The sequence below is a fragment of the Mesorhizobium sp. P2_D1 genome (genome assembly GCF_056404455.1).
Window position 1 is genome coordinate 1 of record NZ_JBFUDZ010000048.1, and the last position, 44,328, is coordinate 44,328.

General features: G+C 62.8%; 44 protein-coding genes, 1 tRNA gene and 4 pseudogenes. 28 read left to right on the forward strand and 21 right to left on the reverse strand.

The annotated features are described in order from the left end of the window. Positions 1-597: DUF72 domain-containing protein (locus tag AC1D0I_RS25855; protein WP_477398671.1), on the forward strand; the 597-nt coding region annotated here is incomplete at its 5' end. Between the two features lie 433 nt (positions 598-1,030). On the opposite strand, the gene AC1D0I_RS25860 is transcribed toward AC1D0I_RS25855, so the two are convergent. Then, positions 1,031-1,561, reverse strand: a complete 531-nt coding sequence (locus tag AC1D0I_RS25860) for an inorganic diphosphatase (protein ID WP_477308075.1) — start codon at positions 1,559-1,561, stop codon at positions 1,031-1,033. 124 nt (positions 1,562-1,685) lie between these two features. Between AC1D0I_RS25860 and AC1D0I_RS25865 the strand changes: the two genes are divergently transcribed. Further along, positions 1,686-1,895 (forward strand): hypothetical protein, encoded by a 210-nt coding sequence (locus AC1D0I_RS25865; RefSeq protein ID WP_477308077.1) that lies wholly within the window; start codon positions 1,686-1,688, stop codon positions 1,893-1,895. 264 nt (positions 1,896-2,159) lie between these two features. Here the strand turns inward: AC1D0I_RS25865 and AC1D0I_RS25870 are convergent, their stop codons facing one another. From AC1D0I_RS25870 to AC1D0I_RS25880, 3 genes and pseudogenes are all read right to left on the reverse strand, one after another. Next, positions 2,160-2,612, reverse strand: coding sequence for a thermonuclease family protein (locus tag AC1D0I_RS25870; RefSeq protein WP_477308079.1), 453 nt, complete (start codon positions 2,610-2,612; stop codon positions 2,160-2,162). 751 nt (positions 2,613-3,363) lie between these two features. After that, positions 3,364-3,889 (reverse strand): annotated as a pseudogene (locus AC1D0I_RS25875) (NADPH-dependent F420 reductase); the annotation flags it as partial. A 3-nt stretch (positions 3,890-3,892) separates the two neighbouring features. Then, positions 3,893-4,247 (reverse strand): annotated as a pseudogene (locus tag AC1D0I_RS25880) (SDR family NAD(P)-dependent oxidoreductase); the annotation flags it as partial. On the opposite strand from AC1D0I_RS25880, the pseudogene AC1D0I_RS25885 reads away from it, so the two are divergent. From AC1D0I_RS25885 to AC1D0I_RS25915, 7 genes and pseudogenes are all read left to right on the forward strand, one after another. After that, positions 4,242-5,108, forward strand: a pseudogene (locus tag AC1D0I_RS25885) (LysR family transcriptional regulator); the annotation flags it as partial. The pseudogenes AC1D0I_RS25880 and AC1D0I_RS25885 sit on opposite strands and share 6 nt — an antisense overlap. Before the next feature lie 358 nt (positions 5,109-5,466). After that, positions 5,467-6,513, forward strand: coding sequence for a sensor histidine kinase (locus AC1D0I_RS25890; RefSeq protein ID WP_477300614.1), 1,047 nt, complete (start codon positions 5,467-5,469; stop codon positions 6,511-6,513). 79 nt (positions 6,514-6,592) lie between these two features. Next, complete coding sequence (locus AC1D0I_RS25895) at positions 6,593-6,985, forward strand: response regulator (RefSeq protein ID WP_477301154.1); 393 nt, start codon at positions 6,593-6,595, stop codon at positions 6,983-6,985. Positions 6,986-7,129: 144 nt separating this feature from the next. After that, positions 7,130-7,258: a hypothetical protein gene (locus AC1D0I_RS25900; protein ID WP_477300612.1), complete on the forward strand. Its 129-nt coding sequence runs from the start codon at positions 7,130-7,132 to the stop codon at positions 7,256-7,258. Positions 7,259-7,457: 199 nt separating this feature from the next. After that, positions 7,458-8,192 carry a class I SAM-dependent methyltransferase gene (locus tag AC1D0I_RS25905; RefSeq protein WP_477301152.1) on the forward strand — a complete coding sequence of 245 codons (735 nt, stop codon included), beginning with the start codon at positions 7,458-7,460 and terminating at the stop codon, positions 8,190-8,192. A 100-nt stretch (positions 8,193-8,292) separates the two neighbouring features. After that, positions 8,293-9,831 carry a winged helix-turn-helix domain-containing protein gene (locus tag AC1D0I_RS25910; protein ID WP_477300610.1) on the forward strand — a complete coding sequence of 513 codons (1,539 nt, stop codon included), beginning with the start codon at positions 8,293-8,295 and terminating at the stop codon, positions 9,829-9,831. Positions 9,832-9,982: 151 nt separating this feature from the next. Further along, positions 9,983-10,276, forward strand: coding sequence for a hypothetical protein (locus AC1D0I_RS25915; protein WP_096454710.1), 294 nt, complete (start codon positions 9,983-9,985; stop codon positions 10,274-10,276). Positions 10,277-10,952: 676 nt separating this feature from the next. On the opposite strand, the gene AC1D0I_RS25920 is transcribed toward AC1D0I_RS25915, so the two are convergent. Next, positions 10,953-12,947, reverse strand: coding sequence for a BTAD domain-containing putative transcriptional regulator (locus AC1D0I_RS25920; protein ID WP_477398673.1), 1,995 nt, complete (start codon positions 12,945-12,947; stop codon positions 10,953-10,955). Between the two features lie 170 nt (positions 12,948-13,117). Here AC1D0I_RS25920 and AC1D0I_RS25925 point away from each other — a divergent pair, with 170 nt between their 5' ends. Beyond that, positions 13,118-13,366, forward strand: a complete 249-nt coding sequence (locus AC1D0I_RS25925) for a YjiS-like domain-containing protein (RefSeq protein ID WP_477300606.1) — start codon at positions 13,118-13,120, stop codon at positions 13,364-13,366. 419 nt (positions 13,367-13,785) lie between these two features. Here AC1D0I_RS25925 and AC1D0I_RS25930 read toward each other — a convergent pair whose 3' ends face one another. Then, a complete protein-coding gene (locus tag AC1D0I_RS25930) occupies positions 13,786-14,412 on the reverse strand; it encodes a LysR substrate-binding domain-containing protein (protein WP_477398720.1) in 627 nt (208 codons plus the stop codon). Positions 14,413-15,054: 642 nt separating this feature from the next. On the opposite strand from AC1D0I_RS25930, the gene AC1D0I_RS25935 reads away from it, so the two are divergent. Together AC1D0I_RS25935 and AC1D0I_RS25940 are read left to right on the forward strand one after the other, a co-directional pair. Beyond that, positions 15,055-15,303 carry a hypothetical protein gene (locus AC1D0I_RS25935; protein ID WP_082048681.1) on the forward strand — a complete coding sequence of 83 codons (249 nt, stop codon included), beginning with the start codon at positions 15,055-15,057 and terminating at the stop codon, positions 15,301-15,303. Between the two features lie 564 nt (positions 15,304-15,867). Then, positions 15,868-16,308: pseudogene (locus AC1D0I_RS25940) on the forward strand (tyrosine-type recombinase/integrase); the annotation flags it as partial. A 191-nt stretch (positions 16,309-16,499) separates the two neighbouring features. Here AC1D0I_RS25940 and AC1D0I_RS25945 read toward each other — a convergent pair. Continuing rightward, positions 16,500-16,575 (reverse strand) — tRNA-Ile (locus AC1D0I_RS25945). Positions 16,576-16,710: 135 nt separating this feature from the next. Between AC1D0I_RS25945 and AC1D0I_RS25950 the strand changes: the two genes are divergently transcribed. Then, on the forward strand, positions 16,711-17,421 hold the full coding sequence (locus AC1D0I_RS25950) for an SIMPL domain-containing protein (protein ID WP_477398676.1): 711 nt from the start codon (positions 16,711-16,713) through the stop codon (positions 17,419-17,421). A 253-nt stretch (positions 17,422-17,674) separates the two neighbouring features. Here AC1D0I_RS25950 and AC1D0I_RS25955 read toward each other — a convergent pair whose 3' ends face one another. Continuing rightward, entirely contained in the window at positions 17,675-18,052 is a 378-nt protein-coding gene (locus AC1D0I_RS25955) for a hypothetical protein (protein WP_477300600.1), read from the reverse strand. Positions 18,053-18,467: 415 nt separating this feature from the next. Beyond that, the gene (locus AC1D0I_RS25960) at positions 18,468-18,914 is read right to left on the reverse strand and encodes a YcgN family cysteine cluster protein (RefSeq protein ID WP_095091722.1); all 447 of its coding nucleotides are present in this window, start codon (positions 18,912-18,914) and stop codon (positions 18,468-18,470) included. Positions 18,915-19,111: 197 nt separating this feature from the next. Here AC1D0I_RS25960 and AC1D0I_RS25965 point away from each other — a divergent pair, with 197 nt between their 5' ends. From AC1D0I_RS25965 to AC1D0I_RS25980, 4 genes are all read left to right on the forward strand, one after another. Continuing rightward, positions 19,112-21,331 (forward strand): OmpA family protein, encoded by a 2,220-nt coding sequence (locus AC1D0I_RS25965; RefSeq protein ID WP_477398678.1) that lies wholly within the window; start codon positions 19,112-19,114, stop codon positions 21,329-21,331. A 319-nt stretch (positions 21,332-21,650) separates the two neighbouring features. Beyond that, the gene (locus tag AC1D0I_RS25970) at positions 21,651-22,166 is read left to right on the forward strand and encodes a TIGR00645 family protein (protein WP_457152446.1); all 516 of its coding nucleotides are present in this window, start codon (positions 21,651-21,653) and stop codon (positions 22,164-22,166) included. 67 nt (positions 22,167-22,233) lie between these two features. Beyond that, the gene (locus AC1D0I_RS25975; protein WP_477398680.1) at positions 22,234-22,470 is read left to right on the forward strand and encodes a type II toxin-antitoxin system ParD family antitoxin; all 237 of its coding nucleotides are present in this window, start codon (positions 22,234-22,236) and stop codon (positions 22,468-22,470) included. Continuing rightward, positions 22,467-22,760, forward strand: a complete 294-nt coding sequence (locus AC1D0I_RS25980; protein WP_477398682.1) for a type II toxin-antitoxin system RelE/ParE family toxin — start codon at positions 22,467-22,469, stop codon at positions 22,758-22,760. Before AC1D0I_RS25975 ends, AC1D0I_RS25980 begins: the two co-directional genes overlap by 4 nt. Here AC1D0I_RS25980 and AC1D0I_RS25985 read toward each other — a convergent pair. The 3 genes from AC1D0I_RS25985 to AC1D0I_RS25995 form a co-directional block, all read right to left on the reverse strand. Then, positions 22,757-23,623, reverse strand: a complete 867-nt coding sequence (locus AC1D0I_RS25985; RefSeq protein WP_477398684.1) for an SDR family oxidoreductase — start codon at positions 23,621-23,623, stop codon at positions 22,757-22,759. The genes AC1D0I_RS25980 and AC1D0I_RS25985 overlap by 4 nt on opposite strands. 110 nt (positions 23,624-23,733) lie before the next feature. Then, on the reverse strand, positions 23,734-24,378 hold the full coding sequence (locus AC1D0I_RS25990) for a response regulator transcription factor (RefSeq protein ID WP_477398686.1): 645 nt from the start codon (positions 24,376-24,378) through the stop codon (positions 23,734-23,736). Between the two features lie 8 nt (positions 24,379-24,386). Further along, positions 24,387-25,259, reverse strand: a complete 873-nt coding sequence (locus AC1D0I_RS25995) for a S1C family serine protease (RefSeq protein ID WP_477398688.1) — start codon at positions 25,257-25,259, stop codon at positions 24,387-24,389. Positions 25,260-25,473: 214 nt separating this feature from the next. Between AC1D0I_RS25995 and AC1D0I_RS26000 the strand changes: the two genes are divergently transcribed. Then, positions 25,474-26,421: a S1C family serine protease gene (locus tag AC1D0I_RS26000; RefSeq protein WP_477398690.1), complete on the forward strand. Its 948-nt coding sequence runs from the start codon at positions 25,474-25,476 to the stop codon at positions 26,419-26,421. Here the strand turns inward: AC1D0I_RS26000 and AC1D0I_RS26005 are convergent. Both AC1D0I_RS26005 and AC1D0I_RS26010 read right to left on the reverse strand, forming a co-directional pair. After that, complete coding sequence (locus AC1D0I_RS26005; RefSeq protein WP_477398692.1) at positions 26,384-27,328, reverse strand: arginase family protein; 945 nt, start codon at positions 27,326-27,328, stop codon at positions 26,384-26,386. The two genes, AC1D0I_RS26000 and AC1D0I_RS26005, sit on opposite strands and share 38 nt — an antisense overlap. A gap of 107 nt (positions 27,329-27,435) precedes the next feature. Beyond that, complete coding sequence (locus AC1D0I_RS26010; protein ID WP_477282587.1) at positions 27,436-27,852, reverse strand: VOC family protein; 417 nt, start codon at positions 27,850-27,852, stop codon at positions 27,436-27,438. A gap of 66 nt (positions 27,853-27,918) precedes the next feature. Between AC1D0I_RS26010 and AC1D0I_RS26015 the strand changes: the two genes are divergently transcribed. Then, entirely contained in the window at positions 27,919-28,548 is a 630-nt protein-coding gene (locus AC1D0I_RS26015; protein ID WP_477398694.1) for a TetR/AcrR family transcriptional regulator, read from the forward strand. Here AC1D0I_RS26015 and AC1D0I_RS26020 read toward each other — a convergent pair. Then, positions 28,478-29,437 (reverse strand): LysR family transcriptional regulator, encoded by a 960-nt coding sequence (locus tag AC1D0I_RS26020; RefSeq protein WP_477282583.1) that lies wholly within the window; start codon positions 29,435-29,437, stop codon positions 28,478-28,480. The two genes, AC1D0I_RS26015 and AC1D0I_RS26020, sit on opposite strands and share 71 nt — an antisense overlap. A 113-nt stretch (positions 29,438-29,550) precedes the next feature. On the opposite strand from AC1D0I_RS26020, the gene AC1D0I_RS26025 reads away from it, so the two are divergent. Further along, positions 29,551-30,186, forward strand: coding sequence for an FMN-dependent NADH-azoreductase (locus AC1D0I_RS26025; RefSeq protein ID WP_477228109.1), 636 nt, complete (start codon positions 29,551-29,553; stop codon positions 30,184-30,186). Between the two features lie 56 nt (positions 30,187-30,242). Here AC1D0I_RS26025 and AC1D0I_RS26030 read toward each other — a convergent pair whose 3' ends face one another. From AC1D0I_RS26030 to AC1D0I_RS26040, 3 genes are all read right to left on the reverse strand, one after another. Next, the gene (locus tag AC1D0I_RS26030; RefSeq protein ID WP_477398696.1) at positions 30,243-31,469 is read right to left on the reverse strand and encodes an ROK family transcriptional regulator; all 1,227 of its coding nucleotides are present in this window, start codon (positions 31,467-31,469) and stop codon (positions 30,243-30,245) included. A 129-nt stretch (positions 31,470-31,598) separates the two neighbouring features. Beyond that, positions 31,599-32,621 (reverse strand): SIS domain-containing protein, encoded by a 1,023-nt coding sequence (locus tag AC1D0I_RS26035; RefSeq protein WP_477398698.1) that lies wholly within the window; start codon positions 32,619-32,621, stop codon positions 31,599-31,601. Next, positions 32,622-33,548: a BadF/BadG/BcrA/BcrD ATPase family protein gene (locus AC1D0I_RS26040; protein WP_477398700.1), complete on the reverse strand. Its 927-nt coding sequence runs from the start codon at positions 33,546-33,548 to the stop codon at positions 32,622-32,624. Positions 33,549-33,697: 149 nt separating this feature from the next. Between AC1D0I_RS26040 and AC1D0I_RS26045 the strand changes: the two genes are divergently transcribed. The 5 genes from AC1D0I_RS26045 to AC1D0I_RS26065 are packed head-to-tail and all read left to right on the forward strand — an operon-like array spanning position 33,698 to position 38,799. After that, positions 33,698-34,948 carry an extracellular solute-binding protein gene (locus AC1D0I_RS26045; protein WP_477398702.1) on the forward strand — a complete coding sequence of 417 codons (1,251 nt, stop codon included), beginning with the start codon at positions 33,698-33,700 and terminating at the stop codon, positions 34,946-34,948. Position 34,949: 1 nt separating this feature from the next. Then, positions 34,950-35,885 carry a carbohydrate ABC transporter permease gene (locus tag AC1D0I_RS26050; protein ID WP_477398704.1) on the forward strand — a complete coding sequence of 312 codons (936 nt, stop codon included), beginning with the start codon at positions 34,950-34,952 and terminating at the stop codon, positions 35,883-35,885. After that, positions 35,882-36,730, forward strand: coding sequence for a carbohydrate ABC transporter permease (locus tag AC1D0I_RS26055; protein ID WP_095090991.1), 849 nt, complete (start codon positions 35,882-35,884; stop codon positions 36,728-36,730). Before AC1D0I_RS26050 ends, AC1D0I_RS26055 begins: the two co-directional genes overlap by 4 nt. Positions 36,731-36,761: 31 nt before the next feature. Then, complete coding sequence (gene kce / locus AC1D0I_RS26060) at positions 36,762-37,694, forward strand: 3,5-dioxohexanoate:acetyl-CoA acetone transferase (protein WP_477398706.1); 933 nt, start codon at positions 36,762-36,764, stop codon at positions 37,692-37,694. Between the two features lie 46 nt (positions 37,695-37,740). After that, entirely contained in the window at positions 37,741-38,799 is a 1,059-nt protein-coding gene (locus tag AC1D0I_RS26065; protein WP_477398708.1) for an ABC transporter ATP-binding protein, read from the forward strand. Between the two features lie 62 nt (positions 38,800-38,861). Here AC1D0I_RS26065 and AC1D0I_RS26070 read toward each other — a convergent pair whose 3' ends face one another. Both AC1D0I_RS26070 and AC1D0I_RS26075 read right to left on the reverse strand, forming a co-directional pair. Further along, the gene (locus AC1D0I_RS26070; protein WP_095090988.1) at positions 38,862-39,161 is read right to left on the reverse strand and encodes an AzlD family protein; all 300 of its coding nucleotides are present in this window, start codon (positions 39,159-39,161) and stop codon (positions 38,862-38,864) included. Beyond that, positions 39,158-39,892 carry an AzlC family ABC transporter permease gene (locus AC1D0I_RS26075; protein WP_477398710.1) on the reverse strand — a complete coding sequence of 245 codons (735 nt, stop codon included), beginning with the start codon at positions 39,890-39,892 and terminating at the stop codon, positions 39,158-39,160. The genes AC1D0I_RS26070 and AC1D0I_RS26075 overlap by 4 nt, the downstream gene beginning before the upstream one ends. Before the next feature lie 171 nt (positions 39,893-40,063). Between AC1D0I_RS26075 and AC1D0I_RS26080 the strand changes: the two genes are divergently transcribed. Both AC1D0I_RS26080 and AC1D0I_RS26085 read left to right on the forward strand, forming a co-directional pair. Next, the gene (locus AC1D0I_RS26080) at positions 40,064-40,522 is read left to right on the forward strand and encodes an Lrp/AsnC family transcriptional regulator (protein WP_477398712.1); all 459 of its coding nucleotides are present in this window, start codon (positions 40,064-40,066) and stop codon (positions 40,520-40,522) included. Between the two features lie 242 nt (positions 40,523-40,764). After that, positions 40,765-41,967 carry an MFS transporter gene (locus AC1D0I_RS26085; RefSeq protein WP_477398714.1) on the forward strand — a complete coding sequence of 401 codons (1,203 nt, stop codon included), beginning with the start codon at positions 40,765-40,767 and terminating at the stop codon, positions 41,965-41,967. 10 nt (positions 41,968-41,977) lie between these two features. Here AC1D0I_RS26085 and mocR read toward each other — a convergent pair whose 3' ends face one another. Beyond that, positions 41,978-43,429 (reverse strand): rhizopine catabolism transcriptional regulator MocR, encoded by a 1,452-nt coding sequence (gene mocR / locus AC1D0I_RS26090; RefSeq protein ID WP_477398716.1) that lies wholly within the window; start codon positions 43,427-43,429, stop codon positions 41,978-41,980. Positions 43,430-43,527: 98 nt separating this feature from the next. Between mocR and AC1D0I_RS26095 the strand changes: the two genes are divergently transcribed. Beyond that, positions 43,528-44,328, forward strand: an 801-nt coding sequence (locus AC1D0I_RS26095; protein WP_477398718.1) for a Gfo/Idh/MocA family protein, incomplete at its 3' end; no start/stop codon positions are given.

Genomic DNA, 44,328 nt, shown 5'->3' on the forward strand with positions numbered 1-44,328 from the left:
GCATCCTTTTATTCATGGCCAACGATCACAAACGTCAAAAGCTGGCTTCGGCAACCCGGTAAAAGCAGTTTCGTCTATACCGTAAAAGTCTGTGAGCTGATTACCCACATCAAGAGGTTCAAGGCGACCAAAACCCTCGTAAAGGATTTTGGAATGATTGCCGATATCCTTGGCGAGAGAATGGGCTGCTTTCTATTCCAGCTTCCGCCCAGTTACCATTTCACTGAGGCACGACTGAACGGCATTCTCGGCCAACTCGACCCGGCCCGGCGCAATGTGGTGGAGTTTCGTCACGCCAGTTGGTGGAACGAGACCGTATACTCGGCCTTTCGGAATACAGGCACAATCTTTTGCTCATGCAGCGGCCCTCGTCTTCCGGATGTCCTCGTGCGTACAGCCGAGGATGTCTACGTGCGGCTMCACGGTCCAGAGCGCTGGTACCGGCATGATTACACCAGAGACGAGCTAAGCGGATGGGCTGACAAGATCCGCGCCAGTGGAGCAAGAAGAGCCTGGGTTTATTTCAACAACGACTATGAGGGCTTTGCGCCAAGGAACGCCCTGGCAATGCGGCGCTTGCTAGAGGAACACAGATGATCAACCGCCTAGGGGCGRCGAAGACCTAGCATARGCGCGGTCATCKTTGCGCTCGCGCACGCCACCGCCAACAGCGCCACCACGCCAGCAGAGTTGGACGTTYTCTTTGCACGAAATGGGACGTCTCTTGCGGGCGAAGCACTGTGAACCAGCGCGTCCAGATCGGACCTGCTGCCGTGTCGAACGGAATAGGCGCGAGTGAATTCGGCGCCGAGAAGAAAAATCTCCGGCGTCGCTGCTGGCGGTATCGTCGGAGCCCTCACTGATTCCGGCGTCCCGGAGGATGATGCCCACGTCTATGCCGAGGGTGTGCGTCGAGGCGGCACGTTGGTCACTGCCAGGGTCGACGAGAAGTCCTTTCTTGGCGTCAAACCTGCGGTCTTACCCAGCCAAAGAGCTGCTCGCGAATTTCCCGGAGCCTCATGGCGGCGCCTCAGTGGCGGTCCCCGAAGGCGTTCATGCCCTTCTTGATCGCCTTGCGAGCTTCCGCGGCGTTCTGCCAACCTTTGAACTTGATGATCTTGCCGGTTCCCAGCACCGATGAGTGAAAGAACAGCTCGATCTCGCGCCGCAAGTCATCGGGGACATGATCCGCCGCCGGCTCGTCGGGAGCATCTTCTTTGTGGGGACACAAGACATAGCGGTCGTTGCGCAGGACCTTCCCGCCCTCGTCTTTTTGCTTGACGCGCAAGGCGCCCAGCAGATCGCATTTGATCACAACGCCAGGCGCGGTCGATGCCTGATGGATCACAAGCCCATCCAGAGGGTCACCGTCTTCGCCCAACGTAGACGGAATGAAACCCCAATCATAGGGATATGTCATTCCGACCGGTAGGGGCCGGACGTAGCCGAATACCCGCGTTCCTGGATCGAAGGCAAGCTTCGCCGTTGCGCCACGCGGGGTTTCGATCACCACCCGAATGAGGCCCTTGGTGGTTGTTGGCAGCTTCAGGTAGTTGTGCATCGAAATGCCTCTCTTTCGGATTTGGCCGCCGATCTCTGCGGGTCCGTCACCAATCGCTCGGGCACGCGATGGAACTTCAGAGCGCACGGAATGTTCCGAAGAGCCGACTAAGGAGAGGTCCGATATGACAAAAGCATTTTTGCACATGCTGAAGGGAGTGGGTTATCTCATCTCGACGACGAGCGTCATCATGCTCGCTATCGTAAGCTGGTCGAGCGCTTCGAAAAGCGATGTGCTCACAGCCTGCCTGGTTGGCGGCGCAGCCTTGTCCATCATCGGCATGTTTTGCCGCTGGTTGACATATGAGGTGCAATCCATTGATCCAGGAAGTTGACCCCGCGTGTGCTGTCATGGCGATCCGGTCATCGGAGAATGCGATAAGATTCCCAGCACAACCGTGACACCCGAGCCGATGGCTACGTCATCATCTTGAGGCCTGGCGATCACCATAGAGTCACTCGCCAAAACCGCTATTTCGTCCCCTATGATGCCGCAATTCCGTCAAGCGATGACAATTTCCATATCTGCCTGCACCCGACCGAGGAGCACGAAAACTGCTTCTTTGCACCGTCAGAGGCGATGTAGGCTGGCACCAAGCCTATCGGCGACCACCCCGTCTATATTCGCCGGGATCGACAAAGTGCCCTGCCCACAAGTTGCGTTTGAGAATGCGGGCTTCGCGCTCTTCGGCAAGGTATCGAGGCAATTGCTTATCGGCGACCGCCAATCCGTGTTTCACCAGATCGCGTGCGAGATCGATGCCTCCCACGAAGCAGACGCCGGCATCGTTGTCATAGCGGTCCTTGCCTTCGATGGTGCAGGATACATCCCCGGAGGCAATGAGATGGCGAATGTGGTCACGCGCATACCTGCCGCAGGGCCAGATTTTGTCAGCGGCATCAAAACACGGCTGCGAAAGTTCGGGGGCATCGATACCGAGCAACTGAACGCGTTTTTTGTCATGCCAAAGCGTGTCGCCGTCATGAGCAAACCAATGCTCTACGGCRGACACGGGGCCACAGGTGAGCACGAAGGCGAGAGCGAGGATCAACCTACACATGGCCGATGGGCCGTTTCGAAATTTCCCTTTCCGCGATCACATTATACCCTATGAAGCTGGCCGGCCAAGGCATCTGGTTGCGCACGGAGATCGATCAGGATCAACTGATAACGTGGAACGCAAGGGGGCGTTTGCCACCGGATTATATTAGGGGCACATTATATACGGGGCTTGAGGGATCCACCCAAGGGCCCGGCGTCTCGGAGTTCCCAAAACCAAAAGGTTGTCGGGCCCGCCTTTGATCAATCAGTCAGCGGAGGCTGCGAATATGCGAACAATCGATCTTTGTGCGGCCGTCGCTCTGTGCATTGTGCCATCCAGCCAACTACTGGCAGCCGACGAGGTTTCAGTCGAACGCGGTTTGTATATTTCGATCATCGGCGGCTGCCATTTCTGCCACACGGAAGGATACCGGGAAGCCGATGGGAAGATCGATCCCGCGAAGGCGCTCAAAGGCTCCTCCATTGGCTGGCGGGGTCCCTGGGGCACGACCTACGCTGCAAATCTCAGGGATTCGGCAATGGGATTTGATGAGGACGCTTGGGTCAACCACCTCAAGAGCAAGGTCCAATTGCCGCCGATGCCCTGGTACCAAGTCCAAGCCATGACCGAAAGCGACATGCGTTCGGTGTATCTTTACATTAAATCGCTCGGACCACCCGGCGAGTCGGCACCGTTTTACCGGGAGCCCGGCAAGGAGCCGAGGACATCGCAGCTCTTGCTGGTGGGCACGTCGTGTTCATCAGGCGAACTTGACCAGGTCCTTGAAGACCAGATGACCCCAGCTGTTTCCGCGCCTGGACTAGCAGCCCACCTTCCGACAGCCCGCCAAGTTTGATCGGCGAGAAACCGAGCTTTTCCGCGAGCGCAGCAATCTCCGCCGCGGCAGCGTCATCGTCGCTCGCCAGCAACACGACTCTCCTGCCACCATGCACGGCCGGGTCATGGTCAAGGGTGGCAGCGATCAAATGGTTGAAGCCCTTGACCAACCTTGCACCTGAGAAAGTCTGCGCGATGAATCTGGAAGAAGGCTGTCCTTCCAGTTCCTCAGGAGGCACGCCGTAGGCATTGGTCACATCGACGATGGTCTTCCCTTGCCAGGTTGACAGCGCCTTCGCGACATCTGGGTTCGCTTCGAAACGGGCAGCCAAAAAGATGATGTCCGCCTTGACCGCTTCGGCCAGTGTTTTGGGGAGGATCGTGGGTCCGATCGCGGCCGCGTCGGATGCAAAGCTTTCCGGATCGCGCGTAGTCGCAACGGATACTTCAGTTCAGACCTGGGCCATGCCGCCATCGGCCGAGGTCGACGCCGGTGATGAAAGAACTTTCGTCGGAGGCGAGGAACGTGACCGCAGCCGCAATTTCCTCCGGTTGGCCTCTGCGACCCATCGGTATCTGTGAAGCAAACTGGGCGGCCGCTTGCTCGGCTTGCTCAGGGGTGAGGCCCGTCGTCGTCTCTAGCGCGGGAGTCTCGATCGGTCCGGGGCTCACCGTATTCACGCGAATTTGGCGGTCTTTCAGCTCCAGTGTCCAAGCGCGCGCGAAGTTGCGAACAGCCGCCTTGCTCGCGGCGTAGGCGCTAAATCCGGGCACCCCCAACACGTTCGCGACGGAAGATGTCAGGATGCCGCCGAGCGCCTCGGTGTGAACCACTCGACCGTGCTGCGACGCATCGCCCAGCTCGAGGAACGCCTCGGGGTGCACATGTTCGAAAAGTTGCCGTCGGGCTACCGCCTGACGGCTGCGGGCGAGGAGGTCCTCGAGTTTGCGGACCAGATGGAAGCGTCGTCGCACCTGCTGGAGACGCGCGTCTTCGGGCGCGACCAGAGCGTGCGCGGGCTKCTGCGGGTSACGCTGGCACCGCCCCTCGCGACACACCTGCTCATGCCGGACTTCGCCGATTTCGCGCGTCTGCATCCGGACATCGAGATGGAAATCTTGTCGTCCGGCGAGCTGGCAAATCTGACCAACCGAGAGGCCGACGTCGCGATCCGCGTCGTSTAYGACCGCAAAACCCTGCCGCTCAATCTTCACGGCCTGAAGGGACCGGAGCTGTTCGGCGGCGTCTWTATGTCTCGCGATCGACTAGCCGCGTGGCGTGCGGGCGCGCCTGATCCCATCCGSTGGATCGTCATAAGCATTCATGGAATTCCGGATTGGGCCAGMGAGGGTGAGGTTCGCACCACGGGGGTTCCATTCAGGACCACGGACGCCGAGGCGCAGATCGTTGCTGCACGGCAAGGGCTCGGGATGACGACACTGCCGTGCTTCGTTGGCGATGCCGACCCCCTACTGGTGAGGGTGCCGGGTACCGACCTGCACATGTACGGAACGCTCTGGCTTCTCACGCAGGGGGAGACACGCAAGACGAAGCGCGTGCGGCTCTTTACCGAGTTCGTATCCCGCAGGCTCGCCGCGTACGCTCCACTTCTCGCGGGGCTGTCCGTATCGCAGGAGGCGACGGTGCAGCCGTCGCCGGCCAGATGACCAAATGGCGGCTTTTAGCAGCAAGAAACTTTGGCACGCGTGACCGAATGTAGGCGCATTGCGGCCTGGCAGCCCGAGTCAAAAGCTGAATGCAGCTTCTGATTTCCGAAGACGATGGCAACTAGGTCATGCAACTTAATGCCGATCCAAGGGCCGAGCGTCCTGAGGATAACTGAACGAGCGTCTTGCCGTCATATCGCGACCAAGGCCCGCGGGGTGAGGCACGACCGAATTCCATAGCTAACGACCCACAATGTGATAGGGTGGGTCATGTTTTTCGGCCGAGTATGAATTCGGTCGACGTTCCTGCCGAGTGATGGCTCGCTTCGCGAGCTTTCGGCCCTTGAGGGCCAATGTCATGGCATCCGTTTCAACAGTCCACCTGGAAGCGGCGAGCACTCTTGCAGTGGTCGTTTCATCGAACGAGCCGCTCTTGTTCCTGACTGATGATCTCCGGGTTATTGTTGTCAGCGCGTCGTTTTGCCGGACCTTTCAGATCGATCCCGCAGCAGTTGCCGGCAAATTGCTGTCGGAACTCGGCGCGGGCGAATGGGATATGCCGAAGCTGAATTCATTGCTCAAGGCGACCGCCTCGGGCAGCGCTAACATCGAGGCCTACGAGATCGACCTCAAGCGGCCGGGCCAGAAAATCCGGCAGTTGGTGGTGAATGCCCGCGTGCTTGAAGACGGCGACCATTCTCGGATCCGGCTCCTTGTGGCTGTCACCGACGTCACCGACGCTCGCGCCGATGCCCGGCAAAAAGACGATCTTATTCGGGACAAGGCAATCCTGATGCAGGAGGTGCAGCATCGGGTGGCAAATAGCCTGCAGATCATCGCCAGTGTGCTGATGCAGAGCACCCGCAGGGTCCAGTCAGATGAGGCACGCGGCCATCTGACCGACGCCCACAACAGGGTGATGTCGATCGCAGCCGTGCAGCGGCACCTCGCCCAGTCCGGCGCTGCAGGTGTTTCGCTACGGACGTACTTCACCCAGCTTTGTCAAAGCCTTGGCGCCTCAATGATCTCCGACAGGGAGCGGCTCTCTATCGTTGTCACTGTCGACGATAGTGTTGTGAAATCGGACATTTCGATAAGTTTGGGCCTTATCGTGACCGAACTGGTGATCAACGCTCTGAAGCACGCATTTCCGGAGGAGCGGTCCGGCAGGATTTCGGTCGACTTCCGTTCGGACGGACAGGACTGGACCCTTTCGGTTCGGGATGACGGAATTGGCATTCCAACCGGCGACGACGCCGCAAAGGCCGGGCTTGGCACTGGTATCATAGAGGCGCTTGCCAGGAACCTGCAAAGTGACATCAGCGTAGCCGACGGAAAGCCCGGAACCATTGTATCGGTCGCTCACATTGCTGCTGTCAGCGACGACGTGCCGGCGGCAGCATAGCCGGATGACCAGTCCAAAAGCTGCTGACCGAGGGCAACCGTTGCCCAAGGCGAACGTCGGTCCCGCGCAGGCCGCAGAAATCAACACAAACCGCAAGGCCGTCATTCTGATTGTCGAAGACAACGCCGTCATCAGAATGGGCGCGATCGACCTCGTCGTTCATGCCGGTTACGAGGCGCTGGAAGCCACTAATGCCGACGACGCAATTCGGCTCCTGGAGGCGCGAACCGACATCGTTCTGGTGTTCACCGACGTCGGCATGCCCGGCACCATGGATGGTATCAAATTGGCTCACCACATCCGAAACCGATGGCCGCCGGTCAAATTGATCGTCGCTTCCGGCAGGTCGATCGTCGAACAGAGCCGCCTACCTGAAGGAAGTCACTTTTTTCCCAAGCCCTATAATGACGGCACTATTGTCGAACAGATCCGCCGGATGCTGTCGCCGATTGAAACGCGTCCGAAGCTCTAGGCGCGGATCGTCTGACTCATTGTTTCAAGACTTAGGTCGGGCCTCACATCCAGTTGAATTTATGAGATGGAACTAAAACGGGGTCGAAACCGTAGTATGAGCTTGCCTAGACCGTGGCGTGGCAATTCCGAGGGGAGCGTCCAGATGAGTAATGGCGCGGTTCTGGTCGTGGAGGATGAGCAGCTCATCCTGCTCGACGTCGAGTCGGCCTTGGAACAAGCTGGCTTCGAAGTCGTGGCGGCTCACAATGCGGCTCAGGCCATCGCGGCCTAGGCGCGCGATGACAGCGACTCCGGGCCTGACCAGGGTAGAGGCCGGAAGGCCCGCGAAAGCATAGCGTGGATGGTGCCGTCCCGCTCGACGGGGCCGGGCAACTTCGCCGCTCAGGCAGATTTCAGCCGAATTTCATCCGGTTGTCACGACGGCCAACCTGGCCTCCGGCAATGTAACCAAAAGGATGAAAGGATTGATCATGACCGACATGGGAGGCGCAAGGCATTGGGATGAGAACAATTCCCGAAGCTTTCTCGATTACGGGCGCTATTTCGTCCCCGAACGGGAACGCCAGATCGGCATCATCGCCGATCTAATTCCTCCCGTGCAGGGCGGCCTGCTGGTCGAGCTCTGTTCAGGCGAGGGCCTGCTCAGCCGCGCCTTGCTGCAGCGATTTCCGGACTGCAGGGTATTGGCGCTCGACGGCTCGGCGCGGATGCTCGAGCAGACGCGCGAGACCTGTCGCGACCACGCTGACCGCCTGGCCACTGCCGCGTTCGAGCTGGAACATCGTGACTGGCGGAGCTTTCCCGAGCCGCCGCATGCGATTGTCTCGTCGCTCGCCATCCACCACCTCGACGGGCGGCAGAAGCGGATGCTTTTTGCCGACCTTGGGACGGCGCTCAGCCCCGGCGGCGTCCTCGTGGTGGCCGACATCGTGCGCCCGCCGGGGGCGGCCGCTCTCGCCATCGCGGCGCGGCAGTGGGACGAGGCGGTGCGTTCGCGGGCGCTCGCGATCGACGGCGACCTGGCCGCCTTCGCCGAGTTCAACCGCCTCGGCTGGAACTATTTCCGCAACCCCGACGGCGAACCGATCGACAAGCCGTCCTCGCTGGCCGAGCAACTCACCTGGCTTGCGCAAGCGGGCTTCACTGAAGTCGACTGCGCCTGGCTGTTCGCCGGCCACGCCATCTTCAGCGGGCGAAAGCCTTGATGTCTTGGGGCGGGCGTGATGTCTTCGAGCATGCGATGGCCGTGACAGTCTCCTAGCCGTCGCGCGGATCGAATTGGTTGACGTCTCCTCGAGGGGCGACATGACGACGTTCGAATTCTCCGGCCACAGGCTCGATCTGCACAGGGGCAGACTGCAGAGGGGCGGGCACGACGTCGACCTGCGCGCCAAGTCGCTTTCGCTGCTTACCTACCTCCTGGAAAATGCCGGCCGCGTCATCGGCAAGGACGAGTTGGTCAATGCGGTCTGGCCGAACATCGCCGTTTCCGACGATTCGCTTACCCAATGCATGAAGGACATCCGCAAGGCGCTCGGCGCCGAGGCCGATGGCCTGATCCGCACCGTGCTGCGGCGGGGCTATGTGATCGACGAGGAGCGCGTGCGCCGCCTCGATGATCACCCCGCGGCCGGGGCCGGCGAAGGGTCCGCCGACGACAAGCCTTCGATCGCGGTGCTGCCCTTCGAGAATCTCAGCGGCGACCCGGCGCAGGACTATTTCGCCGACGGCATGGTCGACGAGATCATCACAGCGCTATCGCGCATGCGCTGGCTGTTCGTCATCGCCCGCAATTCGAGCTTCGCCTACAAGGGGCAGGCCGACGGCGTGAAACGCGCCGGAGCCGAACTCGGCGTGCGCTACGTGCTGACCGGCAGCGTTCGCAAGGCCGGCGACCACATCCGCCTTACGGGACAACTCATCGATCAGTCGTCCGGCAAGACGATCTGGGCCGACCGCTACGACGGAACCATGGCCGACGTGTTCGACCTCCAAGACCGGTTCGCCGAGAGTGTCGTCGGCGCCATCCAGCCCTCCATCCTGTCGGCCGAGATCGAGCGGTCGCGGCGCAAGCGGCCGGAAAGCCTCGCCGCCTACGACTACGTGCTGCGCGCCTTTCCGCTCGCCTGGTCGCTCGAGCGGGCGCAGAACGAGGAGGCCGGGACACTGCTTGAACGGGCGATCGCGATCGAGCCTGATTATGCGCTGGCGCTTTCGCTGCTGGCCTGGTGCCATCTGCAGCGTGTCACCTACCACTGGACCGAAACGCCGGCCGCGTCCCGGGAAGAGGGCCTGCGCCTGGCGCAGAAGGGGGCGGCGCTGTCCGGCGACGACCCGATGGTGCTTGCGGTGCTCGGCGCCGCGCATTCCTTCGCCCGCGACTTTGATGTCGCCGACATGCATCTGACACGGGCGCGCACGCTCGATCCGAATTCCGCCTGGGCCTGGCTGCGCAGCGGCTGGCTTGACGTCTATCGCGAGCGGCCCGAGGCGGCGATCGAGAAGTTCGAGCATTTCGAACGGCTGAGCCCGCGCGACCCGATGGGCTACATGGCCGAACTCGGCATCGGCGCCGCCCATTTCATTACCGGGCGCTACGAAGAAGCATTGGTCATGACGCGGCGCGGGGTCAGCCGGCACCCTGGCGCCACCTGGGCGCTACGCTGGTTGGTGATGACGCTGGTCCATGCCGGCCGCAAGGATGAAGCCCGGCGCGTGTGCGGCAGGCTGCTGGAAAGCCATCCGGGGCTGACGGTCGCCACGATCTGGGACCAGCTGCCTTTCGAAGCGGGCACGCGGGAGCGCGTTGCCGCCAGCCTGCGCGAGGCCGGCCTGCCGGACTGATATCGTGTCGACGACCGGGGGCCGGTGCCCGCCTGCCGATTTCGTCACAATTTCCCTCGAGTTTCACCTGGGCCTCACGATCTCCGGCCGGGTGCCGACTAATCTCATCCTTGCTGTCGCTCAAGGACAGTTCGAGGATGGAGACAACACCATGACCACGCTGGTTCCTTTCATCGGTCTCGCAGCCGATTGCCGGTCGCATGCTTCTCCCTCGCGGCCTTTCCGGATGCTGGCCGCCGTGACGTCGGCGCTGCTGTGGCTGCCGCGCTTCTGGAGGGCTCGCAGGGACCTCGCCGCCTTTGCCGCCATGAGCGAATGCGAGCGTCGCGATATCGGCGTTACCGCCTTTGACATCGAAAATATGCTGGTATTGCCAGTCGACCGCGACCCCACCGAAGTGCTCGCGCGGGTCGTGGACGATCGCCGCCGTCGCCGTGAATCCTGAGCTCCAGTCCCGCCAAAGCCGAAGGGTGGGCGCCATGAGCACCCGCTCTGGGGCGCCAGCCCGACGAAATGATGGTCAAACACTATGGTCGCTTCCTGCCCAGGACAAAGCGGCTCTGGCGGCGAGGATTCTGAGGGTGTGGGAAGCAGCATGATCTGGTGGGCAGCATTTGCTGATGGTGTGGTTAGTTAAAAGTTGATCGCCCCGCAAGACCTTCTCCGAACCGTTTCAGGCACTCGCCAATCATAGACTGCCGAACTGGACCGTGGTCTTATGAGGGGCTGTTCCAACTGTGCGATGGCGGTCGAGTTCATGGAACTTCAAGGTTCGGACGTATCTGCTCCACCTGTCGGGCTTGGGGCTATCATTTTCCGCAGTATCAGTGCTCGTCATGCTCGTAAGGCATAGTTGGGGAAGCAGGCTTTCCAATTTCGACGTGCATCTTCTTGTGAGCTATATCTCCGGGCGTTTCGCGGTGGCTGTCGGCGCGGTTCTACCGGCTCTCGCGGCGCAATTTGGTGAGCAGACTTCGGCATGGAAGCTTCCGCGCCGTGCTGATGTTGTGGCTAATTAAACGACGTGCAATGGTCGTGAGCCGGTAGGATCGCTATCCTAGCCAGGGGCGCAGGGGGCGATCATGTCATCCAAGTTGAAACCAAGGATGGGCCGAAGATAGTCAGCGCTCGGGCAATCCCGCCAGCTTCAAGCCTTCGACCACTTGGTCTGCCCATTCCGGCGTGTTCCGGAAGATAGGCAGCGACCGGAATCGCTCGATCGTGAAACTCGGCTGGGCGGCCAGGAGCTTTTGCGCGGCCCAGCGGGCGGTCACCAGGTCGCCGCCCATCGCCGACCAGGCGGCGAGATAGCGATAGGACGTGATGATGTCGGGGTGGGCGGCGATGACGTCACGGGCGATCGCGACGGCCTGGGAAAGGGAGCCCGTCTTAGCCAAGGCGTAGCCCATTCCCAGCCTCACGGCGAACGCGAACGGATCCATTGGGCTCAGCGCCATCGCTCGCTGGAACCGGTCCGGGGCCAGGGCGACTTCGCCTCTGTAGATTGCGATCCAGCCATGGCGTGCCCATGCCCAAGCATTGTTCGGATCGAGCATGAGCGCCTTTTCGATGAAGGTGGCGGCGCGCTCCTGGTCACCGCCCATGCTCAATGCCGCGCCGGCGGCGGTCAACGCGGTTGGATCGTCGCCGATCGAGCCGGCTGCCTCGACCGCCGCGACCGCCTTTTCCAGCTCGCTTTCCGGCTGCTCGGCCCATAGAAACACGGCGTTCGAAGCGTGGCACCAGGCCAGAAGCGCATGCGCGCGGCCATAGGCCGGATCGACCGCGATCGCTTTCTTGAGCAGCTCTATTGCCAGGTCGTTGGTGTCCTTGCGGCGGCCCCAAATGTTTGGATAGGCGCGCATGACGAGATCATAGGCCCTGAGGCTGGTCGGCGGCTTGCGCCTGGCCAGCTCGATCTCGGCGCCGCGGATGGCCGGATGGATGGCGCCCGCCACCTGCGCCGCGATCCTGTCCTGGAACTCGAAAACGTCCTCGGTCGCACCCTCGTAGCGCTCGGACCATAATTGTGTCCGCGTCTCGGCATCGACCAGTTGCACGGAAATGCGCAGCCGATTGCCGCCCCGCCGAACGGTGCCTTCGACCACGTAGRCGACGCTGAGTTCCCGGCCGACCTCGCGCACGTCGGCGAAGCGGCCCTTGTAGGTGAATGCGGACTGGCGGGCGATGACGAAGAAGTCCCGGATGCGGGAAAGCGCGGCGGTGATCTCCTCGACAACGCCGTCGGCAAAATACTCGTCCTCCGCCCCGCCGAGGTTGTCGAAAGGCATCACTGCCACCGACGGCTGGTCATGCGGTCTCGCCGGCGTGGCGATAGGCTGAGGCGGCTGGGCGGTGTCGTGCGCCGACGCGGTCTGGCGATTTCCGCCCCGCGTCTGCAGCGACGCCACCAGTGACAGCGTCTGTGCCTCGGGTTCCACGCCCAGATGCTTCTTCAGCAGCGCGCGGCAGGTCTCGAACTGACGCAGGGCCGCATTTTCGTGGCCCCTCGCAGCGTGGATGCGCATCAAGGCGCGATGCGCCGGCTCGGCGGCCGGATCCGAGGCAAGCAGCCTTTCGGCAAGCCGTTCGCAAGCCGCTTCGTCCGCGGATCCGGCTCCGGGCTTCTCCAGGCTCAGGCGCTCCACCAGCTGCTGCGCCTTCTGCCGGTATCTGACCTGGTATGGGCTGAACCATTCATCCAGTCCGTCCGGAATGGCCTCCCCCGCGAGCACATCACCGCGATAGAGGTCGGCGGCAAAGGCGAGGTCCGTCGTCCCGCTCTCGGCGAGCTTCCGCTCGAAGAGCCAGATGTCGGCTTCGTCCGAGCCGGCCGTCAGCGCAACCGTTTCCTGATCCCCCTCGATGGAAATGGCTGCATTGCCGGCGGCGGGAAACCACCGACGGATGTCGGCCAGCGCCTGGCGCAGGCTGTTGCGCGACTGCGCATCGCCTCGTCCCGGCCAAAACCCTTCGCAAAGCCGTTCGCGAGTGGCGCCGCGGCGACCCGCCAGGACCAGGGCGGCAAAAAGCAGCGCCGACTTGCGCGTTGCGAAGCGGACGGGCTGGCCCTCTCCGGACATCACTTCGAGACCGCCAAGCAACCGGATACGCACGACCGCTCTCCAGATTTCGAACGCGCCAGCAGAATAGCATCTTCGCCGGTCGATTTAACGCAGATTTAACGGCGGTCCATCGGACTTCCCGCGATTGTTCACGCCCGGCTGAACAACCGCAAATCGCCCCCGTGACAAGCTGCGCCCGTAATCTGGAACAGGAGAGCAAAATGGCTCGCACCGAAGCTCACGCAGAGACCTGCACATCGAAACACCGGCTGCTTGAGAAAGCGTCGAACAGCATGGCAGCAGCAGTCGCAGCCTTCACAGCCTGGCGGCGGACCGTTGCAGGGCGCAGGGCGTTAGCAGACCTGACGTCCGATCAGTTGAAGGACATCGGCTGTCAGGAGGTCCGCAGATCTACGTTCTTCGTCAGGGTCGGGGTCGGCCTCATGACGGACCTGATGTCGATGAGGTGAGGCGGAACCAGATGGCAAAGGCGCTGCGAGCGTCGCCGGTAGGCAGGCAGAATTCAGCAAAAAATCAGCAGCCGTTCCGGACGAGAGGCAGCTCTTGGCGGCGGCCATGCTTGCGGAACAACCGGCGAGCAGTCGGCACCTGCTGCCGCCGTCAACATTGGAGGTCGATCATGCATGTGAAGGCTGATGCGCCGGTTGCGTCCACCACACTGACGCGAGGGGAAGCACTTAGCATCCTTTCTGCGGGCATAGCCGGCCCATGCTGCGGCGAGGCCCATGAGATGTTGGCCTGGCTCTACCTGCTGACACCTTGCGAGGCGGGCGCTGAACCGCCCGCCGAACGCCCCCGCCTATGGCTTCGCTAGGGGGAACGTCTACGTCAGTTGCGGCAGCTATTCGCCCTCTGCCTAAGGAGGGCGTCAGCTTGCGCGCTTCGCTTGTTCCGGATTTCCATTCGCCATTTTGGTAGCGAGCGCGACAAGCCGCAGGACTGCGCGCTTCGGATTCGATTCCAGCCACACGACTCTGATCGAACTGAAAGAGCCCTTACCTTCAAGCGGCTTCCATATGGCAGAACCGAAGGCGGCTGCCTTGGCGAAGCTTTCGCCCGCAAGCATTACCTCTTGACCGAGTTGCACCTTCAGAGTGGCTGTTGCCTGGCCGGTGCTGCAAATCTGGATTGCCGGGCCGATATGTTCGGAAATGTGCTCTGGCCGCTGCGAGACCAGGGGCGTTGTCTCGGGTCCGGCCGGGACCAAAAGGCGCACGCTTGCCAGGTCTGCCCACGTGACAGCCAACTTGGCAGCAAGGCCATGGTCGGCGGGCAGGAGAACGAAGAAGCGCTCACGCCAGAACACCTCGCTCCGGCACCGGGTGGCAACTCCTGTCTCATTGGTGAAGACGATATCGAGTCTGCGCTTGCGAATTGCCGCCTGACCCAGTCCTTGCGCAACATCCTCGATGGACAGGCTGACTTCGGGATACACTCTACCGAAACGCAGGATGAGCCGCAGCAGGATGAGCGCGCGGCATAGAGGGGGGCGAATGCCGGCGAGCGGAGCTGGGCTGCGCGCCGAGCGGGGCGTGTCGGATCAGGTCGGATTGTGATGTTTAGCACCGCCTTGCGAGCGGGCGGCCCCGCCCTGCGCAGGCGGCAATCGCGGGGGGAGAGATGGCCAAGACCATCTCTTCCCTTTTTGCGACTATTCCCTTTGTCGGAGAGACCTCGGCCGTGTGGGACTCGCTCTCGCGATGTAGGGCAGTGCCCCGGCTTCCCTCTAAAAAGGCAGCCGTAGGAGCGTCAGCCATTGCGGCGCCGCAGGCGCGACGCGGGACCGACTGCAACGACGAGACCGGTTAAGAGGGTAGCCGAAGGAGCGTCAGCATAGCGCCGCCAGAGGCGGGACGCGGGACCGACGACCCCCGGCGAGGAGTGCCGTTCGAGTTCGCGCTAGTTCGTCACGGAATGGCCGAAGTTTCTTTTCTTGCGAGCCCGGTCCATTCTTATCTCGACGACGATCGCAGCAGGGCGCTAGGATGACCTCACACAACCATCCTATTTATACGCTCTGACCGCAATTTACCGCAGGGCTTGATCGGCGCCCTTCCGGCGGCGGCTGATACAATCTAGACCTGATCTCTGAACGGAAGTCCGCGCACAAGGGCGGCCACATGCCGGCGGCGAGATCATGAAAAGCGACAGCCTCTCCTATCCTCCTCGTGGCCTCTCACGCGAAGAAGCCGCCCGCTACGTCGGCGTAGGCATCACTAAATTCGACCAGATGGTTGCTGATCGCCGCATGCCGAAACCGAAGAAAGTTGACGGCCGCGTGATTTGGGATCGGCTCAAACTCGAAGCGGCATTTGGCGAACTACCTGGAGACGATGAAGAAAATATCGTCGACTTCCTGTTGCAAGGGAATCATCGCAGGGAATAGATTCATTCTGTCATGACCGACAAATATCCCGGCCTGTCCTCCTACACCGACCGCCATGGCAAAGTTCGCTGGCGCTATCGGACGCAGGAGCGTGTGGTTAGCCTGCCGGCCCCCAATCAGGCGGGTTTCAAGGAGGCCTACCAAGCAGCGGTCGAGGGCCGGAAAGTCCCCAAGGCTCCCGTCGCTCGTTTGCCTGGAGCCGCCCTGCCCGGCACGTTTGGAGCGGCCTTTCAACGGTTGAAGATCTCAGTCAAGTGGTTGGCGCTTGACGAAGCCAGCAAGCGCAAAAACACGCGGCTRATCGAGGAATTTCTAGAACTGCGAGTGGTCGCTGATCACCCGCTCGTCTGGCGGGATGTAGCGGTTAAGAACCTTCGACGTATCCATATCGAAGAGCTTCTTGGCCGCTTCATCGCCACCCCTCATAAGGCCAAGCATCTGCTGGTGGGCATACGCAAGCTGGTCTATGTGGCGCTGCGGCAAGACTGGATCGAAATCGATCCCACAGCGGCGGTTGAGTGGCGGCCCGCCTATGCCGGTTGGAAAGCATGGTCGCGCGAGGCGATGGCGCAATTCGAAAACCGTTGGCAGCCCGGCACGGCGGCACGCACCTGTTACGGCTTGGCGCTTTGGCTCGGCAATCGCCGCGGCGACGTCGCGGGCCTGCGCTGGGATCAGAGGGTCACCCGCCGCGTCTTCATCGACGGTGTCGAGCGTCACTTCGACGGATTTGATATCGTTCAGGCCAAGAACAAGGGACGAACAGGCGGCAAACGGCTTTTCGTGCCGATCACACCGATGCTGTCCGAGATCCTGGATGCGGCCGACAGGCGCGGCGAGACCGTTCTGGTCAACGGCTACGGTGAGCCGTTCTCCGCCAAGTCGCTGACTGGAATGATGGCGCATTGGTGCAAGCTTGCCGATCTTCCGAAGGGGTTGACACTGCATGGCTTGCGGAAGTCGCTCGGTGTTTATCTGGCGGAGGCCGAGGCCTCAACGAGACAGCTCATGGACGTGCTCGGTCACGACGATATCGACCATGCCGAGCTTTATTCGCGCGAGGCATCGCAGGTTCGCCTGGCAGTCCAAGGGATGGATCGAGTCGTGCGTCTCGTGACGCGCAAGCCGATGCTTGGCGAACCTATTGGCGAACCTCGTGGCGAACCCCCCTCTAAAGCATTGATAAATAACGACAATGGTGGGCCCGGAGGGACTCGAACCCCCAACCAAGCGGTTATGAGCCGCCGGCTCTAACCATTGAGCTACAGGCCCCACGCGGGCTGGATTAATGTTTTTCGCATCTCCGCACAAGGCTTTCCCGTCGCGCTTCCACGGATCGCCCAAATCAACCCATAATCGCGCTCTACGCGACCTCTGCGACTTTGATCGCGGACCAAGGAGATTTTCATGACCAGACGCCTTTTGCMTCTCGCGCTCGCCGCTGCAATCGCTTTTCCGGCGATGGCTGGAGCCACCGATTTGCCGACGCCGCCCCGCATCATTGTGTCGGGCGAAGGCGAAGCAACCGTAGCCCCCGATCTGGCGATCCTGACGCTCAGCGTCATGCGCGAAGCCAAGACCGCGCGCGCGGCACTCGACGCCAACAACGACGCCATGGCCGCCGTGATCGCCGCCATGAAGTCGGCTGGCATCAAGGACCGCGACCTGCAGACCGCCGGCATCCAGATCAACCCGCGCTACAACTACACCAACAAGCCGGATGGCAGCCAGGAAGCCGAACTCGTCGCCTATCAAGTGACCAACACGCTGTCGGTGCGGGTGCGCGATGTCGACAAGACGGGCGAGATTCTGGACAAGGCGGTGTCGCTCGGCGTCAACCAGGGTGGCGGCATAACCTTCACCAACGACAACCCGGCAGCGACCGTCACCGAGGCCCGCAAGAAGGCGGTGGCCAACGCCGTGGCCAAGGCCAAGACGCTCGCCGAGGCCGCCGGCGTCAGCCTCGGACGGGTGCTCGAGATCACCGACCAGAACATCGCGCCGACACCAATGCCGATCAACGCCAAGGCCTTCGATGCCGCGGCGGGCGCGGCTCCGGTGCAGGCCGGCGAGAATTCCTACAACGTCCAGGTCACCGTCACCTTCGAACTTAAGTAAGCGCCTGACGATCCATGGCTGGGCTTGCTCGGCCATGGATCCAGCCATCGCCAACACGTTGCATGAAAAACCCCGCGGGATTGCTCCCGCGGGGTTTTTTCGAGCCACACCCTTCCAGCAGGAAAGGGGCTCGGCTACTCCCAGCATGATCTTCGCAGAAGATCATGCTGCTCGGCTAACCCTCGATGAGGGTCATGCCGCCAGGCTGATCTTTGAAGGAGATCATGCCCTTGTATTCAAGCCGGACCCAGCCTCAGCGATAGATAACCGGGCAGCCGCGATCGTTGGCGAACACGACGACGACGCGGTCGCCGTACTGTCGGCCCATCACCTTCACAGTACGACGGTTGACGTCGAGGATGCGGACGCGGTGGAGACCCATGCGTTCGGCCTTGTCGAGCGCGCGGTCCGGCGAACAGCCACGGCGCCATTCGCCGCGGCGTTCATCACCCCAGCCGCGACGTTCATCACGGCGGTGGCGATAGCCGTCGTCGCCGGCATAGACGCCGAAGCGCGTGTCGTTGTTGTTGCCGAAGCCGAGATAGAGGCTGTCGGCATGGGCCGGGATGGCGGCCAGCGTGCCGAGACCGACCAGAGCCGAAAGGGCTGCCGTCTTGATCGTGTTGAACATTGTCTTCTCTCCTTGTTGCGGGCTTTCGCCCGTCCTCGTGAACCGATGGGGGGAGAATGCACTTGGCTGTCTGAACTCATTGCGAACCGGCCGTTCATCTCCGGTTCATGTGGCGGAAAAGGATTTCGCCGGCCATCTACCATCGTCCACGGCAGGGGTGAATGCTCCAAAACGCCTCACTCAGTGCCCGGGTCCCAATCCAGCTGATTGGCTGAAGACCAGCTTGTTCGTTCCAACGCTGAGCCCTACGGCTCGTCGTCTCCAATGCAAGCGAGCCCTACGGCTCGTCGTCCCGGGCGCGAGCCCTACGGCTCGTCGTCCCGGGCGCGAGCCCTACGGCTCGTCGTCCCGGGCGCGAGCCCTACGGCTCGTCGTCCCGGCGCGAGCCCTACGGCTCGTCGTCCCGGCGCGAGCCCTACGGCTCGTCGTCCAACAGGTAATCAAAATAGTCTTCCGGCTCGGCGAGATCGGTCTCGCTTGCCTTGACCCGCCCGCGCATCGACATGCCGGCCTCATGCACGGTCTCGGCGCTGCCTGACACCAGCCGGTGCCACCAGTAGAGATCATGGCCTTCAGCCACCAGCCGGTAGGCGCAGGTGCTGGGTAGCCAGCTGATGGTGCGAACGTTCTGCGGCGTCAGCCCCACGCAGTCGGGAACGCGCGCCAGCCGGTTGGCGTAGTCCGAACAGCGGCAGCTCTGCGCGTCGAACAGCCGGCACCCGACACTGGTCCAGTAGATCTCGCCGGTGTCCTCGTCCTCGAGCTTTGACAGGCAGCATTTGCCGCAGCCGTCGCACAGCGACTCCCATTCGGCCGGGCTCATCGCCTCCAGCGCCTTGGTTTTCCAGAATGGCGTTTCCATTCCCGGCATGTGGCCCCAGCCGCCGGCAAGGTCAAGCGCGGCAACGGCCGGAATGCGGCGATCGCCAGGTGAATGACACGAAGTTGCCTTCAAAAGGCCGGCCAATCGCCCCGTACGGCGTCTATCGCGGCCAAACTGGAACCAATCGGCGCACGATCGGTTTCGGCAAGGATGGGACCCCATAAGGAGAGTTTTCGATGAAACGCCAACCACGGATTCTGGCAGGCACCGCACTTGGCCTGCTGATGGCATCCGCGCCGTTGGGCGCGTTCCCGCTTCAGGGAAGTGCCGCCTTCGGCCCCGCCCAGCACACGTCAGCCGCGTTCATTTTGGCGCAGGCAGCGTGCGCCGAGGGCGAATCGGCCGAAGCCTGTGCGCAGAAGCAGCCGAAACAAAGGGAGCGGAAGAAGACCGAGCCAGAGCAACAGGCGGCGCCCGCCGCCCAGAGCGAGCAGGAGCAGCCGCGCAAGAAGCGCGAGAGGCAACAGCAGACGGAGTCCGCCCCTGCCGAGCAGGCCGCTCCGGCTGTCGAAGAGCAGCAACCTCGGAGGAAGAAGCGCGATCAGCAGCAACAGCAGACTGAGCAGGCGCCGGCCGAGCAAGCCGCTCCAGCCGCCGAAGCGCAGCAGCCGCGCAAGAAGAAGCGCGAACAGCAGCAGACCGAGCAGGCGCCGGCCGAAGCGGCACCCGCAGAGCAGGCCGCTCCAGCCGCCGAAGCGCAGCAGCCGCGCAAGAAAAAGCGCGAGCAGCAGCAGACTGAGCAGGCGCCAGCCGAAGCGGCTCCTGCCGGCCAGGCCGAACCGGCCAACGACAACCAGCAGGGCGAGCAAGCTAAGCCGCGCAAGAGGCACAAGCAGGATCAGCAGGCCGAGCCGACCACGATAGCGCCGGCCGTCGAGCCCCCGCAGAAGCCTGAGAAGCAGAAGAAGCCTGTCGAAACGGCCAAACCGGCCGTCGTGCCGGAAGCCGCCCCGGCACCGACCGAGAAGCAAGCTCCGGCCGAAGTGGCGAAGCCCAAGGTCGAACCGGCTCCTGCCGGCGAACAGCCAGCGGCCCAGGGCGAGCAGCCGCAGGACAAGACCAAGAAGCACGGCAAGAAACCGGTTGGCGAGCAGCCTGTCACCGGCGAGCAGCCTGCCACGGGCGAACAACCGGCCAATGGCGAAAAGCCTGCCATAGCCGAGCAACCGGCCAATGGCGGCAAGGGGGCGCCTGTCCAGGGCGAGGCGCCTGCCGATCCGAACGCCGCTCCCATACTGGACAGCCAGAAGGATGCCGAGCGCAAGGGCGGCAAGGATCAGGGCCGCAGGAAGCCCGCCAACCAGAACGGCCAGCAGAATGGCGAGCAGCAGAATGGTGGGCAGAACGCCCAGCAAGGTGGCGATCAGGGCCGCAAGCCCGTGGTCGCGCCTGTCGATCAGGGTCCGCCGCCCACCGACGACAAGGCCGCCCAGCAGGAGATCAAGCCCGAAAAATTGGTCCCGGTGACGGAGGAAAAAGGCAAGCGTGTCGATCGTGCACCGGACGAGAATATCCGCGACCGCCGCCGTCCCAAGGGCGTCGACGTGCTCAAGGAAATCGGCGACCGCGTCATCATCCAGCTCAACAACCAGACGATCGTCCAGAGCAATGACGGTCCGCGCATGAACCGTGGCGCCAAGGACGTCTACTACGAGGATCTGCCGCAAGGCCGCACACGCGAGACAGTCGAGCGCGGCAATGGCGTCCAGATCGTCACCATCCGCAACCGCTACGGCGATGTCATCCAGCGTTCGCGCATCACCCCTGACGGGCGCGAATACGTGCTGAGCTACGTCGACGAGCAGGACTATCAGGATGAGGGCGACTGGCGCGATCCCGGCGACGACCTGCCGCCGATGCGACTGACCATCCCGCGCCGGCAGTACATCCTCGATTCCGAGGACGTCGAGAGCCCTGACGACTACTACACCTTCCTCGAACAGCCGCCGGTGGAGAAGGTCCAGCGCCTCTATTCGATCGACGAGGTCAAGCGTTCGGCCCGCGTGCGCGACATTGCACGCCGTGTCGACCTCGACACGCTGAACTTCGAATTCGGCTCGGCCTCGATCTCCGACACCGAGGTGCAGAAGCTCGAGGGTGTCGCCAGCGCGATGGACAAGCTGCTGAAGAAGAACCCGGCCGAGACCTTCCTGATCGAAGGCCACACAGATGCCGTCGGCACGCCAGAGGCCAACCTCGCTTTGTCCGATCGTCGCGCCGAAGCGGTGGCGGAGGCCCTCACCAATGCCTTCGGCATTCCGCCGGAGAACCTGACGACGCAGGGCTATGGCGAGGAGTATCTGAAGGTCAACACGGCCGCGCCCAACCGCGAGAACCGACGCGTCGCCATTCGCCGCATCACCTCGCTGGTGGCGCCCGTCGCCAGCAACAATTAGGTCATGATTTCAAAACCATGACCTGGTTTGCGGACTCTGCACGAGAAGCAGCCATCCCCGGTCCTGCCGGGGATGGCTCGACATGTCAGGTTCAACAAGAATTGTACCGGCATTAGCGCCGGCTCATTGAATCGTGGGTTCACCTACCCCAGATTCTTGACAGGGCGTTCCCTGCCCCGTCCCGACTCCAGCGGGACGCATTGAGCCCCGCCGGTCCCTCGCCGGCGGGGTTTTTTGTCTTGCAAACAGGGACGACCTGACCGAAATACGAGCCACCACCTCGCGGCCCACTATCCCAAGAGAACCCCGGAACCACTCCATGAAGCGTCTCGAACTGGCCATCGAATCGATCATCCTTGCCTCGCGCTGGCTGCTGGTCGTTTTCTATCTCGGGCTGGGCGTGGCGCTGGCAATCTATGCGCTGTCCTTCGGCAAGAAGCTCTACGAGTTCGTCACCGTGGCGTTGACGCTTGGCGACACCGACACGATCCTGAAGATGCTGGGGCTGATCGATGCCGCACTGGTCGCCTCGCTGGTCGTGATGGTCATCATCTCGGGCTACGAGAACTTCGTCAGCCGCTTCGACGATGAAGACGGTGGCGTGCATTGGCTGGGCACGATCGATGTCGGTTCGCTGAAGGTCAAGGTTGCCTCGACCATCGTTGCCATCTCTTCCATCCACCTCTTGCAGGTGTTCCTCAACTCGTCTTCCTATTCGACCGACCAGTTGATGTGGCTGACCATCATCCACCTCGCCTTCGTCGTCTCGGCCTTCATGCTCGCCTATATCGACCGGCTGATGGGCCTGAGCAAAGGCAAGAAGGACGAGGCGTGACGGCGCACTCCTGTGCTTGTTAGCGTTCGGGAAAATTGATACCATCTATTGGTATTGGAGATTTATCATGCCCAAGAACACCTCCATCACCCTAGGTGATCAATACGATGCCTTTATCCAGCGGCAAATAGCGAACGGGCGTTTTGGGTCGGCAAGCGAAGCCGTTCGGGCCGGCCTTCGTCTTTTGGAAGAACAGGAACTCAAGCTTGAGCAACTCCGGTCTGCCATCGATGAGGGAGATTTGTCAGGCGATCCAGAGCCATTCGACTTCGATGCCTTTCTGGAGTCAAAGAAGCGCGGATGAAGAGAACCGTCAGGTTCTCACCAAAAGCGAAAGCAGATCTTGACCAGATATGGGACCATTCCCTGAAGGAATGGGGTCCCGAACGAGCGGAAGCCTATATCCACGCCATTCGCTCAATCATAAATTTGATAGACCAATTTCCAGCGATGGCTAAAACTGCGGAGAATATTCGCCCCGGCTTGCTGAAATATGCCGCAGGCTCTCACGTGCTATTTCTACGAATGGCCAATCGATCCATCGATGCTGTACGCGTTTTGCATCAGCGAATGGACTACCCTAGGCATCTTTAAAACGTATTCCTGATCTTAGTATCAGAATTCGCAAACACCTCGTCCGGCACGAAGAAGTCGCCAGCCAGCGGCCCGGTCGCGCCTGGCGCATAGATGGACAAATCGCTGACGCCCTTGGCGCGCAGCACCTCCTCGTCGATGTAGAAATTGCCGGTCGCCTCGCGTGACGGCCGCATGAAGATCGCATGCGCGGCATCGGCCATGATGTCGGGCGAACGGCTCATCGCCGCCACAGTTGCGCCGCCGAGCAGATTGCGCACCGCCGCCGTGTCGATGGTCGAGATCGGCCACAGCGAATTGACCGCGATGCCGTCCCTGGCGAACTCGGCGCTCATACCCAACGTGCACATCGACATGCCGAACTTGGCCATGGTGTAGGCAACGTGGTTCTTGAACCATTTGGCCTTCATGTCCAGCGGCGGCGCCAGATTCAGAATGTGAGGATTGTTAGCCAACTTCAGGTGTGGAATGCACATTTTGGAGACGAGGAAGGTGCCGCGGGTGTTGATCTGGTGCATCAGATCGTAGCGCTTCATGTCGGTTTCCAGCGTGCCGGTGAGCTGGATGGCGCTGGCATTGTTGACGCAGATGTCGATGCCGCCGAACTTTTCGACGGTCCTTGAAACCGCCGCGGCAACCTGTGCTTCCTCGCGGATGTCGCACAGCACAGGCAGCGCCTTGCCGCCGGCCTGCTCGATCTCTTCAGCCGCGGTGTAGATCGTGCCCGGAAGCTTCGGATGCGGCTCGGCGGTCTTGGCGGCGATCGTCACATTGGCGCCGTCACGCGCGGCGCGCAGCGCGATCGCCAGCCCGATGCCGCGCGACCCGCCAGAGATGAACAGCGTCTTTCCCTTGAGCGACATTTCCTTGCGCCTCCCTTGCAACACAGCAGGCGCGAACCTTTGCGCGGCAGGCGACCACAGCGCAAGGTCCGACGCGCTGGACGCCGAGTTACGCTGCGTAGGGTTTGTGACTAAACCAGCACCAGCCCCTGGCGCATCGCGATGGCGATCGCGTCTGTGCGGTTGGCGGCACCCAGCTTGATCAGGATCGCGGCAACATGGAACTTCGCCGTGTGCACGGAAATATTCAGCCGCCGCGCGATCACCTTGTTGGGTGCGCCCTCGGCCAGCAGCGCCAGCACTTCCGCCTCGCGCGGCGACAGCGAAGGCCGGGCGGCGTGCTCGTCGGAGGCTTCGTCGTCAAACGGCTCGCCATCGCCGGCCTCGCGATCGCTGGCATGGAAATCCTCATGGCGCCCGCGTCCGCCATCGCTCGTTACGCGATAGCCGGCCGCCGCCAGCCGCGCTGCCGCTGCAATCAACAAATCGTCCGTGCCCGCAGGCATCACGGCCAACACCTCGCCAGCAGGCCGCTCGGCGCTGCCCGACAGCAGCACCCGTGGCGTGGAGGCCGGCACGGCATCACCGCTGCTTTCGTCAACGATGGCGACATCGGCGGTACCGCCGCCGGCCGCGACCGGCAGCAGGTCTTCGCTCGCGGCAAACGACGCAGCCAGGCGCTCGGCGCGAGCCGCGTCGCCAAGCGCAATCAGCACCACCAGCCGCCGTGAGGCGGCACCGTCATGCATGATCCGGTCGCTGGTGAGCGTGTCCATCACTCCTCTCAGGAAAGCGGCTTTTCGCCGATCGTCAGCGCGACATCGCGCTGTTCGCCGCCGCGCACGACACCGAGTGTCACGGCAACGCCGGCGCTGTCAGGCCCGAGCCTGCGGATCAGGTCGCGCGGGCCATGCACGGCCTCGCCATTCCATGCCACGATGATGTCGCCGAGCGAAAGACCGGCGGCCTTGGCCGGGCCCTCGTCGTCGAGGCTCATCACCATCGCGCCATGCGCGTCGCGGTCGCGCACCGGGTGCAGCCCGGCGCCGAGATAGCCGCGCGCGACGTGACCCTTTTCGCGCAAGGTCGCAACCGCCCGCTCGATCGTCTCGTAAGGCATCACCAGTGCCCGGTGGCGCGGCCCGAACAACAGCATGCCGATCAGCGCGCCCTTGGCGTCGAGCACAGGACCGCCCTCGAAACGGCCGCCGGCGCCGATGGCAAGATTGATGCGCCGGTCGATGGTGCCGCCGCGCATCGAGCGCCAGGCCGGGCCGACCTCGCCGACAGAGCCCGACACGGCCAGTGCCGCACCCTGGCTGTTGCCGATGGCGATGGCGATGTTGCCGGGCCGTACCGCATCGCCCTTGGTAAGTGCAGGCGCTGTGCCCGCATCGGCCGGCTTCAGCAGGGCGACGCCGGTCGATGGATCGCGGCCGATGAGTTCGGCCTTCACCGTCTTGCCAGAGGCCAGCGTCAGCTCAATCTCCTCGCCAGCCTCGACGGCTTCCTCGGCGGTGACGAAATAGCCGTCGCTCCAATGGAAGGCGCTTGCCGTGCGATGATGATGCGTGGCGAAACTTGCAATTGCCGGCGCCGCCTTGGCGGCGAGATCGGCGATGGCCTGGGAAAACGCGCTCAGATTGAAATCGCTCATGTTGGTCTCCTGGGTTTCTTCATGCCCCAGATATCGCTCGGCAGCGCGCTTGGAGGTACTCGCCTGACGGCTAGTTGGCGGTTTGACTGGCCATCTGGTCAGGTCGCGACGGTTCCAGCCGCTTCGCACATATAGTGCGTGTCGCGCAAAAGTGCTCAGCGGTTTTGGGATAACGACACGCACAGGAAAAAGCCTGAAAACACGGAGCCCGCCAATGGCCCTCGCCGCCGCCAAACTCCAAACCGACGACACGCTGCTCGACGCCTATTCAACGACGGTTGCCGACGCCGTCGACCGCATCGGCCCCGCCGTCTGCCGCATCGAGCGTCTTGGCGGTCAGGGCGGCCATGGCTCCGGCTTCGTCATCGCGCCGGACGGACTGGTCGTCACCAATTTCCATGTCGTCGGCGACGCCAAGACGGTGCGTGTCTCGATGCCGGACGGCGCCTCCAGCGAGGGGCGCGTGCTTGGCCGCGACCCCGACACCGACATTGCGCTGGTGCGTGCCGACGGCAGCTTTGCCGATGTCGCCCCCCTTGGCGATTCCAAGCGGCTGCGGCGCGGCCAGATCGCCATTGCCATCGGCAATCCGCTCGGCTTCGAATGGACCGTCACCTCAGGCGTCGTCTCGGCGCTCGGCCGCTCGATGCGCGCCTCCACCGGGCGGCTGATCGACGATGTCATCCAGACCGACGCAGCGCTCAACCCCGGCAATTCCGGCGGGCCGCTGGTGTCTTCGGCTGGCGAGGTTATCGGCGTCAACACCGCCATGATCCATGGCGCGCAAGGCATTGCTTTCGCCGTCGCCTCGAACACCGCCAATTTCGTCATCTCTGAGATCATCCGCTTCGGCCGCGTGCGCCGCGCCTTCATCGGCGTCTCAGCCGACACGACGAACCTGCCGCGCCGCGCAGCCCTTTTGTCGCAAGTCTCGACCAGCACGGCGGTGCGGCTGCGCAGCGTCGAGAAGAATGGCCCGGCGGCGAAGGCCGGCCTGAAGGAAGGCGATATCATCGCCGCCATCGACGGCCGCCCGGTCACCGGCGTCGACGATTTGGTGCGCCTGCTCGATGCCGAGCGCATCGGCCGCGAGACGTTGTGCACCGTCGTGCGCCGCACCGGCGTCAGTCAGGTGACGGTGACGCCGGTGGCGCGCAGCTGAGGTCTCGCTGCTCGAGCACCCGCCCAAGCAGCGACACCAGTAGCGCCGCCAGTTCGCCGGTCGGGTCGAGGTCGGGATCGAAGATCGTCATGTCCATGCCGATGCAGGCAGGACCGGCAACCAATGCGGACAGGATAGCGACGAGATCGTCGGGATCGATGCCGGGACTGCCGGGCGAATCCACCGCCGGCATCACCGTCTGGTCGAGCACGTCAATGTCGAGATGCAGCCAGTAGGGAGACCGCGCCAGCGTTGCCCGGGTCTTTTCCAGCACCCTCGCCACGCCAAGCTCGCGCGCGGCAAAGACGTCGATCAGCGTCATGGCGGTGGAGTTGATGTCCGCCCAGGCGAAGTCGGCATCACGGCTCTCCCGTTCGCCGATCTGGATCACCCGTTCGTCGGCCACCAACGGCCCGGCAATGCCAGGCCACTCGGTCAGGAGCGGTTCGCCGCGCCCGGTGGCGAGCGCGAGATCCATGCCGGCGGCCGAGCCGAGCGTGGCATCGGCATCGTAGTTGCCGGGATGACGGAAATCGCTGTGACCGTCGACATGCACCAGGGCCAGTGGACCGGACCGCCGTGCGGCCGCCAGCGCGCCAAGCAGGATCGAACAATCGCCGCCGACGATCAGTGGAAATTCGCCCTGCCCGATCGCGGCGGCGACAAACTCGGCAAGCTCCAGATTAAACCGGCGGATCGCAGGGCCATTGCGCAGTCGGGTGCCAGGCTGCGGTTCGGTGCCGTAGGCGGGCCGTTCGAGATCGACCACCTTGGCGGGAGCAACCACCTTGACCAGGCCGGCCTCGCTCAGCGCCTGCGGCGCCCGCCATGTCCCTGGCACATGGCCGGGCCGGAGCGGGCGAAGACCAAGGTTGGACGGGGCGCGGATAAGGCAGATTTCACGCATGGAAGAGCCTGGGTTTGCCAAGCCCACCATAGGCCGCGAATGCCCGCCAGGTCACGCAACCGGTGCCGCCGCCCATCTCTGCCGACAGTTCCTGCCAGCGACCCCATTCAGGCACCCTCGGTAAATTGCGCCTGAAACTCCGGGCTCGGCGGGATCGGCTTGATCACGTCGATCAACACGCCATTGGGGTCCTTGGTGATGAAATGGCGCTGGCCAAAGGGCTCGTCGCGCAGGCTGCACAAGATTGGCAGGCCGGCGGCGGTGATGCGTTCGTAGACAGCATCTGGGTTCCTGACCTCGAAATTGATCAGCAGGCCGGACGTGCGACCCCGCCCTTCTTCCGGGATCGTTTCATGATCGCCATGGACGATGCCGAGATTGACGCGGCGATCCTCGGCAGACTGCAAATGCACGTACCAGTCGCTCTCGAACAGCGGCTTGAAGCCGAAATGCTTGATATAGAAGGCCTTTGTGGCGGCAACATCGCCTGTCATCAGCACCGGGTAGTAGCTCGTGGTCTTCATCTTCCCTTCTCCCGTCAAACAACATACAGTCTGCATGTAGATTGAATTAACATACAGGCTGCATGTATGCAACGAGAATCCGCGCGCCGTTCCAACCGCGACCGCACCGAGGCGACGCGCGCCGACTTGATCGCCGCGGCGCGCAAATTGTTCACCGAAAAATCCTATGCCGAGACCGGCACCCCCGAGATCGTGGCAGCCGCAGGCGTCACGCGCGGCGCGCTCTACCACCACTTTGCCGACAAGCAAGCGCTGTTCGCCGCCGTGGTTGAACAGGAAGCGGCAGTTGTGGCTGACGAAATCGAGCGCGCCTCGCCGCCCTCGTTGTTTGCCCGCGACGCCCTGATCGCCGGTTCGGACGCCTATCTCGTCGCGATGCGCGCGCCCGGCCGCACGCGGCTGTTGCTGCTTGACGGGCCGGCCGTGCTTGGCCGCGCCGCCATGGACGCGATCGACAACCGCCATGGCAACCGCTCGCTGCGCGAGGGGCTTGTCGCGGCGATGCGGGCGCAGACGATGACGAGATTGCCGGCTGAAGCGCTGACCGCGCTGCTGGCTTCCGCCTTCGACCGTGCGGCCCTGGCCATAGAGGCCGGTGAGTCAGCCGAAGACTACCGCACCGTGCTCATGGCGCTGATTGATGGGCTCTCTCCAGGTCCTCCTCGTCAGGTACCTGGCCCGGCTCGAACTCGTTGAAGCAGCCGAGCTGGCGCTTGAACTGCTCGATCAGCCAGGCCGCCGCCGGCTTCGGGCTGCTGTCGTTACGATGCATGGCAAACAGTGGCGAGTTCGCCTCCCTGAAAGCCTCGAGGTCGAGTTCCACCAGCCGGCCGCTGGCCAGGTCGTCGGCGATCAGCCAGCGCGGCAGCCCGCCCCAGCCCAGCCCCTCGCGCATCAGCGTATGCTTGGTGCGCATGTCCGTCAGCCGCCAGGTGCGGTAGGCGAAAACACCGAAGTCGCGCCCCTTGGTGCGTTCGGACTGGTCGGTAACGACAAGCTGGATGTGTTCGCGCGCATCCTCGATCGCCACCGGCTTCGGCAGCAGCGCCAGCGGGTGGCTGGGCGCAGCAGCCAGCACCATCGACATGAAGCCGATACGCACAAGATGCACATCGACCTCGCCCAGCAGGCCGCCAATGCCGAGATCGGCCTGTCCATTGACGACGTGATCCGGGATCAGCCCCAGCGAGCCTATATGCAGGCGCAGCATCACGGTCGGAAACTGCGCCTCGAATGCCTTCAGCACACGAACCAGTACTGGCGATGGCAGCGTCGCATCGACCGACAGCGCGACTTCCGCCTCCAGTCCCTGATGGTAACCGTCGGCTCGCGAGCGGATCCGCTGGAGCACGCCGGCCATGCGTCGCGCATCCTCCAGCATCGCCCGGCCGATCTCGGTCAGTTGCGGCTCGCGCGTGCCCTCGCGCTCGAACAGCTTCAGCCCGAGCTGCGCCTCGAGATTGGCGATGCCATAGCTGATGACGGATTGCGCGCGGTTGAGCTTGCGGCCGGCGGCCGAGAAGCTGCCGGTCTCGGCGACGGTCAAAAAGACCTGAAGTTGATCGAGCGTCGGGTTGGGTTGCATGATCATATCCACTTCATGGATGGATAGTATAGAAAATATACCAGTTTTTCAAATGGGTCGATGGCCCCATATCCGGCGGGACAAATTAATCCAACCCCCTGGAGAGCCCCAAAATGTCTATCCTTCTCGTTACATCGAGCCCCCGCGGCACTGCCTCGCACTCGACCCGCATTGCTACTGAATTCGCTGAAAAGCTCCTCGCTGCCGATCCGTCGAACACGCTTGTCGTGCGCGACCTCGTCGCCAACCCGTTGCCGCATATCGACGCCGACTATTCGACCGGCATCTACACCCCGGCTGAAGCGCGCACGCCGCGCCAGGCTGAAGTGGTCGGCGTTTCCGACGTCGTGCTCGACGAACTGTTCGCCGCCGACACGGTGATCCTCGCCACAGGCTTCATCAACTTCAACATCTCCTCGACGCTGAAGTCCTGGGTCGATCACATCGCCCGCTCCGGCAAGAGCTTTGCCTATGGCGAGAACGGCCCCAAGGGCCTCGTCACCGGCAAGAAGGTCTATATCGTGCTGGCTTCGGGCGGCATCTATTCCGAAGGCGCGGCCGTCCAGTTCGATCACGCCATTCCCTATCTGCGCGGCGTGCTCGGCTTCCTCGGCATGACCGATGTCGACGTCATCCGCATCGAAGGCGTCGGCATGGGCCCTGACGCGGTCACCGCCGCGCTCGCCAAGGCGACCGCCAAGGTCGATGCCGTGGTGGCGGCCAGCCAGCAGGTCTCTGCGGCCGCTTAAGCCATCAATCGGCGAATTTGAAAGGCAGGCGCGCCTGGCGCCTGCCTTTTTTGTGGTCAAGCGTCCTTTGCCTCAGCGACAATATCCGGCGTGTCTTGCGCGATCTCGGGCAAAGGCGGCAACACCACAGCCGGATGCCGGCCTTCGCGCAGCATGAGCCCGAGACTGTAGTCGACGGCCAGCTTCATCGCACCAAGCGCGGTGCCGCCGTCTCCCAGCGAACTGACGGCGATGCGTGTCGGCCACGCAAGTTCTGCCGCGACACGCTCAACGTTTTCCGTCATCAGCGGGTTTCTGCCAACGCCGCCGCCAAGCACGATCAGGCCGGGGTCGAGCATACCGATGCAGCCGGCCGCCAGTCTGCCGATATCGGCGGCATGACGCTCGACAGCCGCCAGCGCAGACGCCGAACCCGCTCGGGCGCGCGCGAACAGATCCTTGGCCGAGTCGGGCGGCGCGCCTTCCTGCAAGGGCCAGCCGACACGGCATCGCTCGATCAGCGCCCGCGAGCCGAGATAATGTTCGAGCCCTTCACGATAGGGCGTCTCGCTGACGGACCACGGAAACGGCATGCGGCCGATTTCGCCGGCGGCGCCGCCGGCGCCGCGAAACAACCGTCCCTCGGTGATGAAGCCAAGGCCAACCCGCACGCCAACTTGCAGGAAGGCGAAGGTCTGGTGGCCCTGCGCGGCGCCGTAATGCATTTCGCCAATGGCGGCGCAGTTGACGTTGTTTTCCAGGATGATCGGCACTTCGACATCGCGCCGCAGCAGGCCAAGCACGGCCGACGGTCCGCCCGGCCGGTTGAAGCGGTCGTTGGAAACAATACGCGGCACCGCCACGGCAACGGCGCGGAGCGCACGAAAACTCTTGCCCACCTTGCCCATGGTGGCATGAGTAACCGACAGCACGATGGCGCCGACGTCGTCGGGGTGGCTGGATTTGGCCTCCGGTATCGGCTCTTCCGCCGCCGACAACGGCTGCCCGTCCATCGAATAAGCGACAGCGCGCACCTGGGCTGCGCCGACATCGACGCCGATCGCATAGCCCGCGCCTGGACCGATGCCATAGATGGTTGCCGTGCGGCCAATGGCGCCGCGCTCCAGCCCGCGCGAGGCGACAAGCCCCAGTTCGCTCAATTCCGAAACCGCGGCCGACATGGTCGGCTTCGACAGGTCGAGCATCGCTCCGAGCTTCGGCCGCGTCACAGGCCCATGCGCGGCGAGCACACGCAGCACGGCGCGGGCACTATCGGTCAGATTGGGGATTTCCGCAGCCGCCATCTCTGCCTTTCGAGCTTTGCCCTGCAAATCCTGTTGCCGTCCGCGAGAGCGAACACCGCCGCGACTCACACCTCTTCAATGCCTCATTGCCGGGCGGTTTGGCAATTTTCTCGATAATTGGCGGACACGTCAGACTTCGGTCGGCGACCAAGGCTTCAGCTTGATATCGGTCTGGCGGTAGCGGAAAACGATATCTGTGAGGCCAGCGGCATCCTGCATGTCGCCGACGATAAGCTGGATGGCGATGATCTCCAGGATGGCGTCGGCGATGGCGTTGCCAAGGGCGGGAATGGAGATCACCACCAGCCTGTCTGCAGAAGCGACATCCGTACGCCGCGTCACCAGCACCGAGGGGCAGCCGAACCCGGCGACATCGGTGGCGATCTTGACCTCGCGGCCGTCGCCGATGGCGATCAGTCCGGTCGCCGCATCCTGCGATTCCATCGGCCCATGCAGGTAGTTCAGCGTGTCCCATCCCGATGCCGGTACCCGAACCGCCTCACGGATCAGCATCGCCGCCTCGCCGGCATTGGCGAAACTGACACCTGCGCCGACGATATCGATGGATGTCCTGCCCTGCAGCAGCCGTGCCGCCTGGCCGGCCGCCTGCTCGGCACCGGAAAGAACAGTGGCGACCGCGATTGGCAAACGCGCCCAGTCGAAGCTGTTGCCGGCGAGCCTGTCGATCAGCATGCCAAGCGCCAGCAAGGTGCCGGTATAGCCAGTCGAACTCGCACCATTGTCGGCGCCCGAATCCGTGGCAAGCACGGCGCCGGTCAGATCAGCCAGCGGATTGTCGCTGCCACGGCATATAGCCAGCCGCGGTGCCTCCGACGCCTCTTGCATGACATCGGAAATTTCGCGGCTCTGCCCCGAGGCCGAAAGCGCGATGAAGGCATCCGCTGCGGCATCCGTGTGGCCATAGAGATCGGTCGGCGTGTAAGCGAAGGCCCGCATGCCGCACGCGCGCAGGTAAAGCGCCCCGGCAAGGGCCGCCTGATAGCTGGCGCCAATGCCGGCAAGCCCGATCGCCTTGCCGGCAAGGACGTCGAGATCGAGACCATCGAGCGACCTGGCCACCGAACGCCTGCCGATCTCAAGACTTTCCGTCTGGCGCGTCACTGCCTGGCGGTAGCCGATACGCTTCATCATTCAAACGGCTCCGATTTGTGAGGACACACCTTGGCCGGCAAGTAGCCGCCTGGCCAGCGCGACCCCGCCGAGCACCGGCGGTTCGCGTAGTAACAGCACCTGGCTCGGCGGCGAGACTTTCGCCATGGCGTCGACGAATGCCGCCATCAACATCGGCTGCTCAGATATGACGCCACCGCCAGCCACGACAAGGGCCGGATTGGCGCCGCGCTCGATCAGCAGTTCGACCAACGCGGCAAGCCCTGCCCCGCCTTCCCTGATCACACGGACAGCCAGCGCCGAGCCGGCGATCGCCGCGTCGAACACGGCATTGGCATGGCGGCCCCAGACCGCCGCGCCGCGCGTTTCGTTGAGCAGGATGCCAAGTTTGGTCTGGTCGTCAGTACCAAGTTCCCGCATCAGCGCTCCAATCAGCGGGTCGCTGGCATCCTCGCCACGGTCGAGCGCGCGGCGGATTGCCTTGGCCGCCTCACGCACAAGGGCAGGCGCGCTGCCTTCGTCACCGAGGATCCAGCCCCAGCCGCCGGCAGCCAGCATCTTGCCTTCAGCCGTGCGTGCGACCGCAATCGAGCCGGTGCCCGAGACGACGCCGATGCCGTCGACATGGCCAGCGGCCGGCACCATCAGTTCGGCATCGTTGACGACCTGCACCGTGCCGCCGGTCCTGGCCGCCAGCAGCGCCTGGAAGCGAAGGCACTGTTCACCCGTGTCGCAGCCATGCGCGCCGACCGCCAGGGCAGCAGGCGCCATGCCGCCACACAGATTGGCGACGATGCCGGCCAGCTTCGTGGCATCGGCCTCCATCTCACGGATGCGCCAGGTCTCGGTCACCAGCACCTCGTCGGCGATCTTACGTTCGCCCAGGCACACCATGATGCGCGTCTTGGTGCCGCCGATATCCACGCCTGCAATCATTTTCTGGGTCAACGACATCCACCGCACAAGCCGGACGAAGCGGGTTGCCGCGTCCATTCCATATTAGTTAGGAAACTTTACAAACTATCTTTCCAGACGGCAAGAACTATGATTTGATAATCGTCGTAAAAAGCGCATCAAGCGCATTGGGAGATTGCAACATGAGCAGGAGAAGGATTGGCCTGGCCCTCGCGGCCGCGTCTTTCGCATGGGGACTCGCAGCAAGCGTGGCGCATGCTACCGACATCTCGTTCTGGACGTGGCGCCAGGAAGACAAGGCCGCCTACAACGAACTTTTCGCCGATTTCACCAAGGCCAACCCGGACATCCATGTGAAGTTCGAGTCCTTCCCGGACGAGAACTATCCGACGATCGTGTCGACGGCGCTGGCGGCCGGCAAGGGCGGTGACGTCATCCACACCCACGCTTATGGTTGGCTGGAGCAGTTCGTGAAGGCCGGCTATTTCGAGCCGCAGGACATGACCACCGTGCCCTCGCTCGCCAACCAGCCCGCCGATGCACTGGTGGCCGGCACCTACCGCGCCGACAAGAAGGTCTATTCCCTGCCTTTCGCCTCGCAGACGCTTGGTCTGTTCATCAACAAGGATGTCTTCGCCAAGGCCGGGCTGACCCCTCCGACTACATGGGATGAGTTCATCACCGTCAGCAAGGCGTTCAAGGAAAAGGGCATCTATCCCTTGGCCAACGGCATGGGCACAAGCTGGTTCAACGAGATGTTCGTGGCCATCTTCACCAACCCCTTCCTCGGCCAGGACTTTGTCACCGACCTGACTTCGGGCAAGACTACCTTCAAGGACCCGCGCTATGTGGCCGCACTCGGCAAGCTGCTCGAGCTGCGCGACTACATGCCTCCCGGTTTTGAAGGCATAGACTATGAAACCGCGGGCCAGCTGTTCATCAGCGGCAAGGCGGCGATGCTGGCCGGCGGCAGCTTTGATATCGCCACCTACAGGACCCAGAACCCGGCGATCAACATGGACTTCGTTGCGCCGCCAATGGCCAAGGCCGGCGACACGCCACAAGTGACGAAATTCTTCGACGGCGGTTATGCCGTCAACGCCAAGTCGGCCAACAAGGAGGCCGCGCTCAAGCTGGTCAACTGGATGGGCACCAAGGAGTTCGGCGACAAGTTCTCGGCCTTGCTCGGCAACATCTCGCCCATCAAAGGCGTCGTCATCAAGGATGAACTGCTTGCCCACGTCGCCAAGTTGAACGAAACGGCCATGCCGCATATCAATGTCGTCTACTTCCGTTTCGAGAAGCCGACGGGATCGGAGCTGCTGCAGGGCGACATCACCAAGATGATGTCGGGTTCGATCACCCCGGACCAGTTGGCCGCCGACCTGACCAACGGGCTCGCCAAGTGGTACAAGCCTTTCCAGGGCAAGTGAAATGAACAACGGCCGGCGCCACACTGCAAAAGCCTTCCCGTGGCGCCGGTCACTCTGGATCGCATCACTGCTGACGCCGGCCCTGGTGGTCATGGTGCTGTTCGTGCTCTGGCCCCTGCTGTCGGCCTTCCGCCTTGCCTTCTATGAGTTCAACGGCTTGCAGCCCACCGGCTTCGTCGGCTTCGAGAACTTCCGCAAGGTGTTGTTCGAGACGCCGTACAGCGACTGGACCTACAATGCGCTGAAGCACAACATCATCGCCTTCGTGGCGCTGATGGTATTCGAGAATGGCACCGCGTTCCTGCTCGCCTACGCATTGTTGAAGGCGTTGCCCGGCCATCGCATCCATCAGGTTATCGTCTTTCTTCCTGTCGTGCTGTCGGCGGTCATCGTCGGCTTCCTGTGGAAACTGTTCCTGCATCCGCTGTTCGGGCTGGTGAACCAGACGCTGGCGCTTGTCGGCATCGGCGCCATCCCGTGGCTTGGCAATGAATCGACCGCGTTGGGCAGCATCCTGTTCACCAACATCTGGCACTGGCTCGGCTTCCCGACATTGGTCCTGCTGGCCGGCATGCAGCGCGTCGGCAAGGAAGTGATCGAGGCCGCTCGTCTCGACGGCGCCGGCGACTATGTGCTGATGACCCGGATCATCTGGCCGTTGATTGCGCCGAGCGTCACCATCGTCACCATCCTGACCTTCATCGGCAGCTTCAACTGGTTCGAAATCCCCTATGTCATGGCTGGCCTTACCGGCTCACCCGGCGGCGCCACCGATGTACTCGGCCTCTATTTCTACCGCACCGCCTTCGGCAGTACGACGACGGGCATCCAGGATTTCGGCCAGGGCAGCGCACTGGCCGTGATGATGTTCATCATCGTTGCCGGCGTCACCGCAATCGCGCTTCGCTACCTGCGCCGTCGCGAGATCGAACTGTGAGCGCAGCAGCCGGCAGCCGGGACCGCGGCGAATTGTTGAAGAACGGCGCCATCCAGCTGATGCTGGCGCTCAATGCCGTCATCATGATCTATCCGCTGTTCGTCATGGTGATCTCGTCCTTCAAGACCAATGCGGAGATATTCAGTTCGCCCTTCGCCATGCCGTCGAGCTTTTCGCTGACCAATGCCGAACGTGTGTGGACCGAGACCAACTTCGTCCGCTACCTCGCCAATTCGGTCGGCATCACCACGGCAGCGGTAGCTCTGATCCTCTTGTTCAGCACCATGGCCGCCTACGCGATCGCCCGCTACCAGTTCAGGCTGAGCGCGCTGGTGCTGATGTTTTTCCTGAGCGGCATGACCGTGCCGTTGAAACTGGCAATCATCCCGCTGTTCATCCAGCTGGATACGCTGGGACTGGTCGACAGCTATGCCGGCCTGGTGCTGGTCTATGTCGCCATGGGCATTCCTTCTGCGGTGTTCATCATGACCGGCTTCCTCAGAACCTTGCCGCGCGAACTTGAAGAATCGGCGCGCATGGACGGCGCCAGCGAATTTCGCATCATGCGCTCGATCATGCTGCCGCTGGCGCGCCCGGCTCTGGTCATCGTCGCGATCCAGAACGCGGTTCCAATCTGGAACGATTTCTTCTTCCCGCTGGTGCTGATTACGTCGGACGATCTCAAGACGCTGCCGCAGGGCCTCACCGTCTTCGTCGGCGAGTTCACCACCGACTGGGGCGTGCTGTTCACCGGACTGACGCTGGCGGCCCTGCCCATCACCTTGCTCTACATCGTGCTGTCGAAGCAGTTCATCTCGGGCATCACCCAAGGCGCGGTTAAATAGGGCGCGGTCAAATAGACGAGGATCCTTTCACGTGGCCAACCAGAACAAGATCATCATCACCTGCGCCGTTACCGGCTCGATCCACACGCCATCGATGTCGCCGCACCTGCCGGTAAGCGCCGAGCAGATCGCACAGGCCGCGATCGAAGCCGCCGAGGCAGGTGCAGCCATCGTCCATCTGCACGCGCGCAATCCAGCCGATGGCCGTCCCGACCAGTCGACCGAGGCCTTTGCGCCCTTCTTGCAAGTGATCAAGCAGCGCTCGGACTGCGTGATCAACATCACCACCGGCGGTGCCGCGACGATGAGCGTCGAGGAACGGGTCAAGCCGGCGGCGACCTTTGCGCCGGAAGTCGCCTCGCTCAACATGGGCTCGATGAATTTCGGCCTCTATCCCATGCTGGAGCGCTTCAAGACCTTCGAGCACGAATGGGAGCGGCCATATCTCGAAGGGTCGCGCGATCGCATCTTCCGCAACACCTTTGGCGACATCGAGTACATCCTGCGCACCTGCGCGGAAAACGGCACGCGTTTTGAAATCGAGTGCTACGACATCGGCCATCTCTACACGCTTGCCCATTTCGTCGAGCGCGGCCTGGTCAAGGCGCCGTTCTTCGTCCAGAGCGTGTTCGGCATCCTCGGCGGCATCGGCACTCATCCGGAGGATGTCGCACATATGAAACGCACCGCCGACCGCCTGTTCGGCAATGACTACCACTGGTCGGTGCTGGGCGCCGGGCGCAGTCAGTTGCCCATCGCCACCCAGGCGATTGCGCTGGGCGGCAATGTGCGGGTCGGGCTGGAGGATTCACTATGGATCGGCAAGGGCCAGCTGGCGAAATCCAGCGCCGAGCAGGTGCGCAAGGTGCGCCAGATCATCGAGGGGCTCGGCGCCTCTGTGGCCACCCCCGACGAGGCGCGGCAGATCCTGCAACTCAAGGGCGGCGACAAGGTTTCTTTCTGAGACGATTTTCTTTTCCCGAGGCCAGATCTTTCCCAAGGATGACACGATGAGCGCGCTTTCCATCACCGATGTCGAGAAGGCCTATGGCAAGGCGAAGGTCATCCACGGCGTGTCGGTGGACATTGCTTCGGGCGAATTCGTCACCCTCGTCGGCCCTTCTGGTTGCGGCAAGTCGACCTTGCTGAGGATGATCGCCGGGCTGGAAGACATCAGCACCGGCGAGATCGCGCTCGAAGGCAAGGTCATCAACGACATCGCGCCGAAATCGCGCGACATCGCCATGGTGTTCCAGAACTATGCGCTCTACCCGCATATGACCGTGCGCGAAAACATGGCTTTCGCGTTGACGCTGAAGAAGGAAAACAAGCTCGAAATCGACGACAAGATTGCGCGCGCCGCGACAATCCTGGGACTGCAGGATCTGCTTGAGCGTTATCCGCGCCAGCTTTCCGGTGGCCAGCGCCAGCGTGTCGCCATGGGCCGCGCCATCGTGCGCGAGCCGAAGGTCTTCCTGTTCGACGAGCCGCTCTCCAACCTCGACGCCAAGCTGCGTGTGCAGATGCGCGCCGAAATCAAGGCGCTGCACCAGCGCCTGGGAACCACCATCGTCTATGTCACTCACGACCAGGTCGAAGCCATGACCATGGCCGACAAGATCGTCGTCATGAATGGCGGTATCGTCGAACAGGTCGGCGCCCCGCTCGACCTCTACGACCGGCCGGCCAACCTGTTCGTGGCCCAGTTCATCGGCTCGCCGGCGATGAACATCCTGCAAGGGCGCAGCACCGCCGACGGCTTCACCACCGGAGACGGCATCGTGTTCCCGCTGCCTGTGCGGGAACAGACTGAAAGCGCCATCGCCTGGGGCGTCCGGCCCGAACATCTCAGGCTTTCCGACAGCGGGGTGCCGGCAGTGGTCGAAGTGGTCGAGCCGACCGGCTCGGAAACCCTTGTCATTGCCAAAGCCGGCAACAACACGCTGAGCGCGCTGCTGCGCGAGCGGATCCGCGTGATGCCGGGTCAGCAGGTTTTCCTGGCCCCGGACCTAACACAGCTCCATCTGTTCAACGCCGAGGGTCGGCGCATCACGTCCGCGATCCAATAGATCGCGGCGGCAAGATAGCCACCGATGAGAAAAGGCAGGCGCCGGCGCCTGCCCTTTTTGTCCTAGCCGATCAGATGCCTCAGAATGCCCGCCGAGGCGACCCCGATCAGCACGGTCGGCAGCATGGAGAACCGTGTTGCGGCGACAAAAGTGATGGCCAGCGCCAGAAGGTCAGCCGGGTTCCTCGACACGAAGGCCGGTGCGATCACCGAGATCAGCACGCAGCCGGGCGCCGCCTCCATCACCGCCGTGGCACGGACGCTGAGCGTGCGGTTGCGCAGCACGAGATAGCCGCCGATCCGGGTCAGATAGGTGACGCCGGCCATCAGCACGATCGTGAAAAGGGTCGTCGCGTCGATCATGCTTCCCTCCAGAAGAACCAGGCCGAGACCAGCCCCGACGACGCACCCGCCGCGACATACCAGGCGCCGGGAACCATGAGATAGGTCAGCGCCGCGACGACCAGGCTGACCAGCCAGGGCCGCGCGGCGGCTACGCCCTTCCACATGCCGCGCATCAACACCAGGAAGACGGCCGGGAACGCCATGTCGAAACCATAGGTCTCGACATTGCCCAACATCGGGCCGAGCAAGGCACCCAGCGTGGTGAAGGCCACCCAGGTGAGATACATCGCTAGCGCCGCACCCATATAGTAGCGCGGGCTGAAGGCTGGCGTGATACCAGCCGCGGCGCGCTGCCTGGCGTCGGCAAGCCCGAGCGCCCAGCTCTCGTCGCATAGGAAGAACAGCGCCGGAAACATCTTGCGCCGCGGCAGGTGACGCAGGAACGGCGCCAATGCAGCCCCCATCAGCAGGTGCCGGCTGTTGACCAGGAAGGTGATGGCGACGATGAGCAGGATGTGTGGCGGCGACGTCCACAGCTGGATCGCCGCGAATTCCGAGCCGCCGGCAAAATTCAGCCCTGTCATTGCCGACAGTTCGACGACGCTCAAGCCTTTCTGGGTGGCCTGGGCGCCGAGCACCAGCGCATAGGGGATGGTGCCGAACAACACCGGCGCGCATGACGCCACGCCACGGCGGAACTCGGACGTCGAACCATCGCCTGCCGCCTCGACTGCCTGTGAAATGCTCATGTTTTGCCATCGGTCGGCCTCGCGGCCGCCGCTTCCAATAGCGTTTGAAATCAGTGATGTCGGCGGCAAATATACCGATACCGTCCAGCAATTTGGTTGCGAAGATTGTTGTATTTCATCTATCTTTGGCATTGAGTGCCGCAAATCACCAAAGAAATGGAATCTGTAGCCATGAAGCTCGATGAGATCGACAAACGCATCCTGCGGGCACTGCAACGCGACGGCCGCATGGCCAACAATGATCTGGCCAACGAGGTCGGGCTGTCGCCATCGCCTTGCCTGCGGCGCGTGAAGCTGCTGGAGGAGGCCGGCGTCATCGACCGCTACGTCGCCGTGCTCAACCCAGCCAGCATCGGCAAGGGCCTGACCTTCTTCACCCGCATCTGGCTGAAGCAGCAGGACGAGGACACGATCGAGCATTTCGCCACCGAAGTGGCCAAGCTGCCGCAGGTGATGGAATGCTATCTGATGCTCGGCGATTGCGATGCTCTGGTGCGCGTGGTGGCGGCCGGCATCGACGACTACCGCCGCTTCCAGTCGGAGCATCTGAGCCGCATCAAGGGTGTGCAGAACGTCAAGACCGACGTCCCCAGCCAAACGATCAAATACACGTCCGAACTGCCGTTCTGACGCATGTCGCTCGAAGCAGTTTTGGGACAACGACATACGTCCAAAAAACCACGTCGCCCAAAAGTATGAAGCGGTTTTGGGATAGTGAAAGCTGCCCGTAGAAGTGGCCCGTGGCGACGGGAAAACGGCGCGATCTCAGACTGGATAAAAAATGCAACCGGAATTGTAGGATCGGGCTCAGAGACAGCGTCCTTCGGCTGCAGGCAGCGCGTAGCGCTGCCCTCTGGCATGGGAGAAAGAATATGAACCTTTCCTATCGTTGGGTCATCGTCGCGGCTGGCGCGCTGATGTCCTGTGTCGCCATCGGCACGATGTTTTCGCTGGCGATTTTCCTCGAGCCGATGGCGATCGACACCGGCTGGTCGCGCGCCGGCATCTCGAGCGCCATGACGCTCAACTTCCTGGTGATGGGTCTTGGCGGCTTCGCCTGGGGCGCCCTGTCCGACCGTTTTGGCGCCCGCATCGTCGTGACGATCGGCGCGGTGCTGCTCGGGCTGGCGCTGGTGCTGGCCAGCCGCGCCGGCTCGCTGCTTACCTTCCAGATCACCTATGGCGTGCTGGTCGGCCTCGCGGCCAGCGCCTTCTTCGCGCCGATGATCGCTCTGACATCAGGCTGGTTCGACACCAACCGCAGCCTTGCGGTGTCGCTGGTCTCGGCCGGCATGGGCGTGGCACCGATGACGATCTCGCCCTTCGCTCGCTGGCTGATCTCGGCCTATGAATGGCGCACCGCCATGTTCGACATCGGCATCACCGCATGGGTGCTGCTGTTGCCGGCCGTGCTGCTGGTCCGCCAGCCGCCGAAGCGAGCCGTGGCCGATTTCGATTCCGCACGGGTTGCCGAAGGCGCCGGCCTGACGGCCGGCCAGGCGCTGCGCTCACCGCAATTCATCGTGCTCGGGCTGACCTTCTTTGCCTGCTGTGCTGCCCATTCCGGGCCGATCTTCCATATGGTCAGCTATGCCATGCTGTGCGGCGTGGCGCCCATGGCGGCGGTCTCGATCTACAGCGTCGAGGGCCTCGCTGGGCTTGGCGGGCGGCTTCTCTACGGCGTGCTTGCCGATCGGCTCGGCGTCAAGCCGGTGCTGATCGCGGGCCTGGCCATCCAGGCAATCGTCATTGCCGCCTATCTCAGCATCAGCCAGCTCGAGCAGTTCTACATGCTGGCCGTCATCTTCGGCGCCACCTATGGCGGCGTGATGCCGCTCTATGCGGTGCTGGCGCGCGAGTATTTCGGCCAGCGCATCCTGGGCACCGTGTTCGGGGCCGCAACCATGCTGTCCAGCCTCGGCATGGCGCTCGGTCCGCTGGCCGGCGGCATGGTGTTCGATGCCTACGCCAACTATTCCTGGCTGTTCATCGGCTCGGCCATCATCGGCCTTGGCGCGGTCGGCATCGCGATCGCCTTCCCGCCGCTGCCGCGCCGTGAGTTGCAGACGGCGTGATCTTGGGAGTCTAGCCGAAATGGGCTTGCAGCACGGCTCGAAATTTTTGCATCGTCTTTTCGGTTGTCTGCGCATCTGCAGCCGCAAAACCCATGACAAGCCCGTTTTGTTCCGAGCCGTGACGGTACTGGATCGATAGAGCCGAGACGTTGATCCCCTGTTGGAGCAACGCCTCGGCAATCGCCGCGTCGTTACATCTATCGCGGAAAATGCCGACAACCTGGATGCCGGATTCGGTTGAATGGAAAACCAGCCATTCTCCGAGATGCCTTTGAGCGCTCTCCAGGAAGAACTGCCGCCTGTCCGCATAGAGGCGTCGCATGCGCCTGAGATGACGGGTAAAGTGCCCCTCGTTCATGAAGTCCGCCAGTGCTGCCTGGGCAAGCAATGGGGCGAACTGGCCGGTCACGCTCAGCGCCGAGACGATTGTGTGGTCTATCGCCTTGGGCGCCACCAGAAAGCCGAGGCGCATGGCCGGAAACAGGATTTTCGCGAAGGTACCGACATAGACCACGCGGTTTGACGCGCCAATGCCCTGCAGCGCCGGTATAGGCTGCCCCTGAAAACGGTATTCGCCGTCGTAGTCGTCCTCGATGATCCATGACCGCCAGGTCTCGGCCATGTGCAGGAGATTGAGCCGCTGTTCCATCGGCATGGTTATGCCGAGCGGATGATGGCAGGAGGGCGTCACGAAAATCATGCGCGGAATGACAGGCGGTGGATCGAGGTTCCAGCCTGCATTGCCCACGCGCAGCGGCGCCAGTTTCGCCCCAGCCGAGACGAAAGCCGAACCCGCCCCGTAGTATCCCGGCTCCTCCATCCACACCGTGTCGCCTTCATCGATCAGCAGCCGGGCCAGAAGATCGAACGCCGACTGCGCGCCATTGGTCACGACGATCTGCTCGGCGGTGCACTGAACGCCCCGTGACGCGGTGAGATAGCGAGCGATAGCCTCGCAAAGAGGTGGATAGCCTTTGACGTGATAGGTCCCGAAAAGGTCGATATGCGCAAATTTTGCGCGGCGGCTGAGCAGTTTCGACCAGGTGTTGAACGGAAAATTATCCGGGTCCGGCATGCCGGGATGAAATGCGAGCATGCCGGGTCGGCCGTGATGATAGGGTTGGGCGAGCATGGCCTGCCCGCGCAATGATATCGGATTCTCACCCTCGACCGATACATGCTCCGCCGCGGTCGAACGGGTCGGCAGATCCATGACCACCGAGGGCCGGCGCGGCCTTATCGCCAGATAACCCTCCAGCGCCAGCTGGTCGCAAGCGGCAATCACCGTGTTACGGCCCACCTGCAGATCCCGCGCCATGACCCGCGTCGAGGGCAGCGCATGGCCGCTCGGCAGCACGCGCCGTTCGATTAGACCGCGCAACTGGACGTAGAGCTGCCTGTGCAGGTTGGCGGAACTGCCGCGATCCAGCGCAATGCCGTCGATTGGAAAACTCGTCTTCATCGTGGTTCCGAAAAATCAATACAAACTGGTTCTAACAATGGAACCAAAGCAGTCCTAGGCTCAAGAAAAATGCGTTCAGGTTCAGGTGGGGCTGACCAATGCAGTGCATAAGGGTGGGAGTGATCGGTGCGGGTGGCGTCGCCCAGGTCGAGCACATCCCGAATCTGCTCAAATTGCACCGGCAGTTCAGGATCCTCGGCGTCTATGATCCTTCGCGCAAAACCCGCGCCTTTGTCGGTGAGGAATTCGGCCTCGCTACATTCGCCGATCTCGACGGACTTCTAGCGATGCCGCTTGACGCTGTGGTCATAGCCTCCCCCGATGCCTTGCACTGGGAACAGGCTCTCGCCGCCTTCGCCCGGGGGCTGCACGTCTTCTGCGAAAAGCCGCTTTGCTACAGCGCCGGGGACATCGACGACCTGATCGCCGCCAGGGATCGCGCCGGCAAGGTGCTTCAGGTTGGCTACATGAAGCGTTTCGATCCGAGCTACGAGGCGGCGCTGAAGATGCTGCCGGGCACGGCGCGGACGCTTCGCTACATTTCGGTCGAGGTCAACGATCCCGACGCGTGGCCGTTCGTGCGGCACCATTCCACATGCCGGGGTGACGACGTCGCGGTGGATCYGGTTGCCTCGACCGAAGCCAGGCAGCGCGAGCAGGTGGATCGAGCGGTGCCTGGACTGGATGACCCCGACGCCTTTCGTGGTTTTGTCGGCGCCTATTGTTCAGCGATCGTGCACGACGTGAACGCCGTCCACGGGCTGCTCGATGCGCTCGGCGTCACAGATGGCGACATTGTCGGCGCCTCGCTTTTCGCCAGGGGTGAAGGCGGCCAGGGTGCCGTGCGGCTGCTCGGTGGCCAGGCGCTGTGGAACATGGTGCATCTGGCCGTACCTGGG

Bases quoted from the DNA above. Each gene is read 5' to 3' on its own strand.
- AC1D0I_RS25860 (WP_477308075.1), bottom strand. From the start codon at position 1,561: ATGCACAACTACCTGAAGCTGCCAACAACCACCAAGGGCCTCATTCGG.
- AC1D0I_RS25865 (WP_477308077.1), top strand. From the start codon at position 1,686: ATGACAAAAGCATTTTTGCACATGCTGAAGGGAGTGGGTTATCTCATC.
- AC1D0I_RS25890 (WP_477300614.1), top strand. From the start codon at position 5,467: ATGGCATCCGTTTCAACAGTCCACCTGGAAGCGGCGAGCACTCTTGCA.
- AC1D0I_RS25900 (WP_477300612.1), top strand. From the start codon at position 7,130: ATGAGTAATGGCGCGGTTCTGGTCGTGGAGGATGAGCAGCTCATCCTG.
- AC1D0I_RS25905 (WP_477301152.1), top strand. From the start codon at position 7,458: ATGACCGACATGGGAGGCGCAAGGCATTGGGATGAGAACAATTCCCGA.
- AC1D0I_RS25910 (WP_477300610.1), top strand. From the start codon at position 8,293: ATGACGACGTTCGAATTCTCCGGCCACAGGCTCGATCTGCACAGGGGC.
- AC1D0I_RS25915 (WP_096454710.1), top strand. From the start codon at position 9,983: ATGACCACGCTGGTTCCTTTCATCGGTCTCGCAGCCGATTGCCGGTCG.
- AC1D0I_RS25925 (WP_477300606.1), top strand. From the start codon at position 13,118: ATGGCTCGCACCGAAGCTCACGCAGAGACCTGCACATCGAAACACCGG.
- AC1D0I_RS25935 (WP_082048681.1), top strand. From the start codon at position 15,055: ATGAAAAGCGACAGCCTCTCCTATCCTCCTCGTGGCCTCTCACGCGAA.
- AC1D0I_RS25955 (WP_477300600.1), bottom strand. From the start codon at position 18,052: ATGTTCAACACGATCAAGACGGCAGCCCTTTCGGCTCTGGTCGGTCTC.
- AC1D0I_RS25960 (WP_095091722.1), bottom strand. From the start codon at position 18,914: ATGGAAACGCCATTCTGGAAAACCAAGGCGCTGGAGGCGATGAGCCCG.
- AC1D0I_RS25965 (WP_477398678.1), top strand. From the start codon at position 19,112: ATGAAACGCCAACCACGGATTCTGGCAGGCACCGCACTTGGCCTGCTG.
- AC1D0I_RS25970 (WP_457152446.1), top strand. From the start codon at position 21,651: ATGAAGCGTCTCGAACTGGCCATCGAATCGATCATCCTTGCCTCGCGC.
- AC1D0I_RS25975 (WP_477398680.1), top strand. From the start codon at position 22,234: ATGCCCAAGAACACCTCCATCACCCTAGGTGATCAATACGATGCCTTT.
- AC1D0I_RS25980 (WP_477398682.1), top strand. From the start codon at position 22,467: ATGAAGAGAACCGTCAGGTTCTCACCAAAAGCGAAAGCAGATCTTGAC.
- AC1D0I_RS25985 (WP_477398684.1), bottom strand. From the start codon at position 23,623: ATGTCGCTCAAGGGAAAGACGCTGTTCATCTCTGGCGGGTCGCGCGGC.
- AC1D0I_RS25990 (WP_477398686.1), bottom strand. From the start codon at position 24,378: ATGGACACGCTCACCAGCGACCGGATCATGCATGACGGTGCCGCCTCA.
- AC1D0I_RS25995 (WP_477398688.1), bottom strand. From the start codon at position 25,259: ATGAGCGATTTCAATCTGAGCGCGTTTTCCCAGGCCATCGCCGATCTC.
- AC1D0I_RS26000 (WP_477398690.1), top strand. From the start codon at position 25,474: ATGGCCCTCGCCGCCGCCAAACTCCAAACCGACGACACGCTGCTCGAC.
- AC1D0I_RS26005 (WP_477398692.1), bottom strand. From the start codon at position 27,328: ATGCGTGAAATCTGCCTTATCCGCGCCCCGTCCAACCTTGGTCTTCGC.
- AC1D0I_RS26010 (WP_477282587.1), bottom strand. From the start codon at position 27,852: ATGAAGACCACGAGCTACTACCCGGTGCTGATGACAGGCGATGTTGCC.
- AC1D0I_RS26015 (WP_477398694.1), top strand. From the start codon at position 27,919: ATGCAACGAGAATCCGCGCGCCGTTCCAACCGCGACCGCACCGAGGCG.
- AC1D0I_RS26020 (WP_477282583.1), bottom strand. From the start codon at position 29,437: ATGCAACCCAACCCGACGCTCGATCAACTTCAGGTCTTTTTGACCGTC.
- AC1D0I_RS26025 (WP_477228109.1), top strand. From the start codon at position 29,551: ATGTCTATCCTTCTCGTTACATCGAGCCCCCGCGGCACTGCCTCGCAC.
- AC1D0I_RS26030 (WP_477398696.1), bottom strand. From the start codon at position 31,469: ATGGCGGCTGCGGAAATCCCCAATCTGACCGATAGTGCCCGCGCCGTG.
- AC1D0I_RS26035 (WP_477398698.1), bottom strand. From the start codon at position 32,621: ATGATGAAGCGTATCGGCTACCGCCAGGCAGTGACGCGCCAGACGGAA.
- AC1D0I_RS26045 (WP_477398702.1), top strand. From the start codon at position 33,698: ATGAGCAGGAGAAGGATTGGCCTGGCCCTCGCGGCCGCGTCTTTCGCA.
- AC1D0I_RS26050 (WP_477398704.1), top strand. From the start codon at position 34,950: ATGAACAACGGCCGGCGCCACACTGCAAAAGCCTTCCCGTGGCGCCGG.
- AC1D0I_RS26065 (WP_477398708.1), top strand. From the start codon at position 37,741: ATGAGCGCGCTTTCCATCACCGATGTCGAGAAGGCCTATGGCAAGGCG.
- AC1D0I_RS26070 (WP_095090988.1), bottom strand. From the start codon at position 39,161: ATGATCGACGCGACGACCCTTTTCACGATCGTGCTGATGGCCGGCGTC.
- AC1D0I_RS26075 (WP_477398710.1), bottom strand. From the start codon at position 39,892: ATGAGCATTTCACAGGCAGTCGAGGCGGCAGGCGATGGTTCGACGTCC.
- AC1D0I_RS26080 (WP_477398712.1), top strand. From the start codon at position 40,064: ATGAAGCTCGATGAGATCGACAAACGCATCCTGCGGGCACTGCAACGC.
- AC1D0I_RS26085 (WP_477398714.1), top strand. From the start codon at position 40,765: ATGAACCTTTCCTATCGTTGGGTCATCGTCGCGGCTGGCGCGCTGATG.
- mocR (WP_477398716.1), bottom strand. From the start codon at position 43,429: ATGAAGACGAGTTTTCCAATCGACGGCATTGCGCTGGATCGCGGCAGT.